This window comes from Streptomyces sp. NPDC047982, assembly GCF_043204165.1.
In the GTDB taxonomy this organism is placed as follows: Bacteria; Actinomycetota; Actinomycetes; order Streptomycetales; family Streptomycetaceae; genus Streptomyces.
This window is the reverse complement of sequence record NZ_JBIDBS010000007.1, coordinates 228,011-285,681: the sequence shown is the minus strand read 5'-3', so window position 1 is coordinate 285,681 and position 57,671 is coordinate 228,011. Positions and strand designations below refer to the sequence as shown.

General features: G+C 71.7%; 47 protein-coding genes and 1 tRNA gene (2 of these 48 running past the window's edge). 37 read left to right on the top strand and 11 right to left on the bottom strand.

The window, feature by feature from the left end; translation table 11 throughout:
- Window positions 1-1,469: the 5' portion of a phosphatase PAP2 family protein gene (locus tag ACGF2V_RS11940; protein WP_362706545.1), read on the bottom strand. 70 nt of this gene lie to the left of the window's left edge; the window shows 1,469 of its 1,539 coding nt (coding positions 1-1,469); it begins with the start codon at window positions 1,467-1,469; its stop codon lies off the left edge, out of view.
- Between the two features lie 522 nt (window positions 1,470-1,991).
- Here ACGF2V_RS11940 and ACGF2V_RS11935 point away from each other — a divergent pair.
- Window positions 1,992-2,843: an SMP-30/gluconolactonase/LRE family protein gene (locus ACGF2V_RS11935; protein ID WP_362706543.1), complete on the top strand. Its 852-nt coding sequence runs from the start codon at window positions 1,992-1,994 to the stop codon at window positions 2,841-2,843.
- A gap of 237 nt (window positions 2,844-3,080) precedes the next feature.
- Window positions 3,081-4,436 (top strand): aminotransferase class I/II-fold pyridoxal phosphate-dependent enzyme, encoded by a 1,356-nt coding sequence (locus ACGF2V_RS11930; RefSeq protein ID WP_362706540.1) that lies wholly within the window; start codon window positions 3,081-3,083, stop codon window positions 4,434-4,436.
- Window positions 4,437-4,574: 138 nt separating this feature from the next.
- Here the strand turns inward: ACGF2V_RS11930 and ACGF2V_RS11925 are convergent, their stop codons facing one another.
- Together ACGF2V_RS11925 and ACGF2V_RS11920 are read right to left on the bottom strand one after the other, a co-directional pair.
- Complete coding sequence (locus ACGF2V_RS11925; protein WP_362623591.1) at window positions 4,575-5,195, bottom strand: DedA family protein; 621 nt, start codon at window positions 5,193-5,195, stop codon at window positions 4,575-4,577.
- A complete protein-coding gene (locus ACGF2V_RS11920) occupies window positions 5,192-5,983 on the bottom strand; it encodes an MBL fold metallo-hydrolase (protein WP_362623588.1) in 792 nt (263 codons plus the stop codon). The genes ACGF2V_RS11925 and ACGF2V_RS11920 overlap by 4 nt, the downstream gene beginning before the upstream one ends.
- A 478-nt stretch (window positions 5,984-6,461) precedes the next feature.
- Here ACGF2V_RS11920 and ACGF2V_RS11915 point away from each other — a divergent pair, with 478 nt between their 5' ends.
- From ACGF2V_RS11915 to secD, 6 genes are all read left to right on the top strand, one after another.
- Window positions 6,462-6,875 carry a hypothetical protein gene (locus ACGF2V_RS11915; RefSeq protein WP_362623586.1) on the top strand — a complete coding sequence of 138 codons (414 nt, stop codon included), beginning with the start codon at window positions 6,462-6,464 and terminating at the stop codon, window positions 6,873-6,875.
- A gap of 172 nt (window positions 6,876-7,047) precedes the next feature.
- Window positions 7,048-9,219: a phage holin family protein gene (locus ACGF2V_RS11910; RefSeq protein ID WP_362623584.1), complete on the top strand. Its 2,172-nt coding sequence runs from the start codon at window positions 7,048-7,050 to the stop codon at window positions 9,217-9,219.
- Window positions 9,220-9,275: 56 nt separating this feature from the next.
- Window positions 9,276-11,387 carry an NAD-dependent DNA ligase LigA gene (gene ligA, locus ACGF2V_RS11905; protein ID WP_362706537.1) on the top strand — a complete coding sequence of 704 codons (2,112 nt, stop codon included), beginning with the start codon at window positions 9,276-9,278 and terminating at the stop codon, window positions 11,385-11,387.
- 170 nt (window positions 11,388-11,557) lie between these two features.
- Window positions 11,558-12,382: a rod shape-determining protein MreC gene (locus tag ACGF2V_RS11900; protein ID WP_362623578.1), complete on the top strand. Its 825-nt coding sequence runs from the start codon at window positions 11,558-11,560 to the stop codon at window positions 12,380-12,382.
- Window positions 12,383-12,498: 116 nt separating this feature from the next.
- Complete coding sequence (locus tag ACGF2V_RS11895; RefSeq protein ID WP_362623576.1) at window positions 12,499-12,990, top strand: hypothetical protein; 492 nt, start codon at window positions 12,499-12,501, stop codon at window positions 12,988-12,990.
- 57 nt (window positions 12,991-13,047) lie between these two features.
- The gene (gene secD / locus ACGF2V_RS11890) at window positions 13,048-15,546 is read left to right on the top strand and encodes a protein translocase subunit SecD (protein ID WP_362706534.1); all 2,499 of its coding nucleotides are present in this window, start codon (window positions 13,048-13,050) and stop codon (window positions 15,544-15,546) included.
- 103 nt (window positions 15,547-15,649) lie between these two features.
- Here secD and ACGF2V_RS11885 read toward each other — a convergent pair whose 3' ends face one another.
- Window positions 15,650-16,540 carry a helix-turn-helix transcriptional regulator gene (locus ACGF2V_RS11885; protein WP_362706531.1) on the bottom strand — a complete coding sequence of 297 codons (891 nt, stop codon included), beginning with the start codon at window positions 16,538-16,540 and terminating at the stop codon, window positions 15,650-15,652.
- A 63-nt stretch (window positions 16,541-16,603) separates the two neighbouring features.
- On the opposite strand from ACGF2V_RS11885, the gene ACGF2V_RS11880 reads away from it, so the two are divergent.
- The 3 genes from ACGF2V_RS11880 to ACGF2V_RS11870 all read left to right on the top strand — a co-directional run bounded on the left by ACGF2V_RS11880 (window position 16,604) and on the right by ACGF2V_RS11870 (window position 19,256).
- Window positions 16,604-16,909, top strand: coding sequence for a 4a-hydroxytetrahydrobiopterin dehydratase (locus tag ACGF2V_RS11880; RefSeq protein ID WP_362706528.1), 306 nt, complete (start codon window positions 16,604-16,606; stop codon window positions 16,907-16,909).
- Between the two features lie 258 nt (window positions 16,910-17,167).
- Complete coding sequence (locus tag ACGF2V_RS11875) at window positions 17,168-18,118, top strand: methyltransferase domain-containing protein (RefSeq protein ID WP_362706526.1); 951 nt, start codon at window positions 17,168-17,170, stop codon at window positions 18,116-18,118.
- 505 nt (window positions 18,119-18,623) lie between these two features.
- Window positions 18,624-19,256: a hypothetical protein gene (locus tag ACGF2V_RS11870; protein ID WP_362706524.1), complete on the top strand. Its 633-nt coding sequence runs from the start codon at window positions 18,624-18,626 to the stop codon at window positions 19,254-19,256.
- A gap of 577 nt (window positions 19,257-19,833) precedes the next feature.
- On the opposite strand, the gene ACGF2V_RS11865 is transcribed toward ACGF2V_RS11870, so the two are convergent.
- Complete coding sequence (locus tag ACGF2V_RS11865; RefSeq protein ID WP_362706522.1) at window positions 19,834-20,670, bottom strand: aldo/keto reductase; 837 nt, start codon at window positions 20,668-20,670, stop codon at window positions 19,834-19,836.
- A gap of 361 nt (window positions 20,671-21,031) precedes the next feature.
- Between ACGF2V_RS11865 and ACGF2V_RS11860 the strand changes: the two genes are divergently transcribed.
- Window positions 21,032-21,340: a hypothetical protein gene (locus ACGF2V_RS11860; protein WP_362706520.1), complete on the top strand. Its 309-nt coding sequence runs from the start codon at window positions 21,032-21,034 to the stop codon at window positions 21,338-21,340.
- 9 nt (window positions 21,341-21,349) lie between these two features.
- Window positions 21,350-22,618 (top strand): glycosyl hydrolase family 8, encoded by a 1,269-nt coding sequence (locus ACGF2V_RS11855; protein WP_362706518.1) that lies wholly within the window; start codon window positions 21,350-21,352, stop codon window positions 22,616-22,618.
- Window positions 22,619-22,943: 325 nt separating this feature from the next.
- On the opposite strand, the gene ACGF2V_RS11850 is transcribed toward ACGF2V_RS11855, so the two are convergent.
- Window positions 22,944-24,743, bottom strand: a complete 1,800-nt coding sequence (locus ACGF2V_RS11850) for an AMP-dependent synthetase/ligase (RefSeq protein ID WP_362623549.1) — start codon at window positions 24,741-24,743, stop codon at window positions 22,944-22,946.
- Between the two features lie 266 nt (window positions 24,744-25,009).
- Window positions 25,010-25,939, bottom strand: a complete 930-nt coding sequence (locus tag ACGF2V_RS11845; protein ID WP_362706516.1) for a LysR substrate-binding domain-containing protein — start codon at window positions 25,937-25,939, stop codon at window positions 25,010-25,012.
- 119 nt (window positions 25,940-26,058) lie between these two features.
- On the opposite strand from ACGF2V_RS11845, the gene ACGF2V_RS11840 reads away from it, so the two are divergent.
- Window positions 26,059-27,153: a bile acid:sodium symporter family protein gene (locus ACGF2V_RS11840; RefSeq protein ID WP_362623544.1), complete on the top strand. Its 1,095-nt coding sequence runs from the start codon at window positions 26,059-26,061 to the stop codon at window positions 27,151-27,153.
- A 187-nt stretch (window positions 27,154-27,340) separates the two neighbouring features.
- Here the strand turns inward: ACGF2V_RS11840 and fdhD are convergent, their stop codons facing one another.
- Entirely contained in the window at window positions 27,341-28,189 is an 849-nt protein-coding gene (fdhD, locus tag ACGF2V_RS11835) for a formate dehydrogenase accessory sulfurtransferase FdhD (protein WP_362623541.1), read from the bottom strand.
- A 310-nt stretch (window positions 28,190-28,499) separates the two neighbouring features.
- Here fdhD and ACGF2V_RS11830 point away from each other — a divergent pair, with 310 nt between their 5' ends.
- The 17 genes from ACGF2V_RS11830 (at window position 28,500) to ACGF2V_RS11750 (ending at window position 49,680) form a co-directional block, all read left to right on the top strand.
- Window positions 28,500-29,465, top strand: a complete 966-nt coding sequence (locus tag ACGF2V_RS11830) for a beta-ketoacyl-ACP synthase III (RefSeq protein WP_362623538.1) — start codon at window positions 28,500-28,502, stop codon at window positions 29,463-29,465.
- 243 nt (window positions 29,466-29,708) lie between these two features.
- The gene (locus ACGF2V_RS11825) at window positions 29,709-30,890 is read left to right on the top strand and encodes an ROK family transcriptional regulator (protein ID WP_362623535.1); all 1,182 of its coding nucleotides are present in this window, start codon (window positions 29,709-29,711) and stop codon (window positions 30,888-30,890) included.
- Window positions 30,891-31,249: 359 nt separating this feature from the next.
- Window positions 31,250-32,773: a sugar ABC transporter ATP-binding protein gene (locus ACGF2V_RS11820; RefSeq protein ID WP_362706513.1), complete on the top strand. Its 1,524-nt coding sequence runs from the start codon at window positions 31,250-31,252 to the stop codon at window positions 32,771-32,773.
- Window positions 32,770-33,813: an ABC transporter permease gene (locus tag ACGF2V_RS11815; RefSeq protein WP_362706511.1), complete on the top strand. Its 1,044-nt coding sequence runs from the start codon at window positions 32,770-32,772 to the stop codon at window positions 33,811-33,813. The genes ACGF2V_RS11820 and ACGF2V_RS11815 overlap by 4 nt, the downstream gene beginning before the upstream one ends.
- Window positions 33,814-33,889: 76 nt before the next feature.
- Entirely contained in the window at window positions 33,890-34,927 is a 1,038-nt protein-coding gene (locus tag ACGF2V_RS11810) for a substrate-binding domain-containing protein (protein WP_362706508.1), read from the top strand.
- A gap of 68 nt (window positions 34,928-34,995) precedes the next feature.
- Window positions 34,996-36,261, top strand: coding sequence for a Gfo/Idh/MocA family oxidoreductase (locus ACGF2V_RS11805; protein WP_362623524.1), 1,266 nt, complete (start codon window positions 34,996-34,998; stop codon window positions 36,259-36,261).
- Window positions 36,262-36,273: 12 nt separating this feature from the next.
- Window positions 36,274-37,278 carry a sugar phosphate isomerase/epimerase family protein gene (locus ACGF2V_RS11800; RefSeq protein ID WP_362623521.1) on the top strand — a complete coding sequence of 335 codons (1,005 nt, stop codon included), beginning with the start codon at window positions 36,274-36,276 and terminating at the stop codon, window positions 37,276-37,278.
- Window positions 37,279-37,678: 400 nt separating this feature from the next.
- Window positions 37,679-41,422 (top strand): ThuA domain-containing protein, encoded by a 3,744-nt coding sequence (locus ACGF2V_RS11795; RefSeq protein ID WP_362706506.1) that lies wholly within the window; start codon window positions 37,679-37,681, stop codon window positions 41,420-41,422.
- A 226-nt stretch (window positions 41,423-41,648) separates the two neighbouring features.
- Window positions 41,649-42,767 (top strand): inositol-3-phosphate synthase, encoded by a 1,119-nt coding sequence (locus ACGF2V_RS11790; protein ID WP_362623516.1) that lies wholly within the window; start codon window positions 41,649-41,651, stop codon window positions 42,765-42,767.
- On the top strand, window positions 42,764-44,071 hold the full coding sequence (locus tag ACGF2V_RS11785; RefSeq protein ID WP_362706504.1) for a UbiA family prenyltransferase: 1,308 nt from the start codon (window positions 42,764-42,766) through the stop codon (window positions 44,069-44,071). Before ACGF2V_RS11790 ends, ACGF2V_RS11785 begins: the two co-directional genes overlap by 4 nt.
- Window positions 44,068-44,925 carry a sugar phosphate isomerase/epimerase family protein gene (locus ACGF2V_RS11780; RefSeq protein WP_362623511.1) on the top strand — a complete coding sequence of 286 codons (858 nt, stop codon included), beginning with the start codon at window positions 44,068-44,070 and terminating at the stop codon, window positions 44,923-44,925. Before ACGF2V_RS11785 ends, ACGF2V_RS11780 begins: the two co-directional genes overlap by 4 nt.
- A 94-nt stretch (window positions 44,926-45,019) precedes the next feature.
- Window positions 45,020-45,748: an EboA domain-containing protein gene (locus tag ACGF2V_RS11775; RefSeq protein ID WP_392911768.1), complete on the top strand. Its 729-nt coding sequence runs from the start codon at window positions 45,020-45,022 to the stop codon at window positions 45,746-45,748.
- Entirely contained in the window at window positions 45,748-46,596 is an 849-nt protein-coding gene (locus tag ACGF2V_RS11770) for a TatD family hydrolase (RefSeq protein WP_362706498.1), read from the top strand. Before ACGF2V_RS11775 ends, ACGF2V_RS11770 begins: the two co-directional genes overlap by 1 nt.
- Before the next feature lie 4 nt (window positions 46,597-46,600).
- Window positions 46,601-47,779: a metabolite traffic protein EboE gene (gene eboE, locus ACGF2V_RS11765; protein WP_362706494.1), complete on the top strand. Its 1,179-nt coding sequence runs from the start codon at window positions 46,601-46,603 to the stop codon at window positions 47,777-47,779.
- Window positions 47,776-49,182 carry a nucleotide pyrophosphatase/phosphodiesterase family protein gene (locus ACGF2V_RS11760; RefSeq protein ID WP_362706492.1) on the top strand — a complete coding sequence of 469 codons (1,407 nt, stop codon included), beginning with the start codon at window positions 47,776-47,778 and terminating at the stop codon, window positions 49,180-49,182. The genes eboE and ACGF2V_RS11760 overlap by 4 nt, the downstream gene beginning before the upstream one ends.
- Before the next feature lie 31 nt (window positions 49,183-49,213).
- Window positions 49,214-49,399 (top strand): hypothetical protein, encoded by a 186-nt coding sequence (locus tag ACGF2V_RS11755; RefSeq protein ID WP_392911711.1) that lies wholly within the window; start codon window positions 49,214-49,216, stop codon window positions 49,397-49,399.
- A complete protein-coding gene (locus ACGF2V_RS11750) occupies window positions 49,351-49,680 on the top strand; it encodes a hypothetical protein (protein ID WP_362706489.1) in 330 nt (109 codons plus the stop codon). Before ACGF2V_RS11755 ends, ACGF2V_RS11750 begins: the two co-directional genes overlap by 49 nt.
- Before the next feature lie 149 nt (window positions 49,681-49,829).
- Here ACGF2V_RS11750 and ACGF2V_RS11745 read toward each other — a convergent pair whose 3' ends face one another.
- Complete coding sequence (locus ACGF2V_RS11745; RefSeq protein WP_362706486.1) at window positions 49,830-50,513, bottom strand: maleylpyruvate isomerase N-terminal domain-containing protein; 684 nt, start codon at window positions 50,511-50,513, stop codon at window positions 49,830-49,832.
- 244 nt (window positions 50,514-50,757) lie between these two features.
- Here ACGF2V_RS11745 and ACGF2V_RS11740 point away from each other — a divergent pair, with 244 nt between their 5' ends.
- Together ACGF2V_RS11740 and ACGF2V_RS11735 are read left to right on the top strand one after the other, a co-directional pair.
- A complete protein-coding gene (locus ACGF2V_RS11740; protein ID WP_362706483.1) occupies window positions 50,758-51,324 on the top strand; it encodes a hypothetical protein in 567 nt (188 codons plus the stop codon).
- Entirely contained in the window at window positions 51,321-51,737 is a 417-nt protein-coding gene (locus tag ACGF2V_RS11735) for a hypothetical protein (protein WP_362706481.1), read from the top strand. The genes ACGF2V_RS11740 and ACGF2V_RS11735 overlap by 4 nt, the downstream gene beginning before the upstream one ends.
- Window positions 51,738-51,970: 233 nt before the next feature.
- Here ACGF2V_RS11735 and ACGF2V_RS11730 read toward each other — a convergent pair whose 3' ends face one another.
- Together ACGF2V_RS11730 and ACGF2V_RS11725 are read right to left on the bottom strand one after the other, a co-directional pair.
- On the bottom strand, window positions 51,971-52,564 hold the full coding sequence (locus ACGF2V_RS11730; protein ID WP_362706478.1) for a hypothetical protein: 594 nt from the start codon (window positions 52,562-52,564) through the stop codon (window positions 51,971-51,973).
- Window positions 52,564-52,902, bottom strand: coding sequence for a hypothetical protein (locus ACGF2V_RS11725; protein ID WP_362706475.1), 339 nt, complete (start codon window positions 52,900-52,902; stop codon window positions 52,564-52,566). Before ACGF2V_RS11725 ends, ACGF2V_RS11730 begins: the two co-directional genes overlap by 1 nt.
- A 405-nt stretch (window positions 52,903-53,307) precedes the next feature.
- On the opposite strand from ACGF2V_RS11725, the gene ACGF2V_RS11720 reads away from it, so the two are divergent.
- From ACGF2V_RS11720 to ACGF2V_RS11705, 4 genes are all read left to right on the top strand, one after another.
- Window positions 53,308-54,774 carry a hypothetical protein gene (locus ACGF2V_RS11720; RefSeq protein WP_362706472.1) on the top strand — a complete coding sequence of 489 codons (1,467 nt, stop codon included), beginning with the start codon at window positions 53,308-53,310 and terminating at the stop codon, window positions 54,772-54,774.
- 822 nt (window positions 54,775-55,596) lie between these two features.
- Window positions 55,597-55,684: transfer RNA gene (locus ACGF2V_RS11715), tRNA-Leu, on the top strand.
- 304 nt (window positions 55,685-55,988) lie between these two features.
- Window positions 55,989-57,005: a LacI family DNA-binding transcriptional regulator gene (locus ACGF2V_RS11710; RefSeq protein WP_362706470.1), complete on the top strand. Its 1,017-nt coding sequence runs from the start codon at window positions 55,989-55,991 to the stop codon at window positions 57,003-57,005.
- A 289-nt stretch (window positions 57,006-57,294) separates the two neighbouring features.
- Window positions 57,295-57,671: the beginning of a ribokinase gene (locus ACGF2V_RS11705; RefSeq protein WP_362623495.1), read on the top strand. The gene runs 544 nt beyond the window's last position; the window shows 377 of its 921 coding nt (coding positions 1-377); its start codon is at window positions 57,295-57,297; the stop codon falls past the right edge of the window.

Sequence of the window (57,671 nt, the reverse complement as noted above, 5' to 3'; positions counted from 1 at the left end):
GCGTAGCCCACTTCGCCGTCGTACGCAAAGGGCGTGCCGGGGGCGAGACCCGAGATCCTTACCCTCCTGCGCCGTTGTGCCGCGTGGACGGGCGAGCGGGTGAGCGGCCCGGCGACGGCCGCCGCGAGCAGGCGCAGGCCGGGGGCGCGTCCCGCGTGCACCACCCGTACGTCCAGCAGACCGTCCGCGAGACCGTGACGACGGCCCGGTGCCGGACCGACCCGCTGGAACAGACCGTTGCCCACGAACAGCAGCCACAGCGGGCGCCGCCGCCCCTCCACCTCCACCTCCAGCGGACGGTCGGCGCGCAACGCCCGCCACGCCGCGAGCAGACCCGCCGGCCAGGCGCCGATCCTGGGAGCCCAGTACTCGCGCGTCCGTACCAGTTCCGGATAGACGCCGAGGCTGAAGGCGTTCAGGAAGTACCCGTACGCGGCGGCGGGTTCGTCCGGTGCCTCCGGTCCGTCCGGTTCGTGCGGTGCGCCCGGCCGGAAGCGGCCGATGTCGACCCGTACCGCATCACCCGCGGCCAGGGCGGAGCGGACGTCGTCCACGGTCTCGATGCCCAGGTCGTGGGCGAAGTGGTTCATCGTCCCGCCGGGGAACACCGCCAGCGGCACCCCGTGCGCGTGGGCGACGGCGGCGGCCCCGTTGACCGTGCCGTCCCCGCCGCAGACTCCCAGGGCCCTGCCCCGTCCGGCCGCCCTCTCCAGTTCGGCGCCGAGGTCATCGGGCGCGCACTCCACCACCTCGGCGCCGGGCAGTGCGGCACGCACCAGCGAAGCCGTCGCCACCGCGGTCCCCGACTGCTCGTTGGCGACGACGACCAGGCCCCGGCCGTCCGGCAGCGCGGGGGCGCGACCGGGCGCCCGGCCGGGGGCCGGGAACCGCGCACGCGTCGGAAAGACGCCGCGCAGCGCCAGCGCCGCCCCCACCCCGAGCGCCGCGCCGGCCAGCACATCACTCGGGTAGTGGACCCCGGTGTAGACGCGGGAGGCGGCGACGGAGAGGGCGAGCGGCGCCACGACCGCGCCCCAGCCCCGCGATTCCAGGGCAACCCCCGTGGCGAAGGCCGCCGCCGACGCGGCGTGCCCGGAAGGGAAGGACGTGGTGAACGGCTGGCGCTCGAGCCGCCGCACCACCGGTACGGCGTCCAGCAGCGGACGCTCCCTGCGCACGGCCCTCTTGCCGAGCGTGTTGACCACGGTGGACGCCACGGCCAGCGAGGCGACCCCGCGCAGCGCGGCCCGCCGCGCCCGGGCACCGCCGCCCAGCGCGGCCAGGCCCGCGGCGACGCCGAACCAGAGGACTCCGTGGTCGGCGCTACGGCTCAGCCGGGGCAGTACCGGTTCGGTACCCGGCCAGTTCCCGTGCGCCAGGAGCCTGAACACGGCGAGATCGCCGCGGCGCAGCCAGGCACGCGATGCGACGGACGGAGGGATGCCGAACAGCGTACGCGGTGAGTGCATGTGACTGCGGATACCCCGATCGGCCGCGTGACACCTCGGCCGGCCGCGCAGAACCACCGGGCCGTGTCCGGCACGTTCCGCCGTCCGCCCGCGCGGCGTCAGCGGGTGTGCCGTTCGGGTGTCTGCCGCCGACGCCACGTGTGCGGGGTGCAGGCATCGGCCCCTGCGGCCTCACCACGCTTGGCAGCGGCGCCGCGGCGCCCGGGGCCTCCGCCTCCCGCGTTGTCGTCGGTCGCGACGTTTCCCGAGCCCTCGGCTTCGCTCGAGCAGGCCAGGCCCCATTCGTCATCACTCCCTCCTCCGCCCTGGGTTCGAAGGCCCCGGACACCGCTTCTTCTCCCCCGCTCATCGTGGGTGAGGCCGTTACGCTGTGGTCGTGATTCCGGTCCGTGGCCGGACTCTCCGTGACCGCAGCCGCGATCCGCCGGGCCGGGGCGTGGGGGCCGACGAGCCTCGGCCCCGGACGCCGCAGGCCCGCGGCGCGGTCGAACCCCGCAAGGGCAGACTCCACAAGGAGCAGACATGAGTTCCGCGCGCCTGGACGTGGCCGTATCCGAGAACGCCGAGCTGGGCGAGGGCCCGACCTGGGACCCGGTCGCCGGCCGGCTGATCTGGGTCGACATCCTCGCCGCCCGCGTGCACACCTTCGACCCGGTCACTGGTCGCCGTACGGTGCGGGCCACCGACCAGCACGTCGGCGCGGCCAAGCCGCGCGTGGGCGGCGGGCTCGTGGTCAATCTGCGCGACGGCATCGGCCTGTACGACCCGGACGGCGCGTTCCGCTGGCTCGTTCACGACCCCGAGCCCGGTCGCCGGGGCAACGACGCGGCGGTCGCGCCCGACGGCGCGCTGTGGGCGGGCACCATGCGCTACGACGAGTCCGAGATCGGCGGCAGCCTCGCCCGCGTCTCGCCCGACGGCGCGGTCACCCCGGTGCTGCCCGTGGTGGCGTGCAGCAACGGCATCGGCTGGAGCCCGGACGAGCGGCTGATGTACTACGTCGACACGCCCACGCGCCGTGTCGACGTCTTCGACTTCGACGGCGAGAACGCCGTGAACCGGCGCCCGTTCGCCACGATCGACGAGGGCGCGGGTTTCCCCGACGGGCTGACCGTCGACGCCGACGGTGCCGTCTGGGTCGCTCTGTGGGACGGGGCGGCGGTGCGCCGCTACACGCCGGACGGCTCCCTGGACCGGATCGTCGAGCTGCCGGTCAGGCGTCCGACGGCCTGTGCCTTCGGCGGTACGGAGCTGCGCGACCTCTACATCTCCACGGCCCGCGTCGGTCTTGACGCCCCGCATCCGCTGTCCGGCTCGCTGCTGGTGCTGCCGGGCGCGGGGCACGGCATGCCGGGGACGCCCTTCGCCGGCTGACCGCCGCCGGGCCCGGGTCGCGGTGCCCGGTTTCCTCGGATCGGATGATCCCGGCGGCCGACCGGAAGGCGCCGCCCCCAAAACGGGCAGTGGCCGGCCCCGGCCGAACCGCGTGGGGACCTCGGCCTCCGGCCGACGGGTCCCGCTGGGCGGGCGGCACCCGCCGAACCCTCGTATAAAGGCCCTGAGCGTGACATGGGGCGGGCACGGCGACGGGCGGCGGCGAAGGAGGCCCGGATGGTGCGGGAGCGGACCGAGCACACCGAACACACCGAGCACACCGAGCACACGAAGCACATCGACGAGGCGGAGCGCATCGACGAGGCGGAGCGCACGGGGCGGGGCGACCGGACCGGAGCGGCGGGGCGCGGAGGTGGTACCCGCTTCGTTCGGGAGGACCACGGCCCAGTCCGGTACGGGCCGCCCGCCCCCGACCCCGGACTGCCCGTCCTGCCCGAACTGGCCGAGGTGCTCGCCTCCGCGGCCGGTCGCGGCGCCCCCGAACCGACCGGTGGGGGCGACGCCCTGCGGCGCGCCGCCGCCGCCTACTGGACCCGACGCGGTCTGCACGGCGGACCCGAGCACGTCGCCGCCGCGCCGGGCACCTCGCCGCTGCTGCTCGCGTTGATCGCCGCGCACGGCGGCGACGTCCTGATGCCGCGTCCCTGCGCCGCCACCTGGATCCCGCAGGCCCGGCTGCTGGACACTCCCGCCTACCAGGTGCCGACGCCGGCCGAGTGCGGCGGCGTGCCCGACCCGTACGCGCTGCTGGAGACCCTCCGCAGGGTGCGCGCCGAAGGCGGCAGGCCCCGGCTGCTGCTGATCTCCGTCGTCGACGACCCGACCGCCACCGTGGCCCCGCCGGAACTCGTGCGCGAGGCGTGCGAGGCGGCGGTCGCCGAAGGGCTGCACGTCGTCAGCGACGAGACCTGGCGCGACACGCTGCACCGGCCGCACGACACGGTCCTGCTCAGTCCGGCGGAGATGTGCCCGGACGACGTCACGGTCGTCTGCGATCTCGCCGGGGCGCTGACCCCGTCGGCCTGGCCGGTCGCGATCGCCCGGTTCCCGGACACCGGGCGGGGGGCGGTGCACCACGCCCGTACGCTCGACGTCCTCACCGCGCTGGGCGCGCTCGTCGCCGTCCCCGTGGCCGCTGCCGCCGCCCACGCGTTGCACGGGCCGGACGCCGTCGCGGACCGGGTCCGCAGGTCCGCCGCACTCCACGCGCGGGTCGCTGCGGCGGCCCACCGCGCGGTCCTCGCGTCGGGCGCGCTCGCCAGGCCCCCGCAGGCGGGCCGTCACCTCTACGCCGACCTGGGGCCGCTCAGGTGCGGGCTGGCCGACCGGGGAGTCACCGACTCCCTGGAGCTGGAGGAGTACCTGACGGAACGTCTCGGGACACCGACGCCCGGAGGCCACCGGTTCGGCGACGATCTGGGGGCCCTGCGCGTACGCCTGGGCACCGGGGCACTGGTCGGCACGACCCCCGGGCAGCAGCTCGAGTCCCTCACCGCCGAACGGCCCCTGGAACTGCCCCATGTGGCCGGGGCCCTGGGCCGCTTCGAAGCGGCCCTCGCGGTTCTCCGCTGACGGAACCGGACGACGCCCCTGCCCGGTCGGTGGCCGTCGAGTGAACGCATCGGGGCCCGTCCAGTGCCCGACCGTGCCGGACAGCGCCCGACAGGTCCGTCCAGCGACCGTCCATCGTCCGGATCGGGGACCGTGCGTTCAGTGGCTGAACCGGGCCCGCATCTTGCGCCATGCCACCGGGCCACCGCTGATCAGCAGCGTCAGACCCACCGCCGCCACGACCCCCTGCCACGGTTCGGGGAACAGCGAGCCGCCCAGCACGCCGATCAGCTGATACGTCGCGGCCCACGCCAGACAGGCCGGAGCGTCCCCGCGGGCGAACCGGCGCAACGGCATCCGGCTCAGCAGGCAGGACAGCATCACGGGAATCCGCCCTGCGGGAATGAGCCGTGACAGCACGAGCACCACGGCCCCGTGCTCGTCCAGCTTCCGCCGCGCCTGCTCCAGCCGTTCCGGAGCGGCCTGGTTGCTGATGGTCCGGAGCCACTTCGAGCCGTTTCTCGACCGAACCCCGCGCCGGCCGAGCCAGTACAGACAGACGTCGCCGACGAACGCCGCCGCCGACGCCACCCCGAAGACCACGAGCAGCGCGAAGGGCGACGACTGATGCAGCGCCACCACCGCCGCCGAGCTGACCAACGCACCCGTCGGCACCACCGGCACCAGCGAACCCAGGGTCACCAGCAGGAAGAGGGAGGGATAGCCCACCGCCTGCTGCGTCGACTCCGGGGGGAGCTGGCGCACGACCTCCTGGATCACCTGGCGGCCTCCGGCCGCATCCGCTCGCCGTGGGAGAGCCGGTGCGTGGCCACCTCCGGGGCCAGCAGCGCCGCCTTGCGGACGAACTCGTCGCCCGGCGAGTGGAACTCGTGCGGCCGGACGCCGTCCAGTCCGATCGGCCAGTACGTGCCGTAGTGCACCGGTACGGCGGCCCGGGGCGCCAGCAGAGCCAGCGCCTGCGCCGCCCGCCCCGCGTCCAGATGGCCGGCGCCCAGGTTCGGGCCCCAGCCGCCCACCGGCAGCAGTGCCACGTCGACCGGTCCGACGACCCGGGCCATGTCGTCGAAGAGCCCGGTGTCGCCCGCGAAGTACGTCCGCGACTCGCCCTCGATGACGTAGCCGAGCGCGGGGGAGCGGTGCGGCCCCATGGGCAGGCGCCTGCCGTCGTGCAGCGAGGGAACCGCGCGGACACGTACCCCGTCCGTCCCGCCGAACCGGAGCTCGTCGCCGGGGGCCACCTCGGTGATCCGCAACGCGTTCGCCGAGCACAGCCGCCGCAGCCCCGGCACGGTGCGCATGGCGCCCACCGGCACCACCAGCCGGCTGCCCGCCGCGAGCCGGGCCAGCGACGGCAGGTGGAGGTGGTCGGAGTGAAGGTGCGAGATGAGTACGACATCGGCGACCGCGGCCTTCGGGCCGGGCAGCTCGCCGCGACGGCGACGCAGATGGGCCAGGCGCCGTACGAACAGCGGATCGGTGAGAACACGGACCCCGGAATCCTCGATCGTGCAGGTGGCATGGCCCCACCAGGTGACGTCCACCGGCACGCGGCACCTCCTCGTTCCCGGGTCTTCTCGTTCGGCTTCGGCAACCGAGCCTAATGCCGCAACCGGATCGGGTACCTCGGCTCCATCCGCGTTGACGTGCCCTCCGTGCGGCGCCGCGGACCGCGGGACTGCCCTGCGTGCGGCGCCGCGGACCGCGGGACCGCGCCGCGCGTACGGGGGAAGCGCGCTGCGCAGGGGCCGAGCGCGCGCCGCGGACGCAGGAGCGGCACCGCGTGCACGGGTGTGCGCCCTGTACCGGGCGTGTGCGCTGCGGCGTACAGCCGGGCCACCCGTACGCCCGCGCCCCACCGCCCGTGTGCGCCCTCGCCGCCGGGGCCGCTCCGGCGCGCGCGGGCGCACCGCCTTCCGCGCGGGGTCGCGCGCTCCTCCCGTCCTGACATGCGCCTTCTGGCACGGGAGCGGGAGGGGTAGGGTCGCCCGTACGCCCGGTCGCAGCAACCAGCACAGGGGAACGGTCTTGGGGGACGCAGTGGACGTACGGGTGGCGGCGATCGCCAGTCTCACACCGCTCGAAGAACTCGACAGCGATCCCTTCCTCGTGGACACCCGCAGCCAGCACGACATGTGCGCCCGCTGGGCCGCGGACAAGGGATACGTCGTCACCCGCCAGCTCCGCTTCTACGGGCTGCGCCCCGATCACCACGCCCTGTGGAGCGATGTCGAGAGCGGTGACGTCGAAGTGTTCGTCGCCGCCAACGACCGGGTGCTGGAACGGGCCCTCACGTCGGTCCCGGAGTTCGCCGCGGAGTGCGCACGGCGTGGTGTGCGGCTGGAGATCGCCGGGCTGGACGAGCCGCCGTACAACGCCGGCACGAAGGCGAGCGTGCACCGCAGGCTCTCCATGCCCACCGCCGGCTACGACGGCCGCTGACGCCCGCCGCCACTTCCGTTCCTGCCCCGGCCCGCGTTCTCCGCCTCCGCCCCGTTCCGGTCCGCGACCGTCCCCGGGGCCCGCCGTCCGCAGCGGTCCGGGCCGACGCGCTGTGACAGGCTGTGGGGACAGGGCCCGCAACGGCAGGGCCCGGACGTGAGGTGGTCGAGGCGTGGGTGACGGGCGATGGCGAACGGTCGGCAACGCCTTGATGCGAGTGGTCGTGGTGTGGGCGGTCTCGACGCTCACGATGCTGGTGCTCGCCGGGGTACTGCCGGACTTCCGGCTCCAGTCGAACGACGGCGACAGCATCACGAAGACCGCGTTCACCGCGGCCTGGGGCGCCGGAGCCTTCGGCCTGCTCTCCGCGCTCGTCTGGCCGCTCCTGGTACGGGCGTTGCTGATCGTGCCCGCGCTCGTCCTCGGACTGCTCGTCTTCTTCCTGAACGGCTCGCTGCTGCTGCTCGCCCTGCGGCTCATACCGGACGGGCGCGGTGCCGCCGACCCGCGGACCGCGGTCGTCGTCGCGGCCGTGATGTCCGCCGTCGCCTCGGCCACGTCCACGGCGCTCGCCGTCCGCGACGACAACGCCTACCGGCGGCGCCTGTCCCGGCTCGCCGATCGCCGACGTCGCCGCAGCGGGCACGACCACGGTCGCTGCGGGCCACCGGGCACCGTGTTCATCCAGCTCGACGGCGTCGGCCACGACATGCTCGCCAGGGCGGCGGACACCGGTCTGATGCCGACCGTCGCACGGTGGCTCGCGGACGACGGGAGCCACCGCCTCACTCCCTGGCGCACCGACTGGTCCAGCCAGACCGGGGCCAGTCAGCTCGGCATTCTGCACGGCAGCAACCACGACGTCCCCGCTTTCCGCTGGTACGAGAAGGAGACCGGTGATGTCATGGTCTCCAGCCGGCCCGCGAGCGCCCTGGAACTCCAGCGCAGGGCCATCTCCCGCACGCGTGACGCAGGGCTGCTCGCGATCGACGGGGCCAGCCGCGGCAACCTCTTCAGCGGCGGCGCCGCCCAACTGGCGCTCGTCCTGTCCATGGCGGCCAGGCGCGGCAAGGGCCGCCGTTCCAGGGCGGGGTACTTCGCCTACTTCTCCGACCCGGCCAACGCCGTGCGCACGGCGTTGGCGTTCGTCGCGGAGGTCTGCCGTGAGATCGGCGAGTCGACCCGGGCCCGCCTGCGGAACGACACCCCGCGGATCAAACGCGGCGGGCTCTACCCCTTCATCCGGTCCTTCGCGACCGTCGTCGAACGCGACGTGGTGGTCGCCGCCCTCATCGGGGACATGTTCGCCGGACGCACCGCCGTCTACGCCGACCTCGTCGCCTACGACGAGGTGGCGCACCACTCCGGACCGCACAGCCGCGACGCGGAGAAGCTGCTCGGGCGGCTGGACCGCTGTCTCGCGCTGATCGCCAAGGTCGCCGAGCACACCCCGCGCCGGTACCGGATCGTGCTCCTCTCCGACCACGGCCAGAGCCCGGGGGAGACCTTCGTGGGGGCGTACGGGCTGACGCTCAAGGACCTGGTGCGGGCGGGGTGCGGACTGCCCGTGTCCCGCCGCGCGCAGCGCACCCGCAGCGGTTCGGAGGCGCGTGACGCGGTACGGATAGCCCTGCACCGGCGGCCGGCCGAGGAGGGGGAGGCGGAGCACCGCGCCGAGCCGTCCGACCCGGTCGTCCTCGCCTCCGGCAACCTCGGGCTGATCTCCTTCCCCGACATCGAGGGGCGCGCCTCGCGCGAAGAGCTCGACCGGAGCCGTCCGGCGCTGCTCGGCACCCTCGCCAATCATCCGGGCATCGGCTTCCTGCTGGTCCGCAGCGAACGGCACGGATCGGTGGTGCTGGGCGGTGGGGGCACCGAGATCCCGGTGGCGGAGCTGCGCGACGGGGAGGGGCCGCTGGCCCCGTTCGGCCCCGGTGCGGCGGACGCGATCCGCCGTACGGACACCTTCCCGCACGTCGCCGACATCATGGTGAACTCGATGTACGACCCGGTCACGGGCACCGTGCACGCCTTCGAGGAACAGATCGGCTCGCACGGGGGCCTCGGCGGCGCGCAGTCCCGGCCGTTCCTGCTGTGGCCGACGGACCTGTCGTCCCCGGTGGCCGACGGCGCCGAGCTGGTGGGGGCCGAGCAGGTGCACCAGGTGCTGCGGCGCTGGCTGCGCGAGTGCGCGGGGCGGCCGACGCCGCCGACGCGTGTCCCGACGACGGCCGTGCGGTACGCGGCGGACGGTGCCGGGACGAGGCCGCGCGAGGAGGCCGGGCCGCGCGAGGAGGCGGGGCGTTCCGGCGAGGCGGACGGAACGGTTCCGGCGGCCGGCTGACGGGGCATTCCGCTGCCCGGAGGGGATTGTCAGTGGTGGGCGGCAGGATAGGGGCCATGACGAACTCAGCTGTTGTGCTCGCCGATGCCGCCGCCTACGCCGCCGCGGTCGAAGAAGCGTCGCAGGCCGCGGCGGCCTACTACGCCACGGGCGAGAGCGCGCTCGACGACGACGCGTACGACCGGCTGGTCCGGGGGATCGCCGCATACGAGCAGGAAAACCCGCAGGAGGTGCTGGACGCGTCCCCGACCGGCAAGGTGGCGGGCGGCGCCGCGGGCGGGGACGTGCCGCACACGGTGCCGATGTTGTCCCTGGACAACGTCTTCTCGGCCCAGCAGTTCGCCGTGTGGACGGCATCGCTGGAGCGCCGCATAGGCAGGCCCGTCACCGCGTGGAGCGTGGAGCCGAAACTCGACGGACTGGCCGTCGCAGCCCGCTACCGGGAGGGCCGCCTGGACCAGTTGATCACCCGGGGCGACGGCACCGCCGGTGAGGACGTGTCGCACGCGATCGGCACCGTCGCCGGCCTTCCCGGACAGTTGGCCGAGCCGGTCACGATCGAGCTGCGCGGCGAGATCCTCATGACGAACGAACAGTTCGAACGGGCCAATGCCGTGCGCACCGAGCACGGCGGCACCCCCTTCGCCAACCCGAGGAACGGCGCCGCGGGCACCCTGCGTGCCAAGGACCGGGCGTACACGGTGGAGATGACGTTCTTCGCCTACGGGGCCCTGCCGCTGGCCGAGTCCGGAGCGCTGACCGAGACGCTTGCCGACCGCCCGCACAGCGAGGTCCTGGCGTACGTCGCCGCGCTGGGCGTCCACACCGCGGCGGCCACGGACGCGGCGCCGCGCACCGTCACCACCGTCGAGGAGGTGCAGGCCCGGGTCGAGGAGGTCGCGGCGCTGCGTGCCGCGTTGCCGTTCGGGATCGACGGCATCGTGATCAAGGCCGATCTCGCGGCCGACCAGCGCGACGCCGGTTCCGGCAGCCGGGCGCCGCGCTGGGCCATCGCGTACAAGCTCCCGGCCGTGGAGAAGGTCACCCGGCTCCTCGGCGTCGAATGGAACGTGGGCAGGACCGGCATCATCGCTCCCCGAGCCGTGCTGGAACCCGTCGAGATCGACGGGTCGACGGTCAGCTACGCCACCCTGCACAACCCGGCCGACATCACCCGCCGCGATCTGCGCCTGGGCGACCAGGTCATGGTCTACAAGGCGGGCGACATCATTCCCCGGATCGAGGCACCCGTCGCCCATCTGCGGACCGGCGACGAGCAGCCCGTCGTCTTCCCCGAGGCGTGCCCGCAGTGCGGATCCGAGATCGACACGAGCGAACAGCGCTGGCGGTGCGTCAGGGGCCGCGACTGCCGCCTCGTCGCCTCCCTCTCCTACGCGGCGGGCCGCGACCAGCTCGACATCGAGGGACTCGGCGCGACCAGGGTCGTCCAGCTCGTCGACGCCGGTCTGGTGACCGATCTCGCGGACCTCTTCACGCTCGGACGGGAACAGCTGCTCGGCCTGGAACGGATGGGCGAGACCAGCACCGACAACCTCCTCGCCGCCATCGACACGGCACGGACGCAGCCGCTCTCCCGCGTGTTCTGCGCACTGGGCATACGTGGCACCGGACGCTCCATGTCACGGCGGATCGCCCGGTACTTCGCGGACATGGACCGGATCAGGGCGGCCGACGCCGAGGAGCTCCAGAGGGTCGACGGCATCGGCAAGGAGAAGGCCGCGGCCGTCGTCGCCGAACTGGCGGAGCTGGCCCCGCTGATCGAGAAGCTGGTGGCCGCCGGGGTCAACATGACGGAGCCGGGCGCGACGCCGCCGCCCGAGCCGGGCGAGGAACTCGAGGAAGCCGCGCCCCAGGGCGGGGAGGGGATCGGGGACGGGGCGGCCGCACTGCCCCTGCACGGCATGACCGTGGTGGTCACCGGCGCGATGACCGGTGTGCTGGAGAAGCTCTCCCGCAACCAGATGAACGAACTGATCGAGCGGGCCGGCGGGAAGTCGTCGTCCAGTGTCTCCAAGCGCACCACGCTCCTGGTCGCCGGTGAGAAAGCGGGATCCAAGCGCGCCAAGGCGGAGGACCTCGGTGTCCGAATCGCCGGGCCGGACGAGTTCGCCGAACTGATAGCCGGTTTCCTGCCGTCGGAGGTCTGACTCGCCGCGCCGTGGCCGGAAACCGGGCGACGACGCCCGAGCCCTTCGATATTGCCTGAGAGTGGCTTTCTTTGCCTCCCTATTGCATAGTGAGGGCTCGGCCATGCCTTGCTGTCAGCGGGTGCGTGGGTGGGTGCTACGGCTGCTTCGGCAGACCCGGGGGAGGGACGATGCGTTCGCTGCACGACGGACCGAGCATCGACCGGTCCTTCCACCAGGAGTTCCAGGGCGTCACCCGCGGTCTCGCGCTCGATCTCGGCAGTTCCGGGACCCGCGCCTGGGTGCCCGGGCGCGGCGTCGTCGCCGATGCCGCCACCTGCGCCGTAGCGGCCGACGGGCCGGGGCACGGGCGCCCCGTCCGCCGGGGGCGCATCGTCGACCCGGTGTCCTGCGGGCGGATGCTCGGCCGCATCGCCGACACGGCCCTGGGGCCGGACCGCAGCGGCACCGTGATCGTGCTCAGCCATCCCGTCCTCGCCGGCGCCGAGCACCGCGCCGCCGCGAGGGAGGCGGCCGCTTCCCTCGGGCCGACCCGCGTCATCGCCCTGGACAGCGCGAGGGCCGCCGCCGCGTGCGCCGGACCGCGAGACGGCGGCCCGCTGCTCGTCGTCGACATCGGCGCCGAACTGACAGAGGCGACGCTCCTGGTCGGCGGACAGATCCGCGACGCCCGCCAGGCCGAGACGGGACTCAGCGACCTCGGGCCCGGGGAGCCGCCCACCGCCGTCGTCCGCACCGTCCTGGACATGGTCCTGGACATGTGGCAGCAGGACCGTCACGGCGCCGTCCTGGGCGCCCTGCGTAAGGGCCCGCTGCTCGCGGGCGGCGGTGCCGCGCGCCCGGACGTCACCAACCGGATAGCGGTCCGGCTCGGCGCTCCGGTGCGTCTGGTCGACGACCCGGCGACCACGGTCGTACGCGGTGCCGGACTGATCCTCAACTCGGTGCTCCGCCGGGCGGCCACGGCGCCCGCGCTGTCGGGCCGACACAGGTGACCCCCCTCCCGGGGCCGCCCCCGGGGAACGCGCCCCCAGGGGCCCGGCCGGACACACCGGCGCGCCACGGCCACGCACGGGCTGCCCGCGGGCTTCTCGCGTCCCTGCTGTTCGCCGTGCTCACCGTCGTGGGCGGCGCGCCCGCGGCGGCATGGGTCCTGTACGCCGGGGGACCGTTCGCCGGTGCGCCGCCGCCCCCCGCCGCGCAATCGCCCGACGCCCGCCAGCCGATCCCGCACACCGACCGGACCGCCCGCACGGGCACCGTCCACGACTCCCGCCGCGCCCGTACCGCCACGGCCACCGACGGCCACCGGCCCGCGCCCACGACCGGGCCCGGGCCCGAGCCCCGGGCCGGCGCCGAGCACACCCGTGCCCTGCAGCAGCTCCCGCCGGCCGGCCCCGACGTCCTGCTGCCCGGCGCACCGGGCATCCGTACCCCGCACCTCCCGCTGCGACCGGTGCCCGCCGCACTCGCGCGCACCGTCGACCGCTTCCGCGTCGTGCTTCCCGGCGTACGCGGACCTCCGAGGACGGCCGCCCACCGCCCACCCGCCCCGGTACGGGCTGCGATCCCCGTCCGGCCACCGGTGGTCCCGTCCCACTGAACCGCCGTCCCGTCCTCGCCGAGCCGAGGGCGCACGGCGCCCCCTCGGAGGAAACCCATGACTCGCGCCACCACGGTGCGGGCGGTTCTGGCTGTCGCCGTGCTGCTCGTCTCCGTGCTCATCACGCTGAACAAGTCACCCAGACTCGGCCTCGACCTTCAGGGCGGCACCAGAATGGTGCTCCAGGCCAAGGACTCGGACACCGCGAAGGCGGACCGGGAGAGCACCGATCGCACCCTGGAGGTGCTTCGCCAGCGCATCGACTCCCTCGGTGTCGCCGAGCCCACCCTGACCCGGTCCGGCGAGGACCGGATCATCGTCGAACTGCCGGACGTCCAGGACCCGCGCAAGGCCGCCGAGGTCATCGGCAAGACCGCCCAGCTCAGCTTCCACGCCGTTCAGGGACCCGGTACGCAGCCCGACGGGGAAACGCCCGGCAAGACGGACGGCGGGAAGGCCGGCGACGGCAAGTCCGAGGACAAGGCGGACGCCGGGAACAAGGCCGAGGACAAGGCCGGGGCCGACGCCACGACGGACAGCCAGAAGGCCGGAGACGACCAGAAGGCCGATGAGAAGAAGGGCGACGGCAAGAAGGAAGAGGACAAAAAGACAGGCGGCAAGAAGGCGGACGGCGGGCTGACGCTCCCCGACGAACAGGGCCGTCTCCTCGACCTGGGCCCGGCCCGGCTGTCCGGAGCGGGGGTCAAGGAGGCCACTGCCTCGTTCGACGCCCAGCAGGGCGCCGGCTGGACCGTCTCGCTCGACTTCCACAAGAAGGCGGGACGGGACTGGACCCGGCTGACCGGCGAAGCCGCCTGCAACCCCGTCGAGGACGACCGCCGCCGTGTCGCCATCGTCCTCGACCAGCAGATCATCTCCTCGCCACAGGTGTCCCCCTCGGTCGCCTGCGGCGTCGGCCTGCCGTCCGGTTCCACCCAGATCACCGGTTCGTTCAGCGCCGAGGAGGCCCGTGAACTGGCACTGCTGATCGAGGGCGGCGCCCTGCCGCTCCCCGTCGAGATCCTCGAACAGCGCACCGTCGGCCCGACGCTCGGTGCCGACGCCATCGACGCCAGCGCACGCGCCGCTGTCATCGGCGCCGCGGCCACCGCGCTGTTCATCACCATCATCTACCGGCTCTTCGGCGCGCTCGCCGCCCTCGCGCTCGCCGCGTACGGACTGATCTCCTACGCCGCCCTGGTCGCCCTCGGTGTGACGCTCACCCTGCCCGGGCTCGCGGGGTTCGTGCTGGCCATCGGCATGGCGGTCGACGCCAACGTGCTCGTCTTCGAACGCGCCAGAGAGGAGCACGAACAGCATCCGAACCGTTCCCTGCGCACCTCCCTGACCGCCGGGTTCCGCGGCGCGTGGAGCGCCGTCGCGGACTCCAACGTGACGACGCTGATCGCGGCCGGTCTGCTCTTCTTCCTCGGATCCGGACCGGTGAAGGGCTTCGGTGTCACCCTTGCCATCGGTGTGATCGCCTCGATGTTCTCCGCGCTCGTCGTCGCGCGCGCACTCACCGAAATCGCCGCGGGGTCCCGCTTCGTCACCAAGCGGCGAGCTCTCAACGGCATCGCCAGCCCCGGCCGGGTGCGCACCTGGCTGGCCCGCCGCGACCCCCAGCTGATGCGCTCCCCGCGCCGCTGGCTGCTGATCTCCACGTCGCTGATCGTCGTCGCGGTCCTCGGCATCGTCGTACGCGGCGTCAACCTCGGGGTCGAGTTCACCGGCGGCCGGCTCGTCGAGTACTCGACGAGCAAGCCCGTCGACGTGGAACGCGCCCGGACCCTCCTGGCGGACGCGGGATTCCCCGACGCCGAGGTCACCACGGCGGGTGCCGGCGACCTCTCCGTACGCACCGGGAAGCTCGACAACGACGGCGAACACACCCTGCGCACCGCCCTCGCGAAGGAGGGGGGCGAGACCACCAAGGTCCGCGACGAGCTCATCGGCCCCAGCCTCGGCGACGAACTCCGGCGCAACGCCCTGATCGCGCTCTGCATCGCCGTCTTCGTACAGCTGGCATACCTGGCGATCCGGTTCCGCTGGACGTTCGCCGTGGGCGCGGTCGCGGCGCTGGTCCACGATGTCATCATCCTGATCGGCGCCTTCGCCTGGCTCGGACGCACCGTCGACGGCATCTTCCTCGCCGCGCTCCTCACCGTCATCGGGTACTCCGTCAACGACTCCGTGGTGGTCTTCGACCGGGTCCGGGAACTGTGGGCGAAGGCCCGCCGCACACCCGTCGCCACGGTCGCCAACCGGGCGGTGCTCCAGACCGTGCCCCGAACCGTCAACACGGGCATGGGCGCCCTCTTCATCCTGGCCGCCCTCGCCGTGCTCGGCGGTGACTCGCTCGCGGACTTCGCCCTCGCCCTGCTGATCGGGATCTGCGTCGGAACGTACTCCTCGGTGATGACCGCCGTACCGACCGCACTCCTGCTGGAACGCAGCAGCAAGGCCCCGCCGCCCGCCCGGAAGCGGGCCCCGAGGAACCGCTCCGGCAAGCGGACGGTACAGCGGGATCCGCTCGACAACGGAGCACGCGTGTAGCGGCTCCGACCGGCGCCGGCCGTCCGCCCGCCCCTTCCCGAACCGGGTGACCGACCTCGGGAAGGGGGGCGGGCGGCATCGGCGCCCCGGACCCGCCCGACCGTCAGGAAGCGAGGGACCGCAGATGATCGGCGGTCGCCGGGTCGGCGGGCAGGAACGTCTCGATGGCCAGCTCGGCCACCGTCACATCCATCGGCGTGTTGAACGTCGCGATGGACGAGATGAACGAGAGCACCCGGCCGCCGTGCTCGATGTGCAACGGCAACGCGAACGACGGGATGCCCGACGCGGCATGGGCCCCGCCGCCAGCCCGCTCCGCGCTCGCGGCGGCCCCGTCCGCCTTCCTGACCGGACCGTCCGTGTTCCCGGCCGCCCCGGAGCCGTCCGTCCCGTCGGCAGGCTCCGGTGACGGGTAGCCGGCGACCTCCTCGTACAGCTCGCGCAGTTCCGCCGAACGGGCCAGGGCGATCTGACGCCTCATCTGCGCGAGCAGATCGGCACGCCACTCGCGGAGGTTGCGGATGCGTGGCGCCAGGCCCTCCGGGTGGAGCGTGAGCCGCATCGCGTTCAACCGCGGCACCAGCAGATGCCCGGCCACCCCCTCCAGCAGCATCTCGATCCCCCGGTTGGCCGCCACCACGTCGTACACGCCGTCGACGACCAGCGCCGGATACGGGTCGTAGCCCCGGAGCAGCCGCTCCATCCCCTCGCGCACCGGGGCCAGCGCGGGGTCGTCGAACGAGGTCTGCGCGTACCGCGGTGCGTAACCGGCCATCACCAGCAGGGCATTGCGTTCCCTGACCGGGACGTCCAGGTGTTCCGCCAGCCGCAGGACCATGTCCTCGCTGGGGCGGGAGCGACCCGTCTCGATGAAGGAGATGTGCCGGGCGGAGGAGTCGGCACGGAGCGCCAGCTCCAACTGGCTGATCCGTCGCTGCTCCCGCCAACGGCGCAGCAGCGGCCCTACGCCCGTGTCAAACGCGACAGTTGTCATACCCAGACCGTAACGTCACCGCCACCGCCGACCGGAACCGACCGCTCGTGAGGGAGTCGCACCATGCCCGCCGAACCACTGTCGCGGCAGGAGATCGAGGAACGTCTGGGCGACCTGCCCGGCTGGTCGCTGGAGGGGGACCGGATCACCTGCACCTACCGCCTGCGCACGCACTTCGCCGCCGCCGGGCTGACCGTGCACGTGGCGCAGATCCAGGACGAGCTGAACCACCACTCCGACCTGATCCTCGGATACAACACCGTCACCCTGTCCGTGAACACCCATGACGCCGGTGGCGTAGTCACCGAGCACGACCTGGTCCTCGCCGCCCGGGTGGCGGCGATCGCGGGCGGCCACGGCGTGCGGTAGCCGCCCGGGGGAGGGCACCGGGGCCAAAGCAGCCGGACACGAGGTCCGGCCGGTCACGTTGCGGGGCCGAACCCCGGATGCGCGGCAGCCGGGTGACCGGGCGCGGGGCGTCGGGCGACTGCGTCCGGGGCGACGGGCGACCATGCGCGACGCCGTGGGCGGCCATGGACGACGACACGGACCGGGCACACCGGAGTGTGTTTTGCCGAACCGGCAACGAAGCTTGCCGGGGTGTCGGGGCGTGGCGAGGCTGTCGCCATGAGCCAACACAACGGACACGGTCATCCGCACGGCACCTCCCACGCCGCGCACGGCCACGGGCAGGGTGCCGCCCCGGGCCATCGTCACGGGGACGCCGACTTCGACTGGGACGCCATGGCCCCGGTCCTGGAGCGGGAGGGCGAACTGTGCCGCCCGCAGTACGAGGCGGCGGCCCGCTGGATCGCCGGACTGCCCAGGGCCCCCGAAGTGCGCCGGATCCTGGACATCGGCAGCGGGCCCGGCGTCATCACCTGCCTGCTGGCCGAGGTGTTCCCCGAGGCGGAGGTCGTCGCCGTCGACGGGACCGAGGCCCTTCTGGAGCGTGCTCGGGCCCGCGCCGAACGGCGCGGTCTCGGCGATCGTGTCGGCACCCACCGGGCCGACCTTCCCGAAGACCTCGACCGGCTGGGGGAGGCCGACCTCATCTGGGCCGGCAACGCCCTGCACCACATGGGCGACCAGGGCGCCGTCCTCGCCGGTTTCGCCGCGCTGCTGCGCCCCGGAGGCGCCGTCGCCCTGGTCGAGGGCGGACTGGCCCCCCGTCACCTGCCGCGCGACATGGGCATGGGACGGCCTGGGCTGGAGGCGAGGATCGAAGCGGCCACCGCGGACTGGTTCGAGTCGATGCGGGCCTCCCTGCCCGGCACCAGGCGCGAGACCGAGGACTGGAGCGCACTGCTCGGCGCGGCAGGGCTGCGGCCGCACGGTCCCCGCAGCTTCCTGCTCGACCTCCCGGCGCCGCTGTCCGATTCGGCGCGCGACCACGTCGTCGCGGAGTTCACCCGGCGTCGCGAGATGCTCGAAGGAGTCCTCGCGGCCGAGGACATCGCGGTGCTCGACAGGCTCCTCGACCCCGAGGACCCTGCCGGACTGCGCCGTCGCCCCGACGTCTTCCTGCTCATGGCACGCACGGTGCATGTGGGCCGACGAGGCGGTCCCGTCCGGTGAGGGGCTGAGGTCTGCCGGACACGGCGGGCCGGGAGCGGCGGCCGCACCGGCCGTCCCTCCCGGCCCGCCGCGCCGCGAGCGGCGTACCCCGAAGGCGGCCGGAGTGCCGGGAGGCGAATGTCGGCCGGAAATCGCCTGGCAGCCGGAAAATGCCGGGTGCGGATGCTCGAAAAGGCCGGACCGCGGGGCCTCCCTGAAAAGGAGGGTCGCGCCCCCGAATGGCCGCATGGTTCGGGGCGTGTCAACAAGAGACACGCTGTCGCGGGGGTGAGGAGGCATCAGCAATTCGCCTGTACAGGCTAACAAGGCATCAATTCAGCTTATTTTCAAGGGGGTTGATGAAGAATTCGCTGAGGCAGAAATGACATATGGCGTACCTCGTGTACTCCGATCGGAGTCCCGATATCGCCCTTCGACGTGTCCGGTATGACAGGTATGAAAAATCGTAAGTACTTTCATTCCGGGTCGACTGCTCAGCCGGCCTCTCTGAGACAGGAGAAGCGACATGGTTACTCGTTCGACGATGGTCACCGCAGCTGTCGCGGCCGCCGCGGCCGTGGCAGCCACTGGTATCACGTACGCCTCGGCCGCCACCCCCGAGCAGGTCCAGGCAGCCCCGGTCGTTCGGCAGGCCGCTCCCGTTTCGGTTCTCGAGGGCGGCGACGCAGGCAAGGGCGATGAAGGCAAGGGCAACGAGGACAGGGGCAACGAGGACAGGGGCGGCAAGCGCCACGAGGACCGCGGCTACGGCGGCCACCACCGCCACCACCACGAGGGCCGCATCCACATCAACGAGCGGACGTACTCCGACCGCCCGGGCGGCTGCGTGGTCGTGATCAGCGGGCTCGGTTCCAAGAGCCTCAACATCCGCAACGAGAGCCACCGGACCGTCGAGGTCTTCCGCGGCGTCACCTGCGACAACGGCGCCCCCATCGCCACCGTCGGACCGTGGAGCTCCAGCGACGGCGTCCATCCGGGCCGTGTCAAGGGCGGCGTGCGCGTGGAGAACGGCGTGGTCGGCAGCTTCCGTGTGATCGAGCACCATCGTGGCCACGGTCACGGCGGCGACTACGGGGACGACTACGACGAGGGCTACGGCGGCGACTACGACGACGAGGGCTACGGCGAGGAAGGGTGACGGTCGCGGCCCCGACGCAGTGACGATGGTCGCAGGCCCGACGTAGAACCCCGGCCCGCCGGAATCGGGCCGGGGTTCCAGTCAGGACATCCGGGATCGTGACCCCGGTCCCGGATGCCCACATCTGCAAACGCCTGACAAATACATCCACCTGCCTCGCCATACTAAAGCCGGACGGTGAGGCACTGCCAGCCGACCGCAGCGGCCACGCCGCGTGCGGCCATCGGCTCGCGGCACTCGGCCGCGGCCCCGGGCGGGGGTCGTGGCCGGGGCGGCCGAACGTGGTGCCGGCGCGGCAGACGCCGCCCACGTCCCGGCCGTCAGGTCCCGGCCGGTTGTGCACGGCCGGGCTCGGCGGATGCCGACCCCCCTCCCGGCGTTCTCGCCGCGGAGGGGTGAAGTCCGGGCGGCGCGGTCAGCGGTCCGCTCTCCCGACCCCGCCGTACCGGTACGCGGACGCCCTTGCGGCGCCGCGTGTCTCCAGGGGCGGGCCGTCGCCCGGTCGGGCGACGGCCCGCGTGGCCGTCCGGGCCGTGCTCCCCAAGGCCCGTGCGGTCACCGGCCGCGATGGCACCGCTCAGGCGCCGACGTTGAAGTCGGCCGGATCCGGGCCGAGGCGCTTGCCCTCGTCCAGTGCGGCGATCGCGGCGAGGTCGTCGGCGTCCAGCTCGAAGCCGAACACGTCGATGTTCTCGACGATCCGCGACGGCGTCACGGACTTCGGGATCACCACGTTCCCCGCCTGGATGTGCCAGCGCAGCACCACCTGGGCGGGTGTGCGGCCGTGCTTCCGCGCGATCGCGACGACGGTCGGCGCTTCCAGGAGGCCCTTGCCCTGCCCCAGCGGGGACCATGCCTCGGTCGCGATGCCGTGTGCGGCGTGGAAGGCGCGCGACTCGGCCTGCTGGAGCTGCGGGTGGAGCTCGATCTGGTTGAGCGCCGGTACCACGGACGTCTCGCCGAGCAGGCGCTCCAGGTGCTCCGGGAGGAAGTTCGAGACCCCGATGGCCCTTGCGCGGCCTTCGGAACAGATCTTCTCGAACGCCTTGTACGTGTCGACGTACGCGTCCTTCGCCGGCAGCGGCCAGTGGATCAGATACAGATCGACGTAGTCCGTACCCAGCCTGTCGAGCGAGGCGTCGAAGGCGCGCAGGGTGGAGTCGTACCCCTGCTCGCTGTTCCACAGCTTCGTCGTGACGAACAGTTCCTCACGGGCGACACCGCAGGCCGCCAGGGCCCGGCCGGTGCCCCTCTCGTTCTCGTAGATCGCGGCGGTGTCGATGCTCCGGTACCCGGACTCGATGGCCGTCGCGACCGCCTTCTCGGCCTCGTCGTCCGGAACCTGCCAGACACCGAAACCGAGCTGCGGCATCTCGACGCCGTTGTTGAGGGTGATGGAGGGGACCTTGCTCACGAGCGGTCGATCCTTACGTCGTCGGTCGGGATTCTCACCTTCAACGATCAGGGCGCGCCAGGCATTCCCCGGCGGCCCCGGCGCGATGGCGACCTGTCCGGTACGCGGTCCTTCCAGCGGACTGGTGGTCCGTCTGCCGCACGGCCGCCCGCGGAGGTCCGGCCCTGACGGACCGGCCCGTCGCGGCCCCGCTCACGCCCCGGTGGCCGTGATTCATGCCCGAAGTGTCCGGAATCCGGCGAACTCGCGTACGGCAAGAGATATTTGGGTCCGCGAGGGGCATTGACAGATCGTCCGCGAGGGAATCCCATGCAGTGATGGTTAGGAAGCTTTCCTAACGTGTATCTGGAAGGGAGCGTCCGTGCACGGTGACCGACCCCCACGTCGTACCGCTGCCGTACTCGCCGGTCTCAGTTGTCTGCTGCTGCCCCTGCTGGGGCAGGTGCCGAGGGCGTCCGCCGGCGCGGCGGCCGGTGATCCGGGCGGCGGGCCCGACTCCGCAGCCGCGACGGCCGCGGCCCCGTACGCGTACCCGGGCCGGGCGAACCCGCGGAAGCCGACCGACGTGATGGCGGCGACGGGCGGCTCGGGCACCGACGCGGACGCCTGCGACGGGGTGTCCCGGACCCCGCACGAGTTCACCAGGATCGTCGTCCAGTACCAGGGCTGAGGAGGTCCCATGCGTATCACCACCAAGAAGCTGACGGTCGGCGGGGCGGCGCTCGCCGCCGCCGGACTGCTGTTGCCCCTGCTCGGCACACCGTCCGCCTCCGCGGTGGCGGACGGCGCCGCCGCCGGTCCCGCCGTGCCTTTCGGCAGCCACACCTTCCCGTACGCGGCGGGAACGCTGAAGCCGTCCGGCTCGCAGTCCACGCTCGACCAGGCAGTGGTCAAGACGTACAACGCCTGGAAGTCCGCGTTCGTCAAGAAGAACTGCGGCAACGGCTGGTACGAGGTCGTCTCGCCGGACGCCGACCACCCCTACGTCGCCGAGGCCCAGGGCTACGGCATGGTCATCACGGCGACGATGGCCGGTGCCGATCCGGACGCGAAGACCGTCTTCGACGGCATGGTGAAGTACGTGCTCGCGCACCCCTCGGTCAACAACTCCAACCTCCTCGCCGCCGAGCAGAACTCCTCCTGCAAGAGCGTCAACGGATCCGACTCCGCGACCGACGGCGATCTCGACGTCGCCTTCGGACTGCTCCTCGCCGACAAGCAGTGGGGCTCGTCCGGCACTTACGACTACAAGGGCCTCGCGGTCAAGCGCATCAACGCCATCAAGAAGAGCGAGATCAACCCGACCACCCACCTCACGCTGCTCGGCGACTGGTCGGACTCCGGGGAGTCCCACCACTGGATGACCCGCTCCTCGGACTGGATGCTCGACCACTTCCGCGCGTTCAAGAAGGCCACGGGCGACAGCACCTGGGACACCGTGCGCACCGCCCACCAGAAACTGATCACGAGTCAGCAGTCCACGTACGCGTCGAGCACCGGGCTGTTGGCGGACTTCGTCGTCAACACCGACGGCACGGCCAAGCCCGCGCCGGGCGAGGTGCTCGAAGGGCCCAACGACGGCGACTACTCCTGGAACGCCTGCCGCGACCCGTGGCGCGTCGGCGCGGACGCCGTCACCGGAGGGGGCAGCGCCTCGCTCGCCTCGGCGCGCAAGATGAACTCCTGGATCAAGTCCAAGACGGGCGGCGACCCCAACAAGATCGTAACCGGCTACCGTCTCGACGGCAGCGCGTTCGACAGCGGTCACGACATGGCCTTCACCGCCCCGTTCGCCGTGGCCGCGCTGACCGACCCGGGTTCCCAGGCATGGCTCGACGCGCTCTGGAAGAAGATCGCGGGCACCTCGATCGACCCGGGCTCCTACTACGGCGGAAGCGTCCAGCTTCAGTCGATGATCGTCGCGTCCGGCAACTACTGGGTTCCCTGACGGAGCTCTGATGCGGGTCGCAACACTCACCACGGCGCGGAGGGGAACGGCGGCCCTCGCGGTGATGCTGCTCTGCGCCGGGCCGGTGCACGCGGCGCCGCCGTCCGCCGCCGCGACCGCGACCCGGTACGAGGCGGAGTCCGCGACGATCGTCCGCGGCGCCGTCGAGTCCGACCACACAACGGGAAGGAGCCGCCCGGCGCGGACAAGCTGTCGCGCGTCTCGATCACCTGAGGCCGGCCCGGTCACCCGAGGCCGAGGGGCGTCCCGTGCCGCCGGCGGGCGCGGTGCCGCACCGCTGGGGCACGGCACCGCGCACCGTGCCTCAGCGGTACAACGCGTCGACCTCCGCCGCGTACGCCTCCTCGATCGCCTTGCGCTTCAACTTGAGCGACGGTGTGAGCAGACCGTGCTCCTCGCTGAACGGACGCGCCAGTATCCGGAACGTGCGGATCGACTCGGCCTGGGACACCGCCGTGTTGGCGGCCACCACCGCGCGCCGGATCTCCGCCTCCAGGCCCGGGTCGCGCGCCAGTTCCTCCGGCCGGAGCCGCTCCCGGCCCCGCATGGCGAGCCAGTGCTCCACCGCGTCCTGGTCGATCGTGACCAGCGCCGCGACATACGGCCGGTCGTTGCCGACCACCAGACACTGCGCGACCAGCGGATGCGCCCGCACCCGCTCCTCCAGGCCGGCCGGTGACACGCTCTTGCCGCCCGACGTCACCAGGATCTCCTTCTTCCGCCCCGTGATCGTCAGATAGCCGTCCGAGTCGAGCGCCCCCAGGTCACCGGTGGCCAGCCAGCCGTCGCGCAGGACGGCCGCGGTGGCCTGCGGATCGCCCAGGTAGCCCGCGAACACATGGGCACCGTGCACCCACACCTCGCCGTCCTCCGCGATGTGCACCGTGGTGCCCGGGACCGGCTGCCCGACCGTGCCGTACCGGGTGCGCTCGGGCGGATTGGCGGTGGCTGCCGCGGTCGACTCGGTCAGCCCGTACCCCTCGTACACGGTGACCCCCGCGCCCTCGAAGAACAGTCCGAGCCGCCGGTCCATCCCGGATCCGCCGGACATGGCGTGCCGGATCCTGCCGCCCAGCGCCTCACGCACCTTCCGGTACACGACCTTGTCGAAGAACTGGTGCTGCACACGCAGTCCGGCAGACGGCCCCGGACCGGTGCCGAACGCCCGCGCCTCCATCGCCTCCGCGTACATGACGGCGACGTCCACCGCCTTGTCGAACGCGCCGGCCCGTCCCTCGGCCTCGGCCCTGCGCCGGGCGGCGGCGAAGACCTTCTCGAAGACGTACGGCACGGCGAGGACGAACGTCGGCCGGAACGAGACCAGGTCCGGCATCAGGACCTGTGCCGACAGTGCCGGCTGGTGGCCCAGCTTCACCCGGCCGCGGACCGCCGCGATCTCGACCATGCGGCCGAAGACGTGTGCCAGCGGCAGGAAGAGCAGGGTGGCCGCCTCGTCGCCCGGCCGGGAGCGGAAGGCCGACTGCCAGCGGGAGGCCATGGTGTCCGTCTCGAACATGAAGTTGGCGTGCGTGAGCACGCAGCCCTTGGGCCGTCCCGTGGTTCCGGAGGTGTAGATGACGGTCGCCACCGAATCGGGGGTCACCGCGCGCCGGTGGCGGTGCACGACCTCGTCCGCGACCCGGGCGCCCGCGTCGACCAGTTCGGCCACCGCGTCGGCGTCGAGCTGCCAGAGGCGTTTGATGCCGGGCAGCCGGTCGATCACCGACGCCACCGTCATCGCGTGGTCCTCGTGCTCGACCATGACGGCGGACACGTCCGCGTCGTGCAGCATCCAGCGGACCTGCTCGGCCGAGGACGTCGGATACACGGGCACGGACTGGGCGCCGACCGACCACAGCGCGAAGTCGAAGAGCGTCCACTCGTAGCGGGTGCGCGACATCAGAGCCACCCGGTCGCCGAACCGGACCCCGTGCGCGATCAGCCCCCTGGCCAGCGCCAGCACCTCGTCACGGAACGCCGCCGCGGTGACATCCCGCCAGTTTCCGTGTCCGTCCTTGCGGCCGAGGGCGATCCGGTCGGGCTCTTCCTCGGCGTATGCGAACACCACGTCGGCCAGTCCGCCCACGAGGGGAGCGGCAGCCATGGGTGGGACAGTGAAATCGCGCAATGACCTGCTCCTCGTGGCGCTTCGCACAGCGCCGCGACGCTACCCCAACGGGCGGCGCGGCGGGAGGGGCCCGGACCGGCGGACTCCATGGCCCGCCCACGGGCCGGCCACCGATATCCGGCCGGATGGGCAAGGCCCGGTCGGTCCAAGAGGCCGTCGCCGGTATCTCCACCGAATCCGTGCGCGACGGTCACTCACGTGCGGGGCGGATGCGCTCACGTTCGGGACGGACACGTTCACGTTCAGGACGGATGGGGCGGGCCCGGGTATGGGTCCCGGTCCGGCCGCTCCGGCGCACGGATCAGCCGGTCGGCGCCCGTCAGGATCGCCGCGGCCAGGGCGTCCGCGGCCTCCGGCGATCCGTCGGCCGCCGACGACCCGTCCCGGCGGCGGCCGTGCAGCAGGACGAAGTCCACGCCGCCCAGATCGGGCAGACCGGACCTGGCGGGCAGCGGCGCCAGACCGGGCGGAACCAGGCCGCGGCTGTGGGCCATCACGCCGAGCCCGGCACGGGCCGCCGCGATCAGACCGCTGAGGCTCGTACTCGTACAGGCGATCCGCCAGGACCTGCCGTGCCGCTCCAGGACCTCCAGGGCACGGGCCCGGGTGATGCCCGGCGGCGGGTAGAGCACCAGAGGAACCGGGCGGTCCGGGTCGATCCGCAGCCGCGGTGCGCCGATCCAGGTCAGCGCGTCGCGCCAGACGAGTTCCCCGTGCGTGTCGTCCGCGCGCCGCTTGGCGAGCACCAGATCGAGCCGCCCCGCCGCCAGCCGCTGGTGCAGGATCCCGGAGAGCTCCACCGTCAGCTCCAGATCGACCTCCGGGTGATCACGGCGGAAGGACTCGAGGATCTCCGGCAACCGCGTCAGCACGACGTCCTCGGAGGCCCCGAACCGCAACCGCCCCCGCAGCCGTGTCCCCGCGAAGAAGGCCGCGGCCCGTTCGTGGGCCTCCAGTATCGTCCGGGCGAAGCCGAGCATCGCCTCGCCGTCCGCGGTGAGATCGACCCGGTGGGTGTCGCGGGTGAACAACGGCCGCCCCGTCGCGTCCTCCAGGCGCCGCACGTGCTGGCTCACCGTGGACTGCCGCACCCCCAGCCGACGGGCGGCCTGGGTGAAGCTCAACGTCTGGGCGACGGCGAGGAACGTCCGAAGCTGCGTGGGGTCGTACATGAAACCCCAGGCTATCGCGGAGCGTGATGACAGTGAGAACAGTGTGCGGGTTTCCCGATCGCCTCGGCCGTCAGCAGGATGGGAGGGAACGAACGGATCCGAGAGAACGTGTGGAGCACATGAGCCGCCGCACCCCGAGGCTGCCGTCCTGGCTGCCGGTCGACCCGTACATCCTGGCGCTGATCAGCACGGTCGCGGTCGCGGTGATACTGCCCGCGTCGGGGGCCGTCGCGGACGTCGCGGGCGGCGCCTCGACGGGAGCGGTCGCGCTCCTCTTCTTCCTGTACGGTGCCCGCCTCTCCACCGCCGAGGCCGTCGACGGCCTCACGCACTGGAGGCTCCACCTCACCGTTGTGGCCTGCACCTTCGTTGCGTTCCCGCTGCTCGGGCTGGCGGCCCGAGGACTGGTGCCGTACGTCCTGACGCCACAGCTCCACAGCGGCTTCCTGTTCCTCTGCCTCGTCCCCTCGACCATCCAGTCGTCGATCGCCTTCACCTCCATCGCCCGCGGCAACGTGCCCGCGGCGATCTGCGCGGGCTCCTTCTCCTCGATCGCCGGCATGTTCCTCACCCCGCTGCTCGCCGCCGCGCTGCTCGGCCACAGCGGCGGCGGCTTCTCGGCCCACGCGCTGCTGAGGATCGGGGTCCAGTTGCTGCTGCCGTTCGTGGCCGGGCAACTGCTGCGCCGCTGGATCGGCGGCTTCCTCACCCGCCACAGGAAGATCCTCGGCCACGTCGACCGCGGCTCGATCCTCCTCGTCGTCTACACGGCGTTCAGCGAGGGCGTGGTCACGGGCATCTGGCACCAGGTCACCCCGGCCCGGCTCGGGGCGCTGCTCGGCGCCGAGGCGCTGTTGCTCGCGCTGATGCTCACGCTGACCTGGTACGGGGCGAAGCGGCTGGGGTTCGACCGGGAGGACCGGATCGCCATCCAGTTCGCCGGATCGAAGAAGAGCCTCGCCTCCGGGCTGCCGATGGCGAGCGTGCTCTTCGGCGCACAGGCGTCCCTCGCCGTGCTGCCGCTCATGCTCTTCCACCAGATGCAGCTGATGGTGTGCGCGGTGCTCGCCAAGCGCCGCTCGCGCGATCTGCCGGAGGCGGCCCCCGAGCGCGCGGAGACGCTCGTGGAGCCTGCGGAGACATCCGTGGCGCCGGGGACCGACGAGCAGCCGGGGCGGCGCGGCGGCGCGGTGACCGAGAGGACCGCGACATGACACAGGGCCCGGTGGCCGGACGGCCGTGACCGTGCGCCGGCAGGGCCGGGGCGGGGCAGCGCCCGGGGCGTGGGCGGCGAGGCTGCCGGCCGGCGGGGCGGGATCGGAACCCGGCCCTTCGGTGCGGGCAGATGCGCGCGGGCGCGGGGCGACGCGGATGCCGGCCCGCGGGACGCCCGGCGGCGTGTCAGTCCTGGCCGGCCGTCGGCTCCAGGACGATGCGCTGCTCGCCCGCGTACACGTTCATCGACGGTCCCCGCAGGAAGCCCACCAGGGTCAGTCCGGTCTCGGCCGCCAGGTCCACGGCGAGGGACGACGGCGCCGAGACCGCCGCGAGCATCGGGATACCGGCCATCACGGCCTTCTGGGCCAGCTCGAACGAGGCACGCCCCGACACCAGCAGGATCGTCCGGGACAGCGGCAGCCGCCGGTCGGTCAGGGCCCGGCCGACGAGTTTGTCCACCGCGTTGTGGCGGCCGACGTCCTCCCGGACGTCCAGGAGCTCGCCCGCCTCCGAGAAGAGCGCCGCCGCGTGGAGACCTCCGGTGCGGTCGAAGACCGGCTGCGCCGCCCGCAGCCGGTCCGGCAGGGCCGCGAGCAGCGCGGGCTCGACCAGGAGCGGGGGAGCGTCGGCGATCGGGTGCCGGGTGGTGGTGCGGACCACGTCGAGGCTCGCCTTGCCGCACAGGCCGCAGGACGACGTGGTGTACACATGGCGTTCGAGCGCGACGTCGGGGACCGGGACGCCGGGGGCGAGCCTCACGTCCACCACGTTGTACGTGTTCCCACCCTCCGCCGTCGCCCCGGCGCAGTAGACGATCGACTGCACCTCGGAGCCGTCGCCGACGACGCCCTCGCTCACCAGGAAGCCCGCCGCCAGCGCGAAGTCGTCGCCCGGGGTGCGCATCGTGATGGCGAGCGGCCTGCCGTTCAGCCGGATCTCCAGGGGCTCCTCGGCGACGAGTGTGTCGGGGCGCGCGGAGACCGCCCCGTCCCGGATGCGGATGGTGCGGCGGCGCTCGGTGACCCGTCCCATAGCCGTGAACCCGATTCTCGTCGTGCGGGGAGGCGGCCTCGACCGCCTCGTCGTCCTGTCGTCGTCCTGCACAGGGAGTCTGCCATCGAGGCCGTCGCCGCGTGCGCGCTGGTGGTGGCCGCCGCCCGGCGGCCCCGTTTCGCGGGCCCCGCGGCCCACGTCGGGGAGGTCCGGGGCCGGGCGGCGGGCGGGGCTGTGATCGAACCTCCAACGACCGCCTGCCATTCCTGTGGGAACACGTGTCCCCGTACCGGTCGGTAGCGACCAAGACTGGTTGGTTCCTGCCATACGTAGCGAGGGGAACCTGTACATGACCGGCTCACGTGTCGTGGCGCTCGGCCACTATCAGCCCGCCAGGGTGCTCACCAACGAGGACCTGGCGGCCATGGTCGATACCAGCGACGAGTGGATCACCAGCCGCGTCGGCATCAGGACCCGCCATGTGGGTGGCCCTGACGAGCCGGTCGACGAACTGGCCGCGAACGCGGCCGCCAAGGCGCTCGCCTCGGCGGGGCTGCGGCCCGCCGAGATCGACATGGTCCTGGTCGCGACGTCCACCGCCATCGACCGGTCACCGAGCATGTCGGCGCGGGTCGCTGCCCGGCTCGGCATGGCCTCGCCCGCGGTGATGGACATCAACGTGGTCTGCTCCGGCTTCACCCACGCCCTCGCCACCGCCGATCACACCATCCGGGCCGGCGCGGCCGAACGCGTCCTCGTGATCGGCGCCGACAAGATGGGGGATGTCGCGGACTGGACCGATCGCAGTACCTGCGTGCTCGTCGGTGACGGAGCCGGCGCCGCGGTCGTCGTCGCGGATCGCGGCGATGCGCGTGCGGACGGTGGGGGCCGGCCCGGGATCGGTCCCGTGCTGTGGGGATCGGTTCCGCAGATGGGGCACGCGGTACGGATCGAGGGCACGCCCCCGCGCTTCGCGCAGGAGGGGCAGTCCGTGTACCGCTGGGCCACCACCCAACTGCCGCCCATCGCCCGCAAGGTGTGCGACAAGGCAGGCGTCACGCCGGAGGAGCTGGCCGCGGTGGTGCTGCACCAGGCGAATCTCAGGATCATCGAGCCCATCGCCAGGAAGATCGGCGCGGTCAACGCGATCGTCGCCCGGGACGTCGTGGATTCCGGCAACACCTCGGCCGCCTCCGTCCCGATGGCCCTGTCCAAGCTGGTGGAGCGCGGAGAGGTGCACTCCGGCGACCCGGTGCTGCTGTTCGCCTTCGGCGGGAACCTGTCGTACGCGGGTCAGGTGATCCGCTGCCCCTGAGTCCGTGACCTCGCCCGCGAGGGTGCCGGGGAGGGGCGTCGTACCGGAGCCGGAAGGGCCCCGCGCCGGAACACGGCGCCACTCGGGTCGACGAGCCGACGGACCAACGGCTTTGTCCACGATGTGGAGAAAGTTGAGACGGATTCCGACGCGACTTCTTCCCACCCCCGGCAACCGCTGCTACGTTCCCCTCGAAAGCCCGGACGGACAGGCCGATGAGGCGGGGAGGGGCGCGTGAGACGCATGACGGCACGACCCGCGAACGCGCATCAGGCGCGGCTGCTCAGGCTGTTGCGCGACGGCGGCCCCCACTCGCGGGCGCAGTTGGGGGACCAGGTCGAACTCTCCCGTTCCAAGCTCGCCGTCGAGGTCGACCGGCTGCTGGGGACCGGACTCGTCGTGGCCGACGGGCTCGCCGCGTCCCGGGGCGGGCGCCGTTCGCACAACATCCGGCTCGACCCGCGACTGCGCTTCCTCGGCGTCGACATCGGGGCCACGTCCGTCGATGTGGCCGTGACCAACGCCGAGTTGGAGGTCCTGGGCCACCTCAATCACCCCATGGACGTGCGCGAGGGCCCCGTCGCCGTCTTCGAGCAGGTGCTCGCGATGGCGGCCGGGCTCCGGGCCTCCGGACTCGCCGAGGGCTTCGACGGCGCGGGCATCGGAGTCCCCGGGCCGGTCCGCTTCCCCGAAGGCGTACCGGTCGCACCGCCGATCATGCCCGGCTGGGACGGCTTCCCGGTCCGCGAGGCGCTCAGCCAGGAGCTGGGCTGCCCCGTCATGGTCGACAACGACGTGAACCTGATGGCGATGGGGGAGCAGCACGCCGGTGTCGCGCGCTCCGTCGGCGACTTCCTCTGCGTCAAGATCGGTACGGGCATCGGCTGCGGCATCGTGGCCGGCGGCGAGGTCCACCGGGGTACGACCGGCAGCGCCGGGGACATCGGCCACATACGGGTCGAACCCGACGGGCGGCTCTGCGCCTGCGGCAACCGGGGCTGTCTGGAGGCCCACTTCAGCGGTGCCGCGCTCGCCCGTGACGCGCAGGACGCGGCGCGGACCGGGCGGTCGGCGGAGCTGGCCGGCCGGTTGGAGGCGGCCGGGGCTCTCACCGCCGCCGATGTGGCCGCCGCCGCGGCCGCCGGTGACGCCATGGCACTCGGCCTGATCCGCGAGGGCGGCAACCGGGTCGGCCAGGTGATCGCGGGACTCGTCAGCTTCTTCAACCCCGGCCTGGTGGTGATCGGCGGTGGGGTGACCGGTCTCGGGCACACACTGCTCGCCAGCGTCCGGACCCAGGTCTACCGCCAGTCGCTGCCGCTGGCCACCGGCAATCTTCCCATCGTGCTGGGCGAGTTGGGGAACGCCGCCGGAGTCATCGGCGGGGCCCGGCTCATCAGCGACCACGTGTTCTCACCGGCCTGACCCCGGGCCGGTGGTGCATCCGCAGCACCGCCTCCATGCATCCGTGAGCCCGTACACCGGCGAAGCCGGACCCGTACAGCCGTAACGACCTGGGGACCGATGGGGAGCGGGCTCCCTATCGCCCCCAGGTCGTGAGCCCCCGCACCAGCGCACCCCGTACCCCCGCCCACCCGCACACCGGCGTACAGCGCAGGACCGCACCCGCCCGCCCCGCGACCGACACCCGTGCACACGCGTAGGCGCAGCGACGCACACATGCGTACGCGCGCACCCCGGTACCACCCCGCTCGCTCACCGGCCCTCCCCAAGCTCTCGTCTGCGCTCGAGCAGGGAGACCCCATTCGCCGAGGGGATTCGTCATGGCACCAGAACCACCCCTGCTCACCATGTCCCACATCACCAAGTCGTTCCCGGGAGTCCGCGCCCTCGACGGTGTGGACCTGGAGGTCCGGGCCGGTGAGGTCCACTGCCTCCTCGGCCAGAACGGCGCCGGGAAGTCCACCCTCATCAAGGTGCTGGCGGGGGCCCACCGGCCCGACGGCGGCGAGATCTCCTGGTGCGGCGAGCCGGTCGTGCTCAAGTCGCCCGTCGCCGCGATGCGCCTGGGCATCGCCACCATCTACCAGGAACTCGACCTGGTCCAGGGCCTCTCGGTGGCCGAGAACGTCTTCCTCGGCCATGAGCCCACCACCGCCCGCGTCCTCGTCCGCACCCGCCGGGCACGCGCGGCCACGGTCGCGCTGCTGAAGCGCCTGGGGCACCCCGAGATCGATCCGGCACACGAGGTCGGCCGGCTTTCGGCGGCCGGGCAGCAGATCGTGTCCATGGCGCGGGCGCTCTCCCACGACGTACGGCTCATCGTGATGGACGAGCCGACCGCCGCGCTCGACCCGGACGAGGTCGACAACCTGTTCCGTGTCGTCGCCGCCCTCACCGCCGAAGGGGTCGCCGTCGTCCACATCTCGCACCGGCTGGACGAGATCCGTCGCATCGGCGACCGGGTGACCGTGCTGAAGGACGGACGCGCCGTCGCCGTGGGGCTGCCCGTCAGGTCCACGTCGACGCGCGACATCGTCGCCCTGATGACCGGCCGGGACGTCGAGCACGTCTTCCCGCCCCGCCCCGCGCGCGGCGCGCACGCGGCGGCCGACCCCGTGCTGAAGGCCGAAGGGCTGGCCAGGAAGGGCGAGTTCGCGCCGCTGGACCTGGAGTTGAGAGCGGGCGAGATCGTCGGCCTGGCCGGGCTCGTCGGCTCGGGACGTTCCGAGATCCTGGAGACCGTCTACGGGGCCCGCAGGCCGACCGCCGGACGGGTCACCGTCGCGGGCCGACGGCTGCGGCCCGGCAGTGTCCGCGCGGCGGTCGCCGCCGGTGTCGGACTCGCCCCCGAGGAACGCAAGGCGCAGGCCCTGCTGATGCTGGAATCCGTCACCCGCAACGTCTCCGTCTCCTCCCTGTCCCGCTTCGCCCGGGCCGGTTGGCTGGATCGCGGGGCCGAACGGCGCGCGGCCCGCGCCGCCGTCCGTGAACTCTCCCTGCGCCCCGACGACCCCGACGCACCCGTCCGCACGCTCTCCGGCGGCAATCAGCAGAAGGCCGTTGTGGCGCGCTGGCTGCTGCGCGGATGCCGCGTCCTGCTGCTCGACGAACCGACCCGCGGCGTCGACGTCGGCGCCCGCGCCGAGTTGTACGCGGTGATCCGCCGGCTGGCCGACGAGGGCCTCGCCGTCCTGCTCGTCTCCAGCGAGGTGCCCGAAGTGCTGGGCCTCGCCGACCGGGTGCTGGTGCTCCGCGAGGGCCGCGTCGTGCACACGGCGCCCGCTGGGGAGCTGGACGAGCACCGCGTACTCGCCCTCGTGATGGAAGGGAGTCCGACAGCATGACGCACCCCGTCTCCTCGGCACGGCAGGGCGGGCCGGACAGGGCGCACGCGCCGGACGCCGGCTCCTCGAAGCGGGACGCGCGCCGGCGCACCTCGGGACCGCGCGTGGACCTGCGCACGCTCTCGCTCCTTGGCGTCCTCGCCGTACTCGTCGCCGTCGGCGGGTTCACCGAGCCCGACACCTTCCTCGACACCGGCAATCTCCAGCTGATCCTGACCCAGTCCTCCGTCATCGGTGTCGTGACGGTGGGGATGACCTTCGTCATCACCAGCGGCGGCATCGATCTCTCCGTCGGTGCCATGGTCGCGCTCGCCTCCGTCTGGGCGACCACGGTCGCCACCCAGGAGTACGGCTTCGCGGGGATCCTGTTCACCGCCGTGGTCGTCGGGCTCGCCGCCGGGCTGGTGAACGGGCTGCTCATCGCGTACGGGCGGATGGTGCCGTTCATCGCGACCCTGGCGATGCTCGCCTCGGCGCGCGGACTCGCCCTGCAGATCACCGACGGCAGGACGCAGATCGTCACCGTCCGGTCGGTGCTCGACCTCGGGCTGCCCGGCTCGTACATCCTCGGCGTCCCGCCGCTGGTCATGATGTTCGCCGCGGTGACCGTCATCGGCTGGCTGCTGCTGAACCGCACCACCTTCGGGCGCCGCACGGTCGCCATCGGCGGCAACGCGGAGGCGGCCAGGCTGGCCGGCATCGACGTACGACGACAGCGGCTCTGCCTCTACCTGCTGTCCGGGCTGTGCTGCGGCATCGCCGCCTTCATGCTCGTCATCCTGTCCGGCTCGGGACAGAACACCAACGGCAACCTGTACGAGCTGGACGCCATCGCCGCCGCGATCATCGGCGGCACCCTGCTCAGCGGCGGGCGCGGCACCATCGTCGGTTCGGTGCTCGGCGTCCTCGTCTTCACCACCATCACCAACATCTTCGCGCTCAACAACCTCCAGAGCGATGTCCAGCAGATCGCCAAGGGAGCGATCATCGTCGCCGCGGTCCTGGTCCAGCGCCGCACGTCCGCGCACGGCGAGACCTGACACGCCCCGTGACGCCCGACTCCCCGCCCCGTTCCCCGTACGACACGCCACGCACCGGATGAAGGGTTGGACAGCCATGCCACACACCAGCCGCAGAGGACTGCTGTTCGGCACCGCGGCCGTGTCCGCGGGCGCACTCCTCACCGCCTGCACCAGCAACGAACCCAAGGCCGGGAACGCCGCGCGCAGCGGCGGCGCCGCGGCCGACGCCAGGCCCGGCAAGCACGTCACGATCGGCTTCGCCGGCCCGCAGGCCGACCACGGCTGGCTCAACGCCATCAACGAGAACGCCACTGCGCGGGCGGCGACGTACTCCGACGTGACGCTGGAGACCACCGAGGGCTCCAACGACACCGCCGCCCAGATCGGTCAGGTCAAGACCCTCATCAACAAGAAGGTCGACGTCCTGGTCGTCCTCCCCGCCGACGGCAAGGCACTCACCCAGGTCGGCCTGGAGGCCATGCGGGCCGGAATCCCCGTGGTCAACCTGGACCGGATCTTCGCCTCCCCGCAGGCGTACCGCTGCTGGGTCGGCGGCGACAACTACGGCATGGGCCTCAACGCCGGTACGTACATCGGCGAGCGGCTGAAGGGCAAGGCGGACGCCAAGGTCGTCGAACTGGCCGGCATCGACAACCTCGAACTCACCAAGCGGCGCAGCCAGGGCTTCGCCGACGCGTTGAAGAACTACCCCGACATCGAGCTGGTGGGTCGTCAGGCGGCCGAGTTCACCGTCGAATCGGGGCAGGCGAAGACGGCTCAGCTCCTCCAGGCGCAGAAGAGGATCGACGCCCTGTGGAACCACGACGACGACCAGGGCGTCGGCGCGCTGCGGGCCATTCAGCAGGCGGGCCGCGACGAGTTCCTGATGGTCGGCGGCGCCGGGTCCAGGGCGGCGATGGACGCCATCAAGGCCGACGACGGTGTGCTGAAGGCCACCGTCCTGTACCCGCCGACGATGGCCGCCTCCGCGATCGACCTGGCCCGCGCACTCGCCCAGGGCAAGGGCGTCGGCGGCCTGGCCGAGCTGGAGATCCCGAGCAGCCTCACCCTCTACTCGGCGGTGGTCACCAAGGAGAACGTCGACCAGTACCTGGCGACGGGCTTCGGCTGAGCCGCCCCGGGAGAGGGCACCGGCCCGCCCGCCGCACCCATCGAACGACCGACGAGGAGGAAGCCCGGATGGCCCGCAGGGAAGAGACCACGCAGGAGGCCGAGGCGCGGCCCCCGACGCACCGCCCGGTGCCGGGCGTGCCCGCGCTCGGGATCGGCATGGTCGGGTACGCGTTCATGGGCGCCGCCCACTCGCAGGGGTGGCGCACCGCCGGACACGTCTTCGAGCTGCCGATGAGACCGGTGCTCGCCGCGATCTGCGGACGTGACCGGGCGGCTGTCGACGCGGCGGCGGCCCGCCACGGCTGGGCGGCGGCGGAGACCGACTGGCGGGCCCTCGTCGCCCGGGACGACGTACAGCTCGTCGACATCTGCACCCCCGGCGACAGCCACGCCGAGATCGCCATCGCCGCGCTGGAGGCCGGCAAGCACGTGCTGTGCGAGAAACCGCTGGCCAACACGGTCGCCGAGGCAGAGACCATGGCCGAGGCGGCCGCACGGGCGGCGGCCAGCGGCCAGGTGGCCATGGTCGGCTTCAACTACCGCAAGGTGCCCGCGATCACCTATGCCCAAAGGCTGATCGGCGAGGGCCGGGTCGGCACCCTGCGCCACGTCCGCGCCGCCTACCTCCAGGACTGGCTCGTCGATCCCGAAGCGCCCCTCACCTGGCGGCTGCGACGGGAACGGGCCGGCTCCGGGGCGCTCGGCGATCTGGGCGCGCACATCGTCGATCTGGCGCAGTACCTGGCGGGGGAGCCGCTGACCGGGGTGTCGGCGCTCAGCAGGACGTTCGTGACGCGTCGGCCGCTGCCGGCCGGGCCGTCCGCCGGACTTCCCGCGACCCTCGGCCCCGGCGCACACCGGGACGGGGACGGTGGCGGGGACGGGGCGGTGACCGTCGACGACGCCACCGTGTTCACCGGCCGGTTCGCCTCCGGGGCACTGGCCTCCTTCGAGGCGACCCGGATGGCGGCCGGACGGAAGAACGCGCTGCGCCTGGAGATCAACGGGGAGCGCGGCTCGCTCGCCTTCGACCTGGAACGCCTCAACGAACTGTCCTTCCACGACCACACCGAACCCGCCACCACGGCGGGTTTCCGGCGCATCCTCGTCACCGAGCCCCAGCACCCCTACCTGGAGGCGTGGTGGCCGCCGGGCCACGCCCTCGGGTACGAGCACACCTTCGTCCACCAGGCCCGCGACCTGGTGCGGACGATCGCCGAAGGGGCCGCCCCCGCACCGTCGTTCGCCGACGGGCTGCAGGTCCAGCGGGTGCTCGCGGCGGTTCAGGAGAGTGCCGAGAACAACTCCGTACACACCCCCGTGGTTCTCTAGGAGGTCCCGCGCATGCCCCGTCCCTTCACCCTGTTCACCGGTCAGTGGGCCGACCTGCCGCTGGAGGAGGTCTGCCGGCTCGCCCGCGACTTCGGCTACGACGGCCTCGAACTCGCCTGCTGGGGCGATCACTTCGAGGTCGACAAGGCCCTGAGCGACCCCGGCTACCTGGACGGGCGGCGCGAGCTGCTCGACCGGTACGGGCTCAGGTGCTGGGCGGTCTCGAACCACCTCGTCGGCCAGGCGGTCTGCGACCACCCGATCGACGAACGCCATCAGGGGATCCTGCCGGCCCGGATCTGGGGCGACGGCGAACCCGAGGGAGTGCGCCGTCGGGCCGCCGAGGAGATGAAGGACACCGCCCGCGCCGCCGCCGCCTTCGGGGTGCGTACCGTCGTCGGCTTCACCGGGTCCTCCATCTGGCACCTGGTCGCGATGTTCCCGCCGGTCCCGCCGCACATGATCGAGCGCGGATACGAGGACTTCGCGGAACGCTGGAACCCGGTCCTGGACGTGTTCGACGCCGAGGGCGTGCGGTTCGCCCACGAGGTGCACCCCGGCGAGATCGCGTACGACTACTGGACCACGCGCCGCGCGCTGGAGGCCGTCGGCCACCGGGCGGCGTTCGGGCTGAACTTCGACCCGAGTCACTTCGTCTGGCAGGACCTCGACCCCGTGGGCTTCCTGTACGACTTCCGGGACCGGATCCACCACGTGGACTGCAAGGAGGCGCGCAGGCGGCTGGACGGGCGCAACGGCCGCCTCGGCTCCCACCTCCCGTGGGGCGACCCGAGGCGGGGCTGGGACTTCGTCTCCGCGGGGCACGGTGAGGTGCCGTGGGAGGACGTGTTCCGGATGCTCCGGTCCATCGGCTACGACGGGCCGGTCTCCGTGGAGTGGGAGGACGCGGGGATGGACCGGCTGGTGGGGGCGCCGGAAGCGCTCGCCACGTTGAAGCGGTACGACTTCGAGCCGCCGTCCGCCTCGTTCGACGCGGCGTTCGGGGGTGGAGACTGAGGACGTCCTCGCCACGGGGCGGGAGCGGCACATCCGAGACCGGCGTCGCGCACGGTGGGGACGGCGGTCGACGGCGTGCTCGCGCAGGGGCGGTGCGGCGACCGACCGCGTGCTCGCAGCGGCCGGGGGAGCGGGCCGCGCCCGTACGGTGGTCGGCCCGGTGGTCGCCCGGCGCTCCCCCTGCCCTCATCCGGCTTTGTCCCCGCGCGGGAAGAAGTCGGCCGGGAAGCCGCACAAGGGGTTTCCGGTGCGGACGAAGAGGGCTACCGTCCAAGGAATGTTCATGACATAACTGACCGTCAGGTGCCCTCCTCGGGCCCGGACGACCCGCGCGGCGGTCACCGCGCAGCACGGCACGGCAGCACCCGCCCGTACCACCGGCATTCTCCGGAGGACACTCGTGCACCGAACAAGAGCCAGGAACCGGAACGGAACGCGGCTCCGCGTCCGCGGAACCCTCGCGCTGCTCACCGGCGGCCTGCTGGCTGCGGCCAGCCTGGCCCTGGGCGTCCCGCCCGCAGCGGCCACGACGGCATCGGCCGGGACGGGGCCGGTGGCAGGTGCCACCGCCGACGCCGCGGCCGAGGGGCTCCAGCAGGTCACCCTCGCCAAGGGCGCCGCCGAGACCGGCGAGCCCATGACCCTCGCCGTCCTCCCCGACCGCAGCGTGCTCCACACCTCGCGCAACGGGGAGCTGCGCCTCACCGACAGCGGCGGAAACACACGCGTCATCGGGGCCGTGCCCGTGTACTCGCACGACGAGGAGGGCCTCCAGGGCGTCGCCGTCGACCCCGGATTCGACAAGAACCGGGCCGTCTACCTCTACTACGCGCCCCCGATGGACACCCCCGCGGGCGACGCCCCCGAGAACGGCACAGCCGCCGACTTCGCCCCGTTCGACGGGGTGAACCGCCTCTCCCGTTTCGTCCTCAAGAGCGACGGCACCCTCGACAACGCCAGCGAGAAGAAGATCCTCGACATCCCGGCGTCGCGCGGCATGTGCTGCCACGTCGGCGGTGACATCGACTTCGACGCCGACGGCAACCTGTACCTGTCGACCGGTGACGACACCAATCCGTTCGCCTCCGACGGATACACGCCCATCGACGAACGCCCGGGCCGCAACCCCGCGTTCGACGCCCGGCGCAGTGCCGGCAACACCAACGACCTGCGCGGCAAGATCCTCCGCATCAAGGTCGCCGACGACGGCTCGTACACCATTCCCGAGGGGAACCTCTTCCCGCCGGGCACGGACAAGACCCGTCCCGAAATCTACGCGATGGGCTTTCGCAACCCGTTCCGCTTCTCCGTCGACAAGGCCACCGGCATCCTCTACGTCGGCGACTACGGTCCCGACGCGGGCGCCGCCGACCCGAAGCGCGGCCCGGCCGGACAGGTCGAATTCGCCCGGGTGACCGGACCGGGAAACTACGGCTGGCCGTTTTGCGCCGGAGCGGGCGACGCCTACGTCGACTACGACTTCGCGACGAAGACGTCCGGCGCGGCGTTCGACTGCGGCGCCCCGAAGAACACCTCGCCGCACAACACCGGTCTCGTCGACCTGCCGCCCGCCCAGCCCGCCTGGATCCCGTACGACGGCGGCTCCCTGCCCGACTTCGGCACCGGCTCCGAGTCCCCGATGGGCGGACCCGTCTACCACTACGACGCCGCCCTCGACTCGCCCGTGAAGCTCCCCGAGGCGTACGACGGGCAGTTCTTCGCCGGGGAGTTCGGCCGCCGCTGGATCAAGGCCATCGCGCACGACGCCGACGGCACCGTCCGGTCCATCGACCCCGTCCCGTGGACCGGGACCCAGGTGATGGACATGGCCTTCGGACCCGACGGGGCACTGTACGTCCTCGACTACGGCACCGGCTGGTTCGGCGGGGACGAGAACTCCGCCCTGTACCGCATCGAGAACGCGGCCGGCGGGCGCTCCCCCAACGCGGTGGCCTCCTCGGACCGTACCTCCGGCACGGCACCACTGAAGGTCCGGTTCTCCTCGGAAGGCACCGTCGACCCCGACGGCGACACCCTCGCCTACGCCTGGGACTTCGGCGACGGCGGCGCCTCGACGGCCGCCGACCCCACGTACACGTACCGGAAGAACGGCACCTACACGGCCACCGTCACGGCCAAGGACCCGACGGGCCGCACCGCCTCGGCCAGTGTCCACGTCACGGTCGGCAACACGGCGCCGAAGGTCGAACTGCAACTCCCCGGGGACGGGCAGCTGTTCGGCTTCGGTGACGACGTGCCGTTCCGGGTGACCGTCACCGACCCCGAGGACGGCACCGTCGACTGTTCCAAGGTCGAGGTCCGCTTCGTCCTCGGTCACGACAGCCACGGCCACCCCATCACCACCGTCAACGGGTGCTCCGGCACCATCAAGACCGCCATGGACGGCGGACACGACCCCAACGCCAACATCTTCGGGGTCATCGACGCCTCCTACACGGACGGCGGAGGCGGCGGCCAGGCGCCCCTGTCCGGCCACGACCAGTCCCAACTCCAGCCGCGTCACCGTCAGGCCGAGCACTACTCGGCCTCGTCGGGCATCAAGGTCTACGGCAAGGCGTCGGCCCACGGCGGCAAGACCGTCGGCGACATCCACGACGGGGACTGGATCTCCTTCAAGCCGTACCTCCTCGGCGACTCCAACCGGCTCACCGCCCGCGTCTCGTCGGGCGGCAGCGGGGGCTTCCTGGAGGTGAGGGCCGGTTCGGCGACGGGCACGATCCTGGGCTCCACCCCGGTCCCGGTGACCGGCGGGTGGGAGACCTTCCAGGACGTCGACGTACCCCTGCGCAACGTACCCAGGAAGGCCACCGAGCTCTTCCTCGTCTTCAAGGGCGGCTCCGGAGCCCTCTACGACATCGACGACTTCGAACTCACCCGCAGCGCCGTGGACCAGAACGCCAAACGGGTCCTGGTCTTCTCGAAGACGGCCGGCTACCGCCACGCCGCGATCCCCGACGGCGTCGCCGCGCTCGGACAACTGGGCAAGGACAGCGGCATCACCGTCGACACGACCGAGGAGGCACGGCAGTTCACCACCGCCAACCTCGCCCGCTACGACGCCGTGGTCTTCCTGTCGACCACCGGTGACGTGCTCAACGCCGACCAGCAGAAGGCGTTCGAGAACTACGTGGCCACCGGCGGCGGCTACATGGGCATCCACGCGGCGGCGGACACCGAGTACGACTGGCCGTTCTACGGCGGACTCGTCGGCGCGTACTTCTCCTCCCACCCCGCGATCCAGCCCGCCACCGTCCGCGTCGAGGACCACGAGCACCCGGCCACGGCCCATCTCGGCGACGAGTGGAACCGCACCGACGAGTGGTACAACTACCGCACCAACCCACGCGGTCAGGCCAGAATCCTCGCCACGCTCGACGAGACCACCTACACCGGTGGCACCATGAACGGCGACCACCCCATCACCTGGTGCCAGACCTATCAGGGGGGCCGCTCCTTCTACACCGGCCTCGGCCACACCAAGGAGTCCTACGCCGACCCCGCCTTCCGACGGCTCCTCCTCGGCGGCCTGCGCTACGCCTCCGGCCAGGTGAAGGCCGACTGCACGCCCGACACCGGCCACCGGCCGATCTTCAACGGCAGGACGCTCGACGGCTGGAAGCAGGCGGGACCCGGCGGATTCGACGTCGTCGACGGCGAACTGCGCTCCGTCGGCGGCATGGGACTGCTCACCTACCGGGCCAAGGAACTCGGGGCGTACTCGCTCAAGCTCGACTGGAGGATGAGCGGCGACGACAACTCCGGGATCTTCGTCGGCTTCCCGGAGTCCGACGACCCCTGGTCCGCGGTGAACAACGGCTACGAGATCCAGATCGACGCCACCGACGCCCCCGACCGCACCACGGGGTCCGTCTACACGTTCAAGGCGCCGAACATCAAGGCCCGCGACCGCGTTCTGCGCCCGCCCGGCCAGTGGAACAGCTACGAGATCAAGGTCCGGGGCGAACGTCTCCAGGTCTTCCTGAACGGGGTGAAGATCAACGACTTCACCAACACCGATCCGGCCCGGAGCCTGAAGAACGGTTACATCGGCATCCAGAACCACGGTGCCGACGACCATGTGTCCTTCCGCGACATCCGGTTGAAGGAACTGCCCGAGGCTTAACGTAAGTGTCGGCCAACAGCCCTCGCTCTGAAGGTAGTTGGCTGCCCGTCTGGTGTCCGGTGGTCAATGCCGCCGGGCGGACGGCGGGCCGGGCGAGAAAGTGCCCCGCCCGCCGTCACGGCCCTGTCCCGTACCGTTCCGTCCCTTCGCGTCCCCACCCCGCCGCACCTCGTCGTACAGCGCGCTTCGCCCGGCCCGGCCAGGACCCCGACAAGGGAGGCAGCCCGTGTCAGCACCCGCCGCACGTACCGGAGTCTGGTTCATCGGAGCGCGCGGTTCCGTCGCCACCACCGCCGTGGCGGGCTGCGCCGCGGTCGCGGCGGGGCTCCATCCGGCGGTCGGCATGGTCACCGGGACACCACCGTTCGCCGACAGCGGGCTCCCCGCCCTCGGCTCGCTCGTCTTCGGCGGACACGACACCGCCGACCGTCCGCTGCCCGAACGGGCCGATGCGCTGGCCGCCGGGGGAGTGCTGCCGCACGGACTCCCGGCAGCGATTCACGACGAACTCGCCCAGGCCGACAAGGAGATACGACCCGGCGGGCCCCTGCCGGACGACACCCGCCGTGACGAGGACCTCGTCACCGACCTCGCCGCCGACCTCATGGACTTCGACCACCGCAACGGACTGTCCCGGACGGTCGTGATCAACGTCGCCTCCACGGAGCCCGCCCCGGCACCCGGTGACCCGAGACTGCCCGCCAGTTCGCTCTACGCCGCCGCCGCGCTCCGGGCCGGCTGCCCGTACGTCAACTTCACCCCTTCCACCGGGCTGCGCCACCCCGCCCTCCGGGACGTCGCCGCGCACTGCGGACTTCCGCACGCGGGCCGGGACGGCAAGACCGGCCAGACGCTGCTCCGTTCCGTGCTCGCCCCGATGTTCGCGCAACGCGCCCTGGCCGTACGGGCCTGGTCGGGCACCAACCTGCTGGGCGGCGGGGACGGCGCGGCACTCGCCGACCCGGGCGCGGCGCAGGCCAAGAACGCGGGCAAGGAACGCGTCCTCGCCGACGTCCTGGGCGCCGCCCCGCAGGGCGAGGTCCACATCGACGACGTACCGGTGCTGGGGGAGTGGAAGACGGCCTGGGACCACATCGCGTTCGACGGGTTCCTCGGGGCCCGCATGGTGCTCCAGACGACCTGGCAGGGCTGCGACTCCGCACTCGCCGCACCGCTGGTCCTGGACCTCGCCAGACTGGTGGCCCGCGCCCACGAAAGGGGGCTGACCGGTCCGCTGCCCGGGCTCGGCTTCTACTTCAAGGACCCTGACGGCGGACCCGCCGCGCTGTCCGAGCAGTACGCACGTCTGCTCGCCTTCGCCGACACCCTGCGCGGGCCGCGGTGAGCGCCCGCGCCTGGGCGGAACTGCTGCGGGTGTCCGCGCTGTTCACCGTCCCCGGCGACGCGCTCGCCGGGGCGGCGTCCACCGGCCGGTGCCCCGGCCGGGGCACCGCGCTCGCCGTCGGCGCCTCGCTCTGCCTGTACGAGGCGGGCATGGCGCTCAACGACTGGGCCGACCGCGACGAGGACGCCGTCGACCGCCCGCACCGCCCCATACCGTCGGGGCGGATCGCCCCCGGTGCGGCCCTGGCGGCGGCGGGAGCCCTGACGGCCGCCGGACTCGGACTCGCGGCCCGGGCCGGGCGCCCCGCCCTCGCGGTCGCCACGGGGCTGGCGGCGACCGTCTGGGCGTACGACCTCCGGCTCAAGCACACCCCGGCCGGACCGGCGGCGATGGCGGCGGCCCGCGCCCTGGACCTGCTGCTGGGCGCCGCCGCCACGGGCGCCACGACGCCGGGTGCGACGGGGCCGCGTGCGACGGGGCCGGGGCGCCCGGCGGGTGGCGGTGCGGGTCCACGCGCGGGCTCGCGACCGCGCCGCGACCCGAACGCGGGTGGCGGCGCGGTCACGGGCGGGCCCACGGCCCCGCGTGCCGGTTGTTCCCTCCGGACCGGTGGTTCCGTCCGGACCGGTGGTTCTGTCCGGACCGGTGGTTCCGTCCGGACCGGTGGTTCCGTCCGGACCGGTGGTTCCGAACAGGCCGGCGGTTCCGTACGGGTCGGCGGCTTTGCAGGGGCTGATGGTTGCGTACGGGCCGGTGGCTTTGTACGGACCGCCCTCCCGGCAGCCGGACTGCTCGGGGCGCACACCTACGCCGTCACCGCCGTCTCCCGGTACGAGGCACGGGGCGGCTCCACCGCCGTCCCTCTCGCCGCGCTCGCGGCCATGGCGGCACTGGGCGCCACGGCCCTGCGCGAACGGCGCGACCGTCGCGATCCGGGCGGGGCCGTGGGCCCTGCCTCGCACGCCGGGCGGGCCGCGGACCCGCCCCCACCCGCCGCCCGCGTCCGGGCGCGACGGCGGCGGCCCCCGTCCTCACCCTCGGCACCCGCCACCCCCACCGCTCCCCGCCTCCTCGTCACCGCACTCACCGGTGCCTACCTCCGCACCGCAGCGGGCCCCCTCCTGCACGCCGCCCTGAACCCGTCCCCGCCGCTCACCCAGCGTGCCGTGGGCGCCGGTGTCCGCGCGGTGATCCCGCTCCAGGCGGCTCTCGCCGTACGCGCGGGAGCGGCCGGCACGGGCATCGCCGTCATGGGACTCGTCCCACTCGCCCGCACTCTCGCCCGGAAGGTGAGCCCCACATGACCGTCCGCCTCGGCTACGGCACCAACGGGCTGACCGACCTCCGCCTCGACGATGCTCTCGCACTTCTCGCCGACCTCGGATACGACGGCGTCGGCCTGACCCTCGACCACATGCACCTCGACCCGCTCGCCCCGGACCTCGCCGCACGCACCCGTCGCGTCGCGGCCAGGCTCCAGGAACTCGGCCTCGGCGTCACCGTCGAGACCGGCGCCCGCTACGTCCTCGACCCCCGACGCAAGCACGGCCCCTCCCTCCTCGATCCGGATCCCGACGCCCGTGCCGCCCGCACCCGGCTGCTCGTCCGGGCCGTCGACGTCGCCGCCGACCTCGGCGCCCACGCCGTCCACTGCTTCAGCGGCACCATGCCCCTGGGCACCGCCCCCGACGCCGCCTGGCGGCGTCTCACCGCGTCCCTCGCCCCCGTCCTGGACGCCGCCGACCGCCGCGGCATCCCCCTCGCGATCGAACCGGAACCCGGACACCTCCTCGCCTCCCTCGACGACTTCCACCACCTGCGCGCCCTCACCGACGATCCGGAACCGCTCGGCCTCACCCTCGACATCGGCCACTGCCAGTGCCTGGAAACCACCCCACCCGCCGACTGCGTCCGCGAAGCCGCCCCCTGGCTGCGGCACGTCCAGATCGAGGACATGCGCCGGGGCGTCCACGAACACCTCCCGTTCGGCGAGGGCGAGATCGACTTCCCGCCCGTACTCGACGCGCTCGACGCCCTCACGGACGCCGGATACCGCGGCCTCACCGTCGTCGAACTGCCCCGCCACTCCCACGCCGGTCCCGAACTCGCCCGCGCTTCCATCGACTTCCTGCGCGCACACGGCCCGTCGAGACGCTGACACCGCCGAAGGGAGCAACGCCATGCCGACGAACCCCCTGATGAACCCGACGGATGCAACGAACCCGACGGACCCGACGAACCCGGCGACCCCGATGGGCCCGACCTCGACGCCCCCGGCGAACCCGGCCCCCGTGAAGGCCCCGGAGACGACGTCGGCCCCGGCCCCGCTGCTGACCCGCGAGGAACTCGACGCCCGGCTCGGCGGGGCCGCGCGCGCCTGGCTCGACGAGGCGCTCGCCGAGGCCGAACACGCCGCCGTCCACGAGGGGGCCGAGCAGCGCGGCGGACCGTACGGCGCACCCCCGTGGGAGCTGCGTTACGCCGCCGCCGGCCGGAACTGCGGACCGGAGCACGCCGACTCGGTACGCGCCCTGCTGCTCATCGAGGCCCGTGCCGCCCTGCCCGCCGTCACCCGGCTCTACGAACAGGGCACCGCGGCCGAGCGGCGCGCCGTACTGCGCACGCTCCACCTGCTGGACCTCGGCCCCACCGCCCTTCCGCTCGTCGAGGACGCCCTGCGCACCAACGACACCCGACTGATCGCCGCGGCCGTCGGCCCGTACGCCGCCACCCACCTCGACGCGCACAACTGGCGCCACGCCGTTCTCAAGTGCCTCTTCACCGGTGTGCCCGTGGACGCCGTCGCCCAACTGGGACGTCGTTGCCGCAAAGACGCCGAACTCGCCCGCATGCTGAGCGACTTCGCCGCCGAGCGGATCGCGGCCGGACGTGACGTCCCCACCGGTCTCACCCGCCTTCTCGGCCTCACCGCCCCCGGCCCCCAGCTCCCCGGTCCCACCGCCCCCACGGAGGAGTCCTGATGCGCATCTTCGACCCCCACATCCATATGACCTCCCGCACCACGGACGACTACCGGGCCATGTACGACGCGGGCGTCCGCGCGCTCGTGGAACCCTCCTTCTGGCTCGGCCAGCCCCGCACCTCGCCCGCCAGCTTCTTCGACTACTTCGACGCCCTGCTCGGTTGGGAGCCCTTCCGCGCCGCCCAGCACGGCATCGCCCACCACTGCACACTCGCTCTCAACCCCAAGGAGGCGAACGACCCCCGCTGCACCCCCGTCCTGGACGCCCTGCCCCGCTACCTCGTCAAGGACTCGGTCGTCGCCGTCGGCGAGATCGGCTACGACTCCATGACACCCGCCGAGGACACCGCCCTCGCCGCCCAGCTCCAGCTCGCCGCAGACCACGACTTGCCCGCGCTCGTGCACACACCGCACCGCGACAAGCTCGCCGGGCTGCACCGCACCCTCGACGTCCTGCGCGAGTCCGACCTCCGTGAGGAACGGGTCCTGCTCGACCACCTCAACGAGACGACCGTCAAGGACGCCCTGAACAGCGGCTGCTGGGCCGGATTCTCCATCTATCCCGACACCAAGATGGACGAGGACCGCATGATCGAGGTCCTCAGGACCCACGGCACCGAGAGGATCCTCGTCAACTCCGCAGCCGACTGGGGCAGGAGCGACCCGCTCAAGACCCGCAAGGTGGGCGACGCGATGCTCGCCGCCGGGTTCGGAGCGGACGACGTCGACCGGGTGCTCTGGCGCAACCCCGTCGCCTTCTACGGGCAGAGCGGCCGTCTCCAGCTCGACACCGTCGTACCGCCGCCCCTCCACGAGGGCAACTCCATCCTGCGCGGCGGGGAGTGAGACGATGCGCTTCCGCCACCCCGACGGCTCCACCGTCCACCTCTCGTACTGCACCAATGTCCATCCCGCCGAAACCCTCGACGGCGTGCGCGCCCAACTGCGCGACCACTGCGAACCGGTCCGCCGCCGGCTCGGCCGCGACCGCCTCGGGATCGGTCTCTGGCTCGCCCGGGACGCCGCCCGCGCCCTCGTCCAGGACCCGTCCGAACTGCGCTCCCTGCGCGCCGAACTCGACCGTCGCGGACTGGAAGTCGTCACCCTCAACGGCTTCCCGTACGAGGGCTTCGGCGCCGACGAGGTCAAGTACCGGGTGTACCGGCCCGACTGGACCGATCCCGAACGGCTCGCCCACACCACCGCCCTCGCCCGTCTCCTCGCCGGACTCCTCCCCGACGACGTCACCGATGGAACCATCTCCACCCTCCCCATCGCCTGGCGCACCCCCTTCGCGTCCGACGCCGAAGCCGCCCATCTCGCCCACACCGCCCTCACCACCCTCGGGGAACGCCTCGACGCACTCGCCGAACTCACCGGCAAGTCCATCCGCGTCGGCCTCGAACCCGAACCGGGCTGCGCGATCGAGACCACCACCGACGCCCACGCACCCCTCACCGCCATCGGGCACCCGCGCATCGGCATCTGCGTCGACACCTGCCACCTGGCCACCTCCTTCGAGGACCCCGACAGCGCCCTCGACGCACTCGACGCCGCGGGCATCCGTGTCGCCAAGGCCCAGCTCTCCGCCGCACTGCACGCCCAACACCCCCACCTCCCCGAGGTGCGCTCCGCGCTCGCCGCCTTCGCCGAACACCGCTTCCTCCACCAGACCCGCACCCGCACCGCCGCCGGGGCCCTGCACGGCACCGACGACCTCGACGAGGCCCTCACCGGCCCGGCCCTGCCCGACGGCGCCCCATGGCGCTCCCACTTCCACGTCCCCCTCCACGCACTGCCCACGCCCCCACTCACCTCCACCCTTCCCGTACTCCGCTCCGCACTGACCCGACTGGTCGGCGGCCCCCGCCCGCTCACCGCGCACCTGGAGGTCGAGACCTACACCTGGCAGGCGCTCCCGGCCGCCCTGCGCCCCCGATCCCGCGCGCAACTCGCCGACGGCATCGCCGCCGAACTCACCCTCGCCCGCGACCTCCTGGCCGACCTCGGCCTCAAGGAACTCCCATGACCCAGGCCGAGCCGCCCCGCACAGGCGGCACACCCACCCCTCTCCTCGTCATCGACGTCGTCGGTCTCACTCCGCGCCTCCTCGACCACATGCCCCGGCTCAAGGCCCTGGGACGCTCGGGCACCCGCGCCGCGCTCGGCACCGTGCTCCCCGCCGTCACCTGTGCCGCCCAGTCCACCTTCCTCACCGGGACCACGCCCGCCGAGCACGGCATCGTCGCCAACGGCTGGTACTTCCGCGAGCTGGGCGACGTCCTGCTCTGGCGCCAGCACAACGGACTGGTCGCCGGTGACAAACTCTGGGACGCCGCCCGCCGTGCCCACCCCGGCTACACCGTCGCCAACATCTGCTGGTGGTACGCGATGGGCGCCGACACCGACATCACCGTCACCCCCCGCCCCGTCTACTACGCGGACGGCCGCAAGGAACCCGACTGCTACACCCGTCCCCCCTCCCTGCACGACGAACTCACGGACAGATTCGGCACGTTCCCCCTCTTCCACTTCTGGGGTCCCGGCGCCGACCTCGTCTCCTCCCGGTGGATCGTCGACACGACCCGCTACGTCCTCGACACCCGCCGCCCCGACCTGGCGCTCTGCTACCTCCCGCACCTCGACTACGACCTCCAGCGCCACGGCCCGGACGACCCCCGCGCCCACCGGGCCGCGGCCGAACTCGACCGGGCCGTGGCACCCCTCCTGGACGACGCGCGCCGCGAGGGCCGTACCGTCGTCGTCCTCTCCGAGTACGGCATCACCCGCGTCGACCGGCCCGTCGACATCAACCGGGCCCTGCGCCGCGCCGGCCTCCTGGAGGTCCACACCCAGGACGGCATGGAGTACCTGGACCCGATGGCCTCGCGCGCCTTCGCCGTGGCCGACCACCAGATCGCCCACGTCTACGTACGCCGCCCCGAAGACCTCGCGGCGACCCGCGAAGCCCTCCAGGACCTTCCGGGCATCGAGCAACTCCTCGACGACGAGGGCAAGAAGGCCAACGGCCTGGACCATCCCCGTTCCGGGGAACTGGTCGCCGTCGCGGACCCGGACGCCTGGTTCACGTACTACTACTGGCTCGACGACGCCCGCGCGCCCGACTTCGCGCAACTCGTCGAAATCCACCGCAAACCCGGCTACGACCCCGCCGAACTCCTCCTCGACCCTGAGGACCCGTACGTCCGGATCAGGGCCGCGACCGCCGTCGCCCGCAAGAAACTCGGCATGCGCTACCGCATGGCGGTCGTGCCCCTGGACCCCTCACCTATTCGAGGCAGCCACGGCCGCCTTCCCATGAGCGACGAAGAAGGACCGCTCATCCTGTGCTCCACCCCCCACGCGTTCACCGGCCCCGTCCGGGCCACCGAAGTGAAGTCCTTGCTCCTCGAGCTTGCCGGACTGCACTGACAACGCCCCGTCCCCGCGACGGAGTTCCCGCATGAGCCGCCGTACTCCCGCAGATCCCGAACTCGCCCGCCGGCTCGGCAGCGGCTCCGTGCTCGGCGTCGCCGCCGGAGCCACCGCCGCCGCGCTGCTCGGCGCCGCCACGACGAGGCGGCCCGCGACGGCTACCGCATGGTGGACGTCGTCACGCCTCATATGGCCAGGCACTCCTTCGCCCTGAAGATGCTGGTCGCTCTGCAACACATCATGGACAAGAGGTTCGGGATGACTGCGGAGGAGAGGCGGAACTTCCGCCTTCTCTACGGCGATGCCTGGCATCTGGTGAGAGTCCTTCTTGATCACCAGAGCGAGGAGACCACCCGCCGGATCTACCTTGCGCCCGTTTCGGACCTGCAGGTGAGGTCGCTGCTGCTGGAGGAGGACGGTTCCGAAACCGGCGAACTCTTGGCGCAGATCGCGAAGTTGTCGGAACGCGTGCTGGACAGCGAGGTCGTGGCGTGAAGGGTAATGGCCGAGGACGCCGGGCCCCGCTGCCGGACGGTGGCCACCGCCGCAAGCAGCCCTTGGCAAAGGCTTCCCTCCGCGAGGACGGCTGTCATCGGGTCGTGCAGTTGACTACGGGTCCCTGGTCGCGGTCCGTGGTCGCGGCGTCAGCCGAGCGTGAGCCACCGAATGCCAAGCTGTTCGACCTGCGCGGTCTCCGCCGCGTTGAGCGGCTCGCGCCCGGTGACCTTGCGCAGGAACTTGGGTTGGTCCCAGCCGAGTTCCAGCGTCGCGGTCATCTGGTCCGGGCCGAGCAGCAGCTCCAGCACGGCATCTGCGGCCTGCGGGGTCAGCCACGGTTCGCGCCCCAGCGCTTCGGCCAAGTCCAGGCCGTGGACGGCGACCTCGACCACCCGGGTGACCAGGAACTGCGACAGGAGCATCGCATCCCCGTGACGAGTACGCGCGACGCGGTCCTCGGGCTCGGCGCGGCACAGCCGGTCCACCCGCTGCCACGTCGCGGCGAAGTCCTCGGCGAGCGCGGCACCGCTGGCCTGCCCGGCCGCGTGGTCCTGAGCCAAGGCGATACGGGCAGTGTTGGTCTGCGGGGCGAAACGGTCGTCGGGCCGGTAGTACTCCACCGCGGACACCTCGGCCTTGTCCGGCGGCGGAGCATCCAGCATGCCCGGCAACCAGGCGATCACCACTCGGACATGTCCCAACAGCTCTCGCACGGACCAGGGTTCACACCGCGTCGGGAGATCCCACTCCGCCTCCGACAGACCTGCGACCGCCCGGGAGAGTTCCCCGGCTTCGAGGCGAAACGCCTCCAGCACCCGGCCCTGATTCATGGTGATCAAGCTACCAGCGGCTTCCCCCCCAACTGACCAGAGAGTGATCTGCATCACTGCGAGAAGACGGAAACGCAACACCACCGACCATGAGCGCCGCAAAATCGCTCCCGAAGGGAGCGCCTGCTCAATGGCAACACGGACTCCACTGCACACGGCCTCTGCGGACACAAGCCGCACCCTGGCCTGGCACATCGCGCGTCGGCCCGGCGGGCTAGTGGCTCTCGCGGTTCAGTACGGACACATGCGCACTCTGATCAGTAGCGGTTACGCGGCCCGTTCCCGCGGCGGCATTCACGACCTGCTGGATTTCGAGACGGCCCGCACCGTCGCCGAGAGCCTCAGCGACGTCCACGAGGCCCTCCAGGAGGGTGAGGGAGTGTCCGGCCCGGCTGCCCGGCGCCTCGTCCTCGCCGCCGCCCAGCAGCAGCACCGCTTCGGCGGCATGATCGCCACCGTCCGCCAGGCTCGCAGCCTGCTGGCAGACCCGACATTGAACGTCTTCGAGAATAAGGCAGCCTTCCTGTTCTGCAACTACGACCGGACCAAGGCGCTTTGCCATCCAGGCCGCGGGGGTAAGAGCGAAGCTCCGAGTCTGGACCGCTGCCGGAGCAACTGCGCGAACGTTGCCCGCACCGACAGCCAGGTGCTGCAGATGAAGATCGCCGCCGGTGGCCTGCGGTCCCAGGCCGCTTCCGGGCTCGTCCCCACACCGCTGGCTGAACGCTTGAGGGAGAAAGCCGACATCCTCAGCGAGCTGGTCGAACGTCACTACAGCGGCCGCATCACCACCGACCTGGAGGAAACATGAAAGCGGACGAGACCAAGGAGCGGGCGAATATCCGGGCGGCTATGGACCGGCTGCTGGCGGGCACCCCGCTGCGATCCGACGGAGCCGTGACCGTGGTCGCGCTCGCCGTCGAGGCCGACGTGAAGCGGCACGTTCTCACCCACCGGCACACCGATCTCAAGGACGAGTTTTACGCGAAGATCCGGGCCAGGGGGCAGGTGCCGGACAGCGAACGCAAGCTGCAGGAAGAGCTGAAGAAGACCAAGGAACGGCTCGCGGAGGTCATCAAGGAAAACAAGAAGCTGCAGGCGGAAAACGAAGCCTTCGCACGGGTCGTGAACGTGCTCGCGGTTGAGAACGACCAGCTCCGCGGTGACCGAGGCCGGACCCGTAGCCCCGTTGTCGCCCTGCCGAGCGGTCGTGAGCCTGTCTAGCGAAGTGTTCGCCACAGTCGCTCTGTCTTACGAGACACCTCCCTGATGATCAGCGGCCGGTTGGCCGATCAGCCCGCTCAGGAATCCCACCGACGTCGGCTGCCAGGTCTGCCCCCGACCGGTGTCGGCCGGAGGACACAACGAGCAGGGGGATAGACGCCGCCGCAATTGGATGTACGAGCTGGTCGCGCGGGATGTACTGCGCCACAAGCTCACGAACTTCTGACTATCGTTCAGCGCACGAACAGGAAAACGGTGATCACCGCGATGCCGACCGCGTACATGCATCGGGTCTTCCATTTCTGAAGCTCCTGCTCCAGCTTCTTCAGCTTCGCGGTGTACTGCCGTTTACCCTGCTCCTCCTGCCGGCGATACCTCTCCGCGAGGGCCACCACGTCCAGCTTTACGAGGGAATTCTTCGCTTCCGCGAGCCCTCGGTTCGCTTCGGCGATGAGGGACAGCGTTTCCCTCTTGGCCTCCACCAGCTTCTTCATTTCCTCCAAGACCCGGCCAAGGTCCGAGACCACGGGATCGCTCTCCAGGTAGTTCACGGCCCGTGAGAAGTCGTCCAGCCGCCTCGAATCCACCAGATGCGCGGTGCTGGCGAAACCTTCGAGGACATCCATGCTCAGACCGTTGGCCGCCTGGCTGAACATCTCGGCCATCGACCAGTTCATCTTGTTCGACAGCGCGTTGGAGAAGTCCCTGAGGATCTGCGCGTCCAGGCGGTTGAGGGCTGAGGCGACCTCGGGGAACTCCTTCGCCACTTCGTTGATCACGACGTGGGTGTCCCGGCCGGAGTGGAAGGAGAGGTACTTGTCGCCCATCAGAGGTTGATGGTGCCGCTGAAGTCTCTGCCCACGTTGTAGTTCGTCTGAGCGTGCACCTCGCCGAACGTCACGGTGGAGGTCGAGTTGTCGACCGTCAGGTTGTGCTGGACGAGCCTGACCCTCCAGTAGGCGGCGATGTCCTCCAGCGGGAGAGATTCCTCCCTGAGCAGGACCGCGTGGTCGGCGGCCTCCTCCGCGTACCGGTCCTGAACTTCTCGGGGCGCACCGGAGACGAGCGTCCTGACGCGTTCGCGTACGCGGTCGAGGAGCCCTGTGGCTGCGCCTGCGGCGACAGCTTCGGTGACTGCGACGGCGGCTTCAGTGGCGTTGACCATGAGAGGAAAGTACCGAAGCGGGAAGCCCGTTGCAGGGACATGCGATTTTTTGACAGGTACGGAACTGGAGCGGCTGCTGGACGAGTTGGAGACGTCGGCGGCCCCGGAGGCAGGTAAAAACGGGAGGTCCGCCCGCGCCTCGATGACTCGCAAAGACGGCAATTCCCTTCCCATCCTGCATGTGATGCGACAAGCTGATCGCCTGAAGTGCCAGCCTGATGCGCCCAACTGCGCGCCACAGCACACCCCAACGGCGTTCCAGGACAACCCCGGCCTCCGGGGTGAATCGGAAGATGCGGCGGGCGAGACAGTCGCCCGGACTACGCCGAAGGGCGCGACAGAGGCTGATGGCAGAACTCCTCGCCGCGAGGCGAGGAGGAACAACTCTCATCGGAGAAGGAACACATGAGTCCCCAGGACATCCCCGAAATCTTGCCAGTTCCCGCACCGCAGTCTTCGGTCCAGGTGCAGGCCGCTCGCGCGGACCTGGAGGCATTCGAAGATCTGATGTTCCAGGTGCTGGAGGCCTGGGGGCTGCCCACGGACAACATCATCGTCACGGCCAAGCAGCGCGAGACCCTCCTCAGGAACACCCCCGATGTCATTGAGGAACTCACCCCCGAGGAGCGGGCGGACGCGCCTTACATCGCAAAGATGATCATGGCGGGCTCGGTCGGGCTGTTCGACGCCGCGCTGAACTACCTCTGGAACGAGACGATCAACCGGCTGCGGGACCACGTCGCCGCCTTCGACGTCGACTACTTCTTCGACCTCGCCGAGAACGACCCCGCCCGCCGCAAGAACCTCAAGACTCGCGACGACCTCTCCCAGATCGACGACTACAAGCTGCTGGAAGCTGCCAACAAGATCAAGCTAGTCAGCGACATTGGCTTTAAGCAGCTCACCCACATCAACTACATGCGTAATCACGCGAGTGCCGCGCATCCGAACATCGAGGAGCTGACTGGCCTCAAGCTGGCCGAGTGGCTGGAGACCTGCATCAAGGAGGTCTTCCGGATCCAGCCTCGCAACGTCGTCGCTGCGATCGGCAAGCTCCTCACCAACATCAAGTCCAAGCGGCTGCCGAAGGACGAGCTGAAGAAGATCGCGGCGTTCTTCGACGGGCTGGAGCAGGACCAGGCCGACAACCTCGCCGCCGGCCTCTTCGGTATCTACACCCCTGCCGACGCGACACCGGAGATCCTCGACAACGTCCGCTCGCTCTGGCCCGACCTCTGGCCTCTGGTCAGCGAGGACACCCGCAACGAGGTCGGCATCAAGCTCGCCCGGTTCACCGCCAACGCCGACACCGACCGGGCGATCCGCGCCAGGGAACTGCTGGACCTGGTCGGAGGATCCTCTTACCTCCCCGAGCCCGAGCGCGTCGCCGAGATTCAGCAGGCCCTGGACGATCTCAAGCGGGCCCATGAGGCGCACATGCGCAACTATGCCGAGGAGCCACCCGCCGCGCAGCGGCTCAAGGACGTCGTCGGCCGCCACGGAGACATCCCCGAACAGGCCGTCCGCAGCTACGTCGTCCACCTGGTCAATGTCTTCCTGACGAACGGCTACGGGGTCGCCTGGAACGCGGAACCGATCTACAAGGAGCTCATAGGCCGGTTCGACGGTTACCAGGCGGCGATCGCCCTTCGAGCCTTCGCGAACTCGCAGATCCGGCTCAAGCTCCAGGACGAATGGCCGCGCAAGAAGTGGCAGGAACTGCTCGACCTGATTGACCCGAAGCTCACCGGCCGCGGTGACCGAGCCTTCCTCGACGCCGTCCGCAACTTCAAGGGCACCCCCGATCGGCTCTACCAGGACACCAAGATCAAGGCCCTTACGAAGGCCTGGCTGGAGCGAAACCTGACCTGACCTGCAGCATTATTGACACTGCAGGACGGGCTTTGAGTAGGCAACCTGCCGCCGTACTGCCCTGCGTGGCACGGCAGTACGGCGGTCACACATGCAGGAAAGGCGGCCGTCACGGCCTCGGCAGTCACAGCCGTGGTGTCGTTGGCGCAATCGGGGCGGGTAGACGCCCAGGCCGACCGCGCTCGCTCAAGACCCAAGGCGGCCAGGGACGATCCAGAGGTCCCCGTCGCGCTCGGCTCCCGCGCAGTCTGAGACCTGCCGCCGTTCCCGGACCCGAGCGGTCGCGGTAGAGGAACTCTAATGGTCACAGTCGGTGACCAGAAGCTGCCTTGGGGAGTGGGTGGAGCGGGGGCATCAGAGAGCACATGCAACACGTATGGACTTGACAGGGAAGACGTCGGTGACGGCGACATCGACGACGAGCGGTTCCTGGGCGCCGTGACCAGAACGCACGGCGGCCGCCGCGACCACCACTGGCAGGTGGAGCACGGCCGGCCGATCGTCGACGCCTTCACCACGGCCCGCGCTCGGCCGCCCATCTGCACACCCTGCGCCGCAAGGGCTGCTGACCGGGACCACGGACCAGGGCTTCTCCCGCGTCGACGCCGAGGGGAAGCTCCGCCGTCGGCGGCCGACGCGCCCCGAGATCGTCACCCTACGCATGCGTGTAGACGCGAGGCGTGCGGACAGTGGTGTGGTGGCGCGGCCCGGCGCCCATGGGGTCGCCGCACGGCACTGACCACCGGAAACGTGGGTGAGAGGCACCGGGAACCCCTGGTATTGTTTTCCATGTCGCCACGGGAAACCGGGGCCGACCACCTGGTCCGGGTGGCGGAATGGCAGACGCGCTAGCTTGAGGTGCTAGTGCCCTTTATCGGGCGTGGGGGTTCAAGTCCCCCCTCGGACACCAGGGTCAACCGACCAAATGAAGCTGCTCAAAGCGACAAAATGTCGCTTTGAGCAGCTCTTTTGTTGTTCTTGAAGGTGGTCTGACCTCCTGCGGTTCGCAGGGGTCGATGGTTGGTGTGGGTGATCCGGAAGGGCTGGGCGGCGGTGCCGTGGATGCGGCGAGTCCTTTGTCACGATCCGGTCTCGGTCACCAGGTGAGGTCTTGTTTTCGGTGATGTAATCGTTTCCAATCTTCCGTGCAATCGATTACATGGCGTGAGCCCCTCGTTTCGAGGCACGGGAACCGCACGGAGGTGGTCCGGAAGATGGTGAGCATCAAGGATGTCGCGGCCGAGGCGGGAGTCTCCGTCGCCACGGTCTCCCGTGTCCTCAACAGCCATCCCTCCGTCAGCCCCGACGCGCGCACGCGCGTCCTCGCCGCCGTCGAGGCCCTCGGCTACCGGCCCAACGCCGTAGCCCGTTCGTTGCGCACGGATCAGACACGCACCCTCGGCCTGGTCATCAGTGACGTACTCAACCCGTACTTCACCGAACTGGCGCGCTTCGTCGAGGAGGAGGCCCGCACGCTCGGCTACAGCGTCATCATCGGAAACGCCGACGAACGCCCCGACCTGCAGGAACACCACATCCGTACGCTCCTCGACCGTCGGATCGACGGGCTCCTCGTCTCCCCGGCCGACGGCAGTTCGACGTTCGTGCCCGGTGCGGCGGCGGGTGGCACACCCATGGTGTTCGTCGACCGCTGGATCCAGGGCGTGGACGTGCCCGTGGTGCGCGCCGACGGCCGCGCCGCCGTCCGGGACCTCGTCGCCCATCTGCACCGCCTCGGCCACCGCAGGCTGGCGATCATCGCGGGCCCGGCCGCCACCACCACGGGCGACGAGAGAGTCGAAGCCTTCCGCGAGGCGATGCGCGAGCACGGACTCGCGCTGCCCGACAGCTACGTCGGCCAGGGCGATTTCCAGGCGGACAGCGGACGCCGCGTCACCGAGCGCTTCCTGACGCTTCCCGAACCGCCCGAGGTCGTGTTCGCCGCCGACAACCTGATGGCGCTCGGCGCGCTGGACGCGATCCGGGCGCGCGGACTGCGCGTCCCGCAGGACATCGGGCTGGCGGCCTTCGACGACATCCCGTGGTTCCTGCACACCGATCCGCCGATCACGGCGATCGCCCAGCCGACGGGCGAACTCGGCCGCGCTGCCGTGCACGCCCTGGTCGACATCGTCGAGGGACGCTCCCCGCAGTCCGTCATCCTTCCCGCCCGCCTCGTCGTACGCAGCTCGTGTGGCGAACGCGCATCGAACCGGAGGAGCAACCCGTGAGCCCCCAGGACGAGTTGCTGCGCGTCGAAGGCGTACGCGAGACCACGGCGCGCGAACTGGGCGACGCCCGGCGGGGGATCGGAGGCGTATGCCCGGGCGGAGGCGATGGCGGGCGGAGTCGCGGCCGAAGGAACTGGGCGGACGCCGTGCGGAACGCGGTGCGGGCCGCAGAGCGAAAGAAGCTCGATAGCATGGTGAAGGTGCCAGTTCAAGGTAGTCACCGAGAAGAATGTTGCCGACTTATTTCAAACAGCGCCTGAGCAGCGTCCGACCTCGGAAAGCAGGAACAATGCACGTCAACGACCACCACCAGTACGACCTGCTGGTTGTGGGCTCGGCCAACGCCGACCTGGTCATCGGGGTCGAACGCCGGCCAGCACCCGGTGAGACCGTGCTCGGTTCCGATCTTGCCGTCCACCCGGGCGGCAAGGGAGGGAACCAGGCGGTGGCCGCCGCCCGCCTCGGGGCCGTCACTGCGCTGCTGGCACGGGTCGGCGACGACGCCCACGGCCGCCTGCTGCTCGAATCGCAGCGGGCCGCCGGAGTGGACACCGAGGGCGTCCTCGTGGGCGGGGCGCCGACCGGAGTCGCGCTGATCACCGTGGACCCCTCGGGTGACAACAGCATCGTGGTGTCGCCGGGCGCCAATGCCCGACTGACCCCGCA

Excerpts from the sequence above, each read along its gene's own strand:
- ACGF2V_RS11840 (WP_362623544.1), top strand. The coding sequence starts at position 26,059 with ATGAGCCGCCGCACCCCGAGGCTGCCGTCCTGGCTGCCGGTCGACCCG.
- ACGF2V_RS11875 (WP_362706526.1), top strand. The coding sequence starts at position 17,168 with ATGAGCCAACACAACGGACACGGTCATCCGCACGGCACCTCCCACGCC.
- ACGF2V_RS11750 (WP_362706489.1), top strand. The coding sequence starts at position 49,351 with ATGGTGGACGTCGTCACGCCTCATATGGCCAGGCACTCCTTCGCCCTG.
- ACGF2V_RS11735 (WP_362706481.1), top strand. The coding sequence starts at position 51,321 with ATGAAAGCGGACGAGACCAAGGAGCGGGCGAATATCCGGGCGGCTATG.
- ACGF2V_RS11885 (WP_362706531.1), bottom strand. The coding sequence starts at position 16,540 with ATGACAACTGTCGCGTTTGACACGGGCGTAGGGCCGCTGCTGCGCCGT.
- ACGF2V_RS11770 (WP_362706498.1), top strand. The coding sequence starts at position 45,748 with ATGCGCATCTTCGACCCCCACATCCATATGACCTCCCGCACCACGGAC.
- ACGF2V_RS11775 (WP_392911768.1), top strand. The coding sequence starts at position 45,020 with ATGGGCCCGACCTCGACGCCCCCGGCGAACCCGGCCCCCGTGAAGGCC.
- ACGF2V_RS11880 (WP_362706528.1), top strand. The coding sequence starts at position 16,604 with ATGCCCGCCGAACCACTGTCGCGGCAGGAGATCGAGGAACGTCTGGGC.
- ACGF2V_RS11755 (WP_392911711.1), top strand. The coding sequence starts at position 49,214 with ATGAGCCGCCGTACTCCCGCAGATCCCGAACTCGCCCGCCGGCTCGGC.
- ACGF2V_RS11810 (WP_362706508.1), top strand. The coding sequence starts at position 33,890 with ATGCCACACACCAGCCGCAGAGGACTGCTGTTCGGCACCGCGGCCGTG.
- ACGF2V_RS11745 (WP_362706486.1), bottom strand. The coding sequence starts at position 50,513 with ATGAATCAGGGCCGGGTGCTGGAGGCGTTTCGCCTCGAAGCCGGGGAA.
- ACGF2V_RS11815 (WP_362706511.1), top strand. The coding sequence starts at position 32,770 with ATGACGCACCCCGTCTCCTCGGCACGGCAGGGCGGGCCGGACAGGGCG.
- ACGF2V_RS11730 (WP_362706478.1), bottom strand. The coding sequence starts at position 52,564 with ATGGGCGACAAGTACCTCTCCTTCCACTCCGGCCGGGACACCCACGTC.
- ligA (WP_362706537.1), top strand. The coding sequence starts at position 9,276 with ATGACGAACTCAGCTGTTGTGCTCGCCGATGCCGCCGCCTACGCCGCC.
- ACGF2V_RS11830 (WP_362623538.1), top strand. The coding sequence starts at position 28,500 with ATGACCGGCTCACGTGTCGTGGCGCTCGGCCACTATCAGCCCGCCAGG.
- ACGF2V_RS11805 (WP_362623524.1), top strand. The coding sequence starts at position 34,996 with ATGGCCCGCAGGGAAGAGACCACGCAGGAGGCCGAGGCGCGGCCCCCG.
- eboE (WP_362706494.1), top strand. The coding sequence starts at position 46,601 with ATGCGCTTCCGCCACCCCGACGGCTCCACCGTCCACCTCTCGTACTGC.
- ACGF2V_RS11725 (WP_362706475.1), bottom strand. The coding sequence starts at position 52,902 with ATGGTCAACGCCACTGAAGCCGCCGTCGCAGTCACCGAAGCTGTCGCC.
- ACGF2V_RS11935 (WP_362706543.1), top strand. The coding sequence starts at position 1,992 with ATGAGTTCCGCGCGCCTGGACGTGGCCGTATCCGAGAACGCCGAGCTG.
- ACGF2V_RS11760 (WP_362706492.1), top strand. The coding sequence starts at position 47,776 with ATGACCCAGGCCGAGCCGCCCCGCACAGGCGGCACACCCACCCCTCTC.
- ACGF2V_RS11930 (WP_362706540.1), top strand. The coding sequence starts at position 3,081 with ATGGTGCGGGAGCGGACCGAGCACACCGAACACACCGAGCACACCGAG.
- ACGF2V_RS11720 (WP_362706472.1), top strand. The coding sequence starts at position 53,308 with ATGAGTCCCCAGGACATCCCCGAAATCTTGCCAGTTCCCGCACCGCAG.
- ACGF2V_RS11825 (WP_362623535.1), top strand. The coding sequence starts at position 29,709 with ATGACGGCACGACCCGCGAACGCGCATCAGGCGCGGCTGCTCAGGCTG.
- ACGF2V_RS11780 (WP_362623511.1), top strand. The coding sequence starts at position 44,068 with ATGACCGTCCGCCTCGGCTACGGCACCAACGGGCTGACCGACCTCCGC.
- ACGF2V_RS11870 (WP_362706524.1), top strand. The coding sequence starts at position 18,624 with ATGGTTACTCGTTCGACGATGGTCACCGCAGCTGTCGCGGCCGCCGCG.
- ACGF2V_RS11800 (WP_362623521.1), top strand. The coding sequence starts at position 36,274 with ATGCCCCGTCCCTTCACCCTGTTCACCGGTCAGTGGGCCGACCTGCCG.
- ACGF2V_RS11845 (WP_362706516.1), bottom strand. The coding sequence starts at position 25,939 with ATGTACGACCCCACGCAGCTTCGGACGTTCCTCGCCGTCGCCCAGACG.
- ACGF2V_RS11820 (WP_362706513.1), top strand. The coding sequence starts at position 31,250 with ATGGCACCAGAACCACCCCTGCTCACCATGTCCCACATCACCAAGTCG.
- ACGF2V_RS11710 (WP_362706470.1), top strand. The coding sequence starts at position 55,989 with ATGGTGAGCATCAAGGATGTCGCGGCCGAGGCGGGAGTCTCCGTCGCC.
- secD (WP_362706534.1), top strand. The coding sequence starts at position 13,048 with ATGACTCGCGCCACCACGGTGCGGGCGGTTCTGGCTGTCGCCGTGCTG.
- ACGF2V_RS11900 (WP_362623578.1), top strand. The coding sequence starts at position 11,558 with ATGCGTTCGCTGCACGACGGACCGAGCATCGACCGGTCCTTCCACCAG.
- ACGF2V_RS11855 (WP_362706518.1), top strand. The coding sequence starts at position 21,350 with ATGCGTATCACCACCAAGAAGCTGACGGTCGGCGGGGCGGCGCTCGCC.
- fdhD (WP_362623541.1), bottom strand. The coding sequence starts at position 28,189 with ATGGGACGGGTCACCGAGCGCCGCCGCACCATCCGCATCCGGGACGGG.
- ACGF2V_RS11740 (WP_362706483.1), top strand. The coding sequence starts at position 50,758 with ATGCGCACTCTGATCAGTAGCGGTTACGCGGCCCGTTCCCGCGGCGGC.
- ACGF2V_RS11850 (WP_362623549.1), bottom strand. The coding sequence starts at position 24,743 with ATGGCTGCCGCTCCCCTCGTGGGCGGACTGGCCGACGTGGTGTTCGCA.